Genomic DNA, 57,671 nt, shown 5'->3' on the forward strand with positions numbered 1-57,671 from the left:
CACCCCTACTACTCCTGGATCTCCTTTTGCTCCTTTAATATTACCCGTAATGGTCCACACCCCACCGATTTTAGTGTAAACGTCGCCAGTAGTAGTATTTATATAGGTATCACCATTATTGCCAGTTCCTGGCAACGGAACGGTTGTACCGGTGTTTAAAGATTTACCATCTAATCCATTTGCCCCTTTAGAAGCAACCCAACCATTACCATCCCAATAGTAAATACCAGTTCCATCACCCGAAATCGCTGGATAATTTGTTGATCCTGAAAAACCAGCGGCAATCGTTTTAATGTTGTAAACCATCATCCCGGTTGCTGGATTACTACTGGCTGCCAAGCCCCAGGTAGTTGTATTGACTAAACTCACTCTTGGAAAGAGTAATCCTTTGTCGCTACTTTCTAACTCGAGGATAGAAGCTTTGTTAATTTCTGATGGATTTTGACCAATTTTGACCTGTGCATTCGCCAAATAGGCGAAGGCAGTGAACAATAATATTAGTACAAATTTTTGCTTAGTAAAATGTTTCATGCAAAATAATATTTACGGAGTAAAAAACGTTGAAGTGAAGACTACAACTCTCGTCACAATTACAAATGATATACCACCAGAAATAAAAGAGTTTACAAGCGTTAGAATGAGGTGTGAGGACCGAATGGGGAAATTTATTGTTGTTTATATTCCACAAGTTGGGGAAATTTCTCAACTATAACCTCAGCTATAGAGGCTAAATACATGGTTTTAAAATCACCCACGCAGATAACTAGGGTGTACGCATCACAGATTGGATTAAAATAGTATTAGACATATGTCAAACACTGATGCAGACGCATGATATTGTGTGCATGAATCTCTAAAGTTTTTATGCCAGCACCAATAGGGTAATTTCTGACTCTCCAAACCTTTCTGAATAAATTAATCCGTAATGACGGGCAATAATCTTATTGTTATTAAATTGATGTTAGTTTATTTGGCGATTAACAGGTGTGAAATATGCTAATTCTCAAAGAGTATAATAGTTAAAGAGCAATTTTCAATGCATTAATGCAGCCTCTTGCCTTTGCATACTATAATAATATTTAAACAATGTGTACCGTATTTACAAAAATTTAAGAAGTCTTTTTTGCGACAGTTTATGATTTGATAAGCTTGGCATTTAGGAAATGTAGACTCCCAACATACAGGTAGCGCGTATTTTGCCAAAAGCTAGATACTTTTAAATGATGCTTGAGGAAAATACGAGACGCTTAATGACATCATTGAAGAGTCAATATTATTGAAATGCGTTAACGCCTTGAATGGGAAGTTAGGATGTAAATAGTTTGCAGAATTGGTGGGTTTGTACGAGTAGGTAATCAATAATACACTACTTTAACAAAGTAATTTTTGATGCTTTAAAACGATTATTGACGATTTTGCCAGTTACCGCTGCCTTGCTAATGGCGTTACAAAAGCCATGCTCTCCATGCGCATCTCCAAAATCATCAATATGCTTTCCATCTACGAAATAGGTTTTACCATCTACACGAATGGCCAGATCGCAGCTTTTGCCTTTCATTTTGAATCGACATTCGCCACAAGCAATATCTACTTCTTTGCTTTCTAATAACTGATTTTGCACTATGTTTTTAGCCTTAACTTGTGCTTGCGCTGAAAAGCCAATTGTTGTTATAAATAAGATAATGGCAATATTTTTCATTATGAAGTTGATTTAATCAAATGTACATATTGAATGGCAAAAGCACTGCTAAATTTTGTAAAATAAACCTGATAGCAATGAAGATCTTTTTTGTTGAAGCTATCTTCGTTTTTATACTGTCGATGACAAAAAAATCGTAATGGATAGCAGGGCTAAAATTGACGAAGCACTAGTGACCTTCATTTTCATCTAAAAAAGATAAATGCAATGCTATAACTGCAAAAAGGGATATACACATTGTACATCCCTTTTTTATTTGAGCTATTTAAAATCTGGAGTGATTAGTAACGGTACTCGTCTGATTTAAACGGACCTTCTACCGGCACGCCAATATAATTCGCCTGGTGTTGATCTAAAACCTCTAATTCTACACCAATTTTTTCCAAGTGTAAGCGGGCCACCTTTTCATCTAAATGCTTAGGCAAAGTATACACCTTGTTTTCGTAAGCAGCAGTGTTGGTCCAGAGTTCTAATTGCGCTAAAGTTTGGTTGGTGAAAGAGTTACTCATTACAAAACTTGGGTGACCGGTTGCACAGCCTAAGTTAACCAAGCGGCCTTCTGCCAAAACAATTACATCTCTTCCATCGATAGTGTACTTATCTACCTGTGGTTTAATTTCGATCTTAGTATCGCCATAGGCACCATTTAACCAAGCCATATCGATTTCGTTATCGAAGTGACCAATGTTACAAACGATCGCTTTATCTTTTAATGCCCTGAAATGCTTTTCGCGAACGATATCACAGTTACCAGTGGTGGTTACCACAATATCTGCTTCTTTAATGGCGGTATCCAGGCGTTTAACTTCGTAGCCTTCCATTGCTGCTTGTAAAGCACAAATTGGATCGATTTCGGTTACGATAACACGCACACCTTGCGAGCTTAACGATTCTGCAGAGCCTTTACCCACATCGCCATAACCACAAACAACAGCCACTTTACCTGCCATCATTACATCTGTTGCACGACGAATGGCATCGACTAATGATTCGCGACAGCCATATTTATTATCGAATTTAGATTTAGTTACCGAGTCGTTAACGTTGATTGCAGGAATGTGCAATGTTCCGTTTTTCATTCTTTCGTACAAGCGGTGTACACCTGTTGTAGTTTCTTCTGATAAACCTTTAATATTAGCGATTAGCTCTGGATATTTATCAAAAACCATATTGGTTAAATCACCACCATCATCCAAAATCATGTTTAATGGTTGTTGTTCTGCACCAAAATGTAAAGTTTGCTCGATACACCAATCGAACTCTTCTTCGTTTAGGCCTTTCCAAGCATAAACCTGGATTCCAGCAGCAGCAATTGCCGCAGCAGCATGGTCTTGTGTGGAGAAGATGTTACATGATGACCAGGTAACTTCGGCACCTAAAGCCACTAAAGTTTCGATAAGCACCGCCGTTTGGATAGTCATATGCAGACAGCCTGCGATACGAGCACCTTTTAAGGGTTGCGAAGGGCCAAATTCTTTTCGTAAACTCATTAACCCTGGCATTTCTGCCTCGGCTAATTCGATTTCTTTACGGCCCCATTCTGCCAGTGAAATGTCCTTAACTTTGTAAGGAACGTAAGTTGTCTCTACTGATGACATAAAATTATAATTTATTTAATTGATTATCAATATTTTAGCTGATTTAAAAATTTGAATGCGCAAACAATTTGCAAACTTTTTTTCTTTTCAGCAAACAAAAGTAAGCAATTTTAACGTGAAAAAATATCACTCGGTACAACACAAAGTTTTACAGAATTATTTCTACATTAGAATTACTTTCGAAATAAAGACAAGTGATAATGAATACAATAGTGAGTAAAATAAAAATCAATCCAATAAATTTTGCGGTTATTTCTTTTGTGATTTTACTAACCACTGCGATTACCCCAGCATTCTATTTATCAAAGAACATTTTTAGTATAAATCTTTATTATATAATTTCAGCTTTCATAATTTTAATAACTATAAACGCCTTGGTGGCATTTATTCGGGTCAGTGATTTGGGAATACCTAACCACCTTAAAATGATGCATTTTTTTGGTTTATTTTATAATCTATCTAGAGCGGATTATAAAATAAAGGTATCAGAGATAATTAAAATATATGGAAAATCTACGGATGAAAAGAAATCGATTATAGGATTTCTTTCCTATTCAACAATTCATTTTTACTTTCTATTTTTCGCATACTTTATCGCTTTTTCTTCAATCATAATTCTTATACTTTATGCAATATCATCACAACAATTTTTTCTCATCCCATTCTCGTTATTACTGGTAGCTGTTATCTCTTATTGTTGCTACACGATTTACAATGCAACTTTCTCGAAAAGCCTGTTCGCAAATGTTAGCTTCGCTTTTAAAAATATTAAAGAGCAAAATTTTAATATAATCGAGACTGATGTACAACAATCAAAATTTATAGAAACTAATTTTAATGATTATTCAGCAAATCCCATTGATAATAATAAAATTATTTCTGAAAAAGTAGTTAATAAGGAGATTAAGTCGTTTGGGATAGAAGAAGAACTATTTAAAGATTTGTTTACTAAAAAATTCAAAGAACATATTGATTTTATCATTAATAGCCTCACAGAGCTAGGCTACTTTATTAATGGTAGATGGGGGCATAAAAAGAAATATGTTGCTCGGTTTATTTTTGAAGAATTTGTTAAACTTAAAGTTATGAAAGATTTTACTCATGCTAAGGCAGGCCGTTGCTTTAATTCAAAGTTTGAAAATATAAGCATAGCTGGATTTGAAGATAAAATTGAAGATACAACGCCCATCCGTATTGAAGTTAGAGAAAATGTTAAATCTGATTTAAAACTTATTGTGTCGAAATTAGAGAACAACAATTTCATATGATTTAGACAAACCCTATTATCCCCTATTTTTACCTACAGTAGGTAAAATCTCCATACAAAATCTCACAAAACCTAACATTTGTGCCATAACAAAATCGGCACATAATGGAAAACATCATCGTAACAAGCGAGCCTCAACTTAAACAGTTAATTGTTGAGGCATTGATTACTGTTCTAGAGAATACCAAATTATCGGACAGTTCAACAAAAACAAAATACCTATCTACTGAAGAGGCATCAAAGATTATTAAAAAATCTGCTGGTGCTTTAAGACAAATCGTTCACAAAGGCGAAATCCCATCAATCAAACGTGGCAATGCACTTTTATTTTTAGAAGAAGATCTAATTCTTTGGATAGAAAAAGGCAGGAGAAGTATCTCAACCGAAGACCCCGCAAAATACCTCAAATAGTTTCCCTGAAAAAAAGCGAAAACACGCCAATGTCTTCGCTTTGAAATCAATTCATTGAGTACCTGCTCAACAAGAGCAAAGGTACCGTTTTAATCTATTGCAACAAATCAATTCAAATGGATACCAATAAAAATTCAACAGCTGATATACTCAGATTATTTGAAGTTAGGACAGCCAACCAGGTTTTAAAAGATGCATTCTTAACACCAGACCCAATAGAACTTTACCCACCATTAATAATCCAGGGCGAACTAATTATTCTTTTTGCTGATACAGGTATTGGCAAGACTGCTTTAATTGTACAAATAGGGATACACATAGCCAATTCAAATTATGTTGTGTTATATGTCGATTTAGAACTTTCAGACAAACAATTTGAAAAACGCTATCGTGATGAAAATGGAGTTCATTTTAAGTTTCCTGAAAACTTCTTTAGAGCTGGCTATTCATCGTTAAGAAAGATGCCAGAAAAAGATTACGATAAATTTTTCATTGACTCTCTGGAGGAGAGTATTATGCGAACTAATGCAACGGTAATTATAATTGATAACATGACAAAGGTTGTTGCAGGCGATACGGACTCTGCAAAAAATGCAATCCCGATTATGAATAGCCTAAGTGCATTAAAGTTCGATAAAAAATTAACATTCATCATTTTAGAACACAACAAAAAGGTTGATGATTGGAAACCTATAAGCCTTAATGACCTACAAGGCTCAAAAATGAAATCAAATTTTGCCGACTCTGTATTTACAATAGGCAGAAGTGCTAAAGAAAAAGGTATACGCTACATTAAACAGCTTAAAGTGAGGAGTGCAGAATTAGAATATGATGCTGATAATGTATTGATATGTGAGCTTTCAAAAGAAAAGGGATTTTTAGGTTTTAAGGAGATAGGAAAAGGAAATGAATATGACTTGATTAGGTCAATAAATGAAGAAGATAGAAGTATTCAGATCGAAAAGATATTAGCCCTGAAAGCAAAAGGTTTGTCAAATGTATCTATTGCTAAAGAATTAGGCGTAACCGAGGGAGCAATACGAAAAAGATTGAAAACATAATTGTACCATTCGTACACCTCGTACCATTCGTACCACCCTTAAAAAGTACGAGAAGTACGAACGGTACGAAGATTATTAACTAGGCAAGTTTTAATAGGTCGTTTGCACGAAGCAAGCCATGTTTTGGTAAGACCAAAACGCTTGCCTCGCTAGCACTCAGATATAACAACTCATTATGTTCATAGAATTATGGCTAGACCGCAAAAAGAAAAAAAAGAAAAACGCAGTATCAAATTTACGTTTAGGATGAATGAAAAAGAAGTTCAGGAGTTGGCGAGTTTGTGTGCTTACTCTAATCTCTCTGGAGCAGATGTTGTACGAGAAACAGTATTTAAAAATAGGTTGCTTCAACCCAAAATCCCAGTAATAGACATTCAAGCTTATGGAGAACTAAAACGCATTGGTAATAACATCAACCAAATCGCAAAACATCTTAATTCAGGCGCAACAAACCAAATTGATTTCAAAATTATAAATGAGTTATCTGTAAAGCTAGAAACCATTATTAAAACTATTTTAAAGTGATAGCAAAGCAAGCAATCGGAAAATCATTTGGTGGAGCTTTAAACTATAATCTAAAAAAGGTTTACAGTTCTGATATCAAAACTAAAGCAGAGTTGTTGGCGACAAATTTCCTTAGTCTGGCCCATAGTGAAATCAAAAAGGAACTGGAGATTATGAAAGCTTTAAATCCAAACCTTAAACGAAATACCTACCATACCAGCCTAAATTTTTCAGTTGATGAAAAGATATCCAATACAAAAATGGAAGCCATTGCAAAGGAATATATGGAAAAGATGGGTTTCGACAATAATCCTTATTTTATTTTTAGACATAATGATGCAGAGCATCCGCATTGCCATATTCTGGCATTAAGAAATAGATTTGACGGAACGGTTGTTTCCGATGGCAACAACTATGCAAGAAGTGAAACAATAGTTCGAGAACTGGAAAATAAATATAGTTTAACGAAAGTTCATGCCAGCAAATTATCAATCAATAAATCGCCAGATAAGGATGAATTGGAAATGATAAATCGTACAGGTAGAGTTTCTGATAAAATGCTGATGCAAGAAAAAGTAACTAATTCTCTTTCATCAAGCAAAAACATAGCGGAGTTTATTAATCAACTTGAAAAATCAAATATCAATCCATTATTTAATCAAGCTTCAACAGGTGGTGTGTCGGGCATAACCTTTATTAGTCAAAATTTTAAATCAAGAGGACAAGCCCTAGGTAATCAGTTCAAATGGGGTAATATATCAAACAAAATAAATTATGAGCAAACTAGAGACAGCAAAGCAGTTAGCCAAGCAAACGATAGAACAAGAGAAAAGTACACCATCGGAACAGGAACCGAAAATGCCAACTCTCAAAGAAGTTTTCCATCTACTGGAAGACTTCATAATAAAAATGAACTCATTAGAGAAAGACCAATACAGGTTGATGGTGTTCATAAAGGACAACTTAACGAAGAAGAATATCAAGGAAGCAAATCATCAAGAGTTGGTTCTGAGTTTGAAGAAAACTTACGAGAGACAGAAAAAAGCGCAGATGATATTGAAAATAATTTTTTATTTGATAATGATTACGCTGATAATATTAAGCGGAACAACAACTTTAATTTTAATCTGAATATATCTGATGATGAAGATGACAGCAAAAAAAGAAAGAAGATAAAGAGATAACTGTATATCTAAATATATGTAATACACCAATACGTATATCTGTATATCTAGATATATAAAAACTAGATTGGTAATTCTGGAAAGAAATCTTTAATCGAGCAACCAAATAGTTTGGCCAGTTGATTTAAGTGTTGGATATTGTATTTAGCTCTGTAACGGGGCGACTCTATAGCGCCAATAAAGCTAAGTGATTTATCTAATTCTGCGGCAAGCTTGGCTTGTGAGATATCTGCTTTAAGCCTATATTCTTTAACCTTATTAATCACATACAAATCAATTTCTGACTTAGAATTGCGCTTTTCCATTCCAACTGCAATTTGGATAATGCTTTTTTTAGAAACGCACATACAGGTATGAGTAAATTTTATTATTTTTGATTTGTAAATTCTACAATATGAAAACTGTAATAAAATTTATCATCGCATGATTTGTGAGTTTTTTCCTGATGATTGATGCTTTAGGAACACCTGGCAATAAAGCTGTATTTTTAATTGGGCTCGCATTCGTAGTTTGGATTATTTTTATTAAATCTGTAAGTTCCAGCTCCAATAGAAATAGACGAGAGTTTGAAGAGTTCATGAAATTTAAGAAAAGAGGGTACTAAAATTCTTATTTTTGATTATGGCTGATCTATCTAAAATAGAAGGCGATGGTAACATCATGTATATTCGAATAAGTGACTTACCAAAGGAAGAAGGTCTTGCCTTTAAACAATGGTTGCATAGCGAAGGTCAGACTCAACCTCTTATTGATGGGGAAATGGATGGTAATTGTGCCTATCCTTGGGATTACGAGTTGTGGAAATCAAATCCAAATGCCACTCATTTATTTTAGATTTTTTTTCTTTTTGCTGTAACTAGGAAGCAATATCAATCTATTTAAAATATAGTTTTGCTATATTTTTTAAGCTTTATAGTGAAATAATTAGTCTTTTAATTCTTCGCTTAGCTTAATTTCTCATTGAGAAATTCTATATTTATAATTAATTATACGCTACTCATTCTCACAATTTCATTTGCTCCTATCTGGAACTCGTATAAGCTATATTTTGAGTATTCGAAGAGCGTGTTAATGCTTAGGTTACTTTATTATAATCAAGGTAAGACACCTAAAAATCAAATAAAAATATATGGAAGAAATCTATAGAGGTTCTGAATGGAGAAAGTGGGATTTACATTTTCATACACCATCTTCTTACGACTACATTGATAAGAGTGTCACAAATCAAGATATCATTAATGGTCTACACGCTAATGGCATATCAGTTGTAGCCATAACCGATCATCATTTAATCGATATACTCAGAATAAAAGAGTTGCAAAAATTAGGCAATGAAAAGGGAATAACAGTATTACCGGGCATTGAATTTCTTGCAGAACTTCGTGATAAAGAGCCTATACACTATATAGCTATCTTTTCACAGGATGTAAACTTGGATATTGTTTGGGGTCAACTCGAAAATAAAACGGCTTTACTAGAAATTAAAAGCGAAAACAAAAGACACAATCAAGTTTACTGTGTTTTGAAAGACACTGTAGAGCTAGTGAAAGAATTAGGTGGAATTATAACTATCCACGCAGGTAGCAAGACAAATTCTGTTGAAAACATTACAAATTCACTATCTCATTCAATTGCTCAAAAAACGGATATCGCAAAGCTGGTCGATTTTTACGAACTCGGTAAAAAAGATGATAAAACTGGCTATTTGGATGTTGTCTTTCCAGCGATCAAAAAACATATCCCAATGATAGTTGGGTCAGACAATCATAATATAAGGAATTATTCATTAAAAGAAAATTGTTGGATCAAATCGGATAAAACGTTTGAAGGTTTAAAGCAGGTTATATATGAGCCAAAAGAAAGAGTTAGAATACAGGCAAACCGGCCACAAGAAAAGGCAGGCTATCAGGCGATAGATAGCATATCTATTAACCACTCTGATTTTGCACCTGTTAAGTTATACCTAAATCAAAACTTAAATACGATTATCGGTGGACGATCAACGGGAAAATCAATATTACTTGGTTCTATCGCTAAAAAATTAAATAGTGACAAGGAAGTAAAATTCGAAAATGAAGATTATAGCACCTACATTACACAAATAGTTGAAAATATTAAAGTTGTATGGAAAGATGGAATTGAAAATAATGAAAGAAATATAGAATTTTTTCCTCAAAGCTACATGCACCGTCTGGCCAAAAATACCAATAATGAACTTGATAAGTTAATAGAAGATATTATTACCCAAGATGAAGAAAAGAGCAACGCAATTAATATCTATAACAATTTCAGCAAAGATAATAATACTGATATCGTTGCAAAAATAAATAAGCTATTCCAAACACATAGTGATCATAATAAGCTTGCAGTGGTATTAAAAGAATTGGGCGACGAAGATGGTATCAATAAGGAAAAAATTAAGTTGACAACAACACTTGAAGAATTAAGAGGAAAAATTGAGATTTCCGAAGAAAACTTATATGCTTATAAAGCATTTCTTAAGCAGTTTAACGATAATTCAAATACAAAGAATGCTATTGAACACCAGATTACCAACCTTAACAATTTGAAGGGAAAAACCATTTCAAATGATAGTTTAGAATTTGACTTCGCAAACTTAATAGACCCCACAAAGACGACTGTATCGCAGATATTCAAAGATTTAAGAAAACAATTTCAGGATGAATGGACGAAAAAGTTAAATGAAGTCATTACAAATCTACAATTGGAAATAATCAGATTAGATACTCAAAATAATGCAATATTAAACGATCCTGTTTACAAAATGGGAGTTAGTGTTTTTGACAATAACCTTCAGTACAAGGAGATTGAAGAAAAGCTAAAGATACAAACCGACAAACTATTCGAGATTGGAAATCTGAAAATCCAAGAAAATGCTCTTGCAGAACAATCATATCAAATTAAAGCGACAATCAAATCTGACTTCCGTGAATATTTTAACAGAATAATGCTGCTCAAAGAAAAGCTAAGTCTGAAATCTGAAAAACTTGAAATCAAAGCGCAAGCAAATGTAGGAGCCACGCTGTATAAAGACATATTATATACTAGTGTTAACCAACAAAGTTATCAGGGGCAGGACTTGGTAAATAGAAAAATAACCAATTCAGAGGAATTCTTTTCTGCTGTATTTCAGGTTTTTGATCTACTTCTATCAAACTCGGTTACATTAAAAGGAGGCTATAACAATGTGTCGCTCACTCAAAAAATTCTGTCAACCAATTTTTTCTCTATATCTTATAATATCGTCTACGAAGATATATTCAAACATATGTCTGAAGGAAAGAAAGCATTTGTTGTACTTATGCTTCTTTTGGATTTTAGTAAAAAAGACTGTCCTATATTAATTGACCAGCCAGAAGATGATTTGGATAATAGAGCAATTTACAATGAATTGGTCACCTATATAAAAAAGAAGAAAAAGGAACGTCAAATTATTGTTGTTACTCATAACCCAAATATTGTTGTTGGTGCTGACAGCGAACTTGTAATAATATCAAATCAGCATGGTGTTAATTCGCCTAATACTAACGGTGCTAAATTCGAATACATACAAGGCAGTTTAGAAAGCACTAAGCAGAAAGATAAAACTCCTGAAACTTTGCATAGTCAAGGAATTAGACAACATGTGTGTGAGATACTAGAGGGGGGCTTTGAAGCATTTAAGCAAAGAGAATTAAGGTATAGCGTTTTATAGGCAGAGATTGATTTAAGTTATTGGCTTGCTATTCTATCCAATAATTTAAATTTAGAGAATAAGGTTCACGAATTGCTGTAATTTGAATAGCTATAGTTTTGCTATATTTTTTAAACACAGCGGTCGGTATATTATAATGCTTTTGAAGATTAGTCTTTAATTAGATGTGAATGCTTTCACTCATACCTGTGTGGGTCGGTATGTTATAATGGTTAAAAGATTTAGTTTTAAGAAGTTTATATTAACATAGTTTCTCTTTACAATGCTGGGATATTATATGTGTCCCAGTAAGTGTTTATATCACTGGAACACAATAAACCTAAGCAGTAATTCTAGTTACAAAACTAGATACAGTTAAGCGATGAACCGAGAGTGTAAAGTAAACTGTGTCAAAAGTTAAAATTATTAACTTTAGATACATTTTATTATGACAAGAGAAGAACAGCTCGATTATGAGCTAATGAAACAAAAAGCCCTTGAGCAATTTCGTTCGGGCAAATCATTGTATGGCAAAGATGGTGCGTTCGCTCCTTTGCTTAAGAGTTTCCTTGATTCTGCCCTTGAGGCAGAAATTGACTCCCATCTTGACGAGAATGAGCGTTTTTCAGGTAACCGGAAAAATGGTAAGACGTCGAAGGACGTGAAAACTTCCGCTGTACAATCTCCATTCAGACCCCACGGGATCGGAACGCTACCTTCGAGCCCGAAATAATCCGAAAAAGGGAAACCATTTTAGCAGAAAGCCTTGAAGGTAAGATCATTGGTATGTATGGGCTGGGCATGAGCCTGCGTGATATTTCCAAGCACATCAAGGACATATATGATACTGAGATCAGTCAGGCAACACTTTCCGCTATTACCGATAAGATTATACCCGAGGTAAAGGAATGGCAATCCAGGCCACTTGAGGAGCTTTATACAATCGTTTGGCTTGACGCCATGCATTACAAAGTAAAAGAAGACCACAGAATGGTTTCACATGCAGTCTACAATACACTCGGGATAAACCGTCACGGACATAAAGAACTTTTGGGTATGTACGTATCCCAGAGTGAGGGAGCGAACTTTTGGCTGAGCGTACTTACCGATCTACAGAACCGTGGGGTAAAAGACATTCTAATTGCTTGCATTGATAACCTGAATGGATTTCCTCAGGCAATCAATACCGTTTACCCTGAGACGGAGATACAAACATGTATTGTACACCAGATACGGAACAGTTTAAAGTACGTTGCATCAAAAGATCAGAAAGCTTTCATGAAAGACCTGAAGCCCGTTTATCAGGCAGAAACCCTTGAATTGGCAGAGCTGAGGCTAGATGAACTCGATGAGAAATGGGGCAGGAAATATGAAAAAGTGCTGGAGTTCTGGAGAAGAAATTGGTCTAAACTTACCAGCTATTTTCGCTATGATGCTGCCGTCAGAAAGCTCATTTACACCACAAATACTATTGAGGGATTTCACCGGCAGGTTAGAAAAGTCACTAAAACCAAGGGCGCATTTACTTCAGATATGGCGCTGCTAAAACTGATCTATCTAGCGCAGAAGAACATCAGCCAGAAATGGACTATGCCCCTGAGCAATTGGGCTACAACTGCTCAGAAACTTGCCATTTGGTTTCCTGATAGAATGATATTAGATTTGAACTAGGATTTTTTTGAGAAGAATTATTTTAGATTGACACAGTTTATTTTACATACCCCGTAAGAGTTCGAAGTAACCTTTGCAATAGCGTGCTTTCCTCTGTAATTATTTCAACATCTCCTTTCATGCCGTTCTTTAATATGATTTTTTTTGTTGAATCTATATTTTCAAAATGATCAAAGCTCACCTTTCCTACAAATACACTGTCCTTATAAGCTACATCAGATACATAACTAAGTTTCCCCCGTATCATTCCATACTGTTCAAATGGGTAACCTTTTAGCTTAACAAGGGCATCTTCACTAGAATGAACCTTTCCCATGTTGTATTGGGGGATTTCCACCTCACCGAAATAAATCGGATTCGCAGGGTTTATAATGAAGACCTCCTGATTTGCAAAAAGATTCTGGTTTTTTTGAATTGTACCTGCAAAACTAACCTTACCAGCTTCTGTAGCTTTTAAAACATGTTCTTCAATCCATAAATTAGTTTCATTTACTATCCTATTTAGCGCTTGGAAAAAAGCAGATCTTGACTCAGATATCGTATTATTTAGCTCTTGCAACTCCTTTTGTTTTTGACTGTAGTTGACCGAATTATTAATTATTGCAGTCTCGGTTTGCTGCAGGGGATACTTAGATTGTAGATATCTATTTTCCTGTAGCATAAATTCGCTTCTTGAAATGACTTTCTTTTCATATAGTTTTTTAAAAGATTCAAACTCAATACTGGCATTTTTATATTCTAGCTCCTGCAGTTGCTTTTGCTTGAGTATCTGAGTATTTAGTATTTTTATATTAACTAAATCCCTTTCTAAGAATGAGCGATTAGTTATATATTGGCCATTGCTTTTAGTAGATTGATATCTTAGATAAGCTTCATAGAAATTTTGGTAAGCAGATTGTAATTCACCAAGATTAAGTGTGGTTGGCAATTGATCACTTGCCTCCTCTGAGGATATTTTGCCAGGTTGTGCTTGTAAATATCTTAGTTTTTCTAAAAGCGATAAAATATCATAGGGGTTTGAGGTACTTTCCATGAATGCCAGTATTTGACCATTTTTCACGACATCCCCTTGATTCACAAATATTTCGGTTATTTTTCCATTTTGTTTGGCTAAAATCAATTTTGGAGAATTATTTGAGTTTACCTTAATGGATGTTTTAACAATATCAGGGTATTTAATAATTGAGGAGAGAACTAAAACGGAGATTAGAAAGATAAAAATAATCGTAATCCCCCATCTCAATATGCTAGAAGGCACTGATGTTATAATTTCTTGAATCTCTTCACTATTGCGTTGAATTATATGATTTTCATTTGGCATAACTTAATTTTTAACTTCCAAGCTGAAGTTGGTTTTTAACAAGTTGATAATATGAGCCTTTGAGATTGGTTAATTCAAGATGTGTTCCCTGTTCAGTAATTACTCCCCTATCTAGAACGATAATATTATCTGCATTTGTAACGGTACTCAATCTATGCGCAACTACAACGACTGTTTTATTCTTTAAAAAGTCTTCAAGATTTGACATTATTTCTTTTTCGTTATTTGCATCTAATGCATTTGTAGCTTCGTCTAAAAATATATACTCTGGATCCTTGTAAACCGCCCTTGCGATCAGGATACGCTGTTTCTGCCCTTGGCTAACTCCATTACCTTCAGCACCAATTTTAGTATTTAGACCCAAAGGAAGGCTATCTATAAAGTCGCTGATATTTGCCATTTGTATTGCATATTTGAGCCTAGTTAAGTTTGGGATATCTTCTGCAACGGTAATGTTATTTGCAATTGTATCAGAAAATATAAAACCTTCCTGCATTACAACACCACATTCACTTCTCCAGAACTTGTAACTAAATTGGTTCAATGCAATTTTTCCTAACTTAATAGTTCCCATTTGCGGTTCATAAAATCTCAGCAGCAACTTCAGAAGTGTCGTTTTTCCACTTCCGCTCATTCCTACAATGGCAGTCGTTTTACCTTGGGGGATAGTTAGGTCTATATTTGAAAGTACAGGGATATTGCCAGCGCCAGGATAGGTAAAGCTAAGGCCATTCAATGAGATACTCTTGTCAATTGGAAATTCGTAAATATAGTGAGCCCCTGAAACCTCCTCGTCATCAAGTGAATTAATTTCATTCAATCTTTCAAGACTTATTTTAGCATCCTGTAATTGTTGTGTCAGAGCCACCATTTGCTCAACTGGACTATTCAACTGGCCAATTATGTACTGGATAGCCATCATAGCCCCCAGAGTTAACTGGCCGTCAATAACTGATTTCGCAACAATAAACGTAATTACGATGTTTTTCCCTTCATTTATAAAGAAGGAACCGGCCTGTTGAATTTGGCGTAGAGCCAAGCTTTTTATATTAAATTGAAAAAGACCCGCTTGAATTTTCTCCCATTCCCATCTTTTTTGTTGTTCACTATTATTTAATTTAATTTCCTGTATTCCAGCTATCAACTGGACTATCTTGCTTTGATTCTTGGCAGAAATATCAAAACGCTTATAGTCGAGTTCTTTCCTCTTCTTCAAAAATGCGGCTATCCATATCCCATATAAAACACTACCTATAAGAAATACCATGAAAACGGTGGTGTTGTAAAAACCTAAAACAACTGCAAATACAACAAAATTAAATAATGAAAAAAATGCATTAAGGGTAGGCCCAGTTAAAAACGTCTCTATCCTTTTTTGATCCTCGATTCGTTGCATGATATCTCCTGTTAATCTAGTATCAAAAAAACTCATAGGAAGATTTAAAAGTTTTATAAAGAAATCGGTTAATATGGAGATATTGATTCTGGTACTAATATGAAGAAGGATCCAAGATCTAATAAAGTCGACACTAAGCCTCCCTATGAACAACATAGTTTGTGCGATTAGAACCACATAAATGAAATTTAAATTTCTTGTGTTTATGCCAATATCAACAACGGATTGAGTTAAAAAAGGAAGTATTAGTTGCATACAAGTCCCAACTAATAATGCAACCAAGAGCTGTAGAATTAATTGTTTGTATCCTGTTATATATCTTAGAATAGAGGAAAGTTTGGCTCTCTTCTCTGGCTCCTCTTCTATATCATAAAATTTTGGTGTCGGGCTTATAGCAAGGCCAATTCCTTCTTCGCTGTTTTCTGTTCGATCCGTAATCCATTTTGATTTGAACTCCGCTGATGTATAACATATTAGCCCTTTTGATGGGTCAGATATGTAATATTTATTTTTTTTAATTTTATACAAAACAACGAAATGGTTTTTGTTCCAGTACAAAATACAAGGCAAATCAAGCTTTAGGAGTTTTTGAGTAGGTATTTTAACAGCCATTGTCCGAAACCCAAGCTTCTCTGCTGCATGACTAATTCCTAGTAAGGAAACCCCGTCTTTGTTTATCCCACTATACTCCCTAATTCTCTGAATATTTAAAATCTTTCCGTAATGTTTGCCAACAATCTTCAAACAAGTTGGACCACAGTCCATTATGTCATGTTGTTTGTAGAATGGGAATTTCATAGGTTTTTATCATTAAAATTTTAAAGGATTTTCCTTGAGAAAAATCACTGAATATCCAGCACTTCTATACTCGCTGATGGTATTAACTGCAACATGTTTTATTTCTAGAATGTGGTTGTACTGTTCATTACATCTATTATACCACATTTCAAACAATCGTAACCTGTGAGCCGGTTTGTTTTTGTCCAACTCACCTGTAAAATTAGGAAAGCGTTTAAGTCACTATTTTTTATAAAGTTGATTAAAATGTCACAAATCGTAGGTCCGATATTTTCATCGAATCTAGCATTGTTATCATTAGATTGATTCCTAAATTCGATCAAGTAGCCATGTTTTTTTAGCACTTTCATATTTAAATTTAACTGAAATACGCTCGATAATCTCCTAATGGAGACCTTGTAGGTGAGATTATTTTTGGTTAGGAATATGAAATTCCATGATTCATCTTTTGCAACCGAATTATAATTGTAAACTTTAGTTTTTCCATTTTCCTTCATAAGGGTCGTAATTGCATTCTGTGAGATGTTTATAATCATCGCTATCAAATACTGGAGTACGATTGTCTACGCACATAAAGCGGTATTCACAGTCTCGACACACGGCTATTTTATCTTTTGAAACATTCCATAATATTTTGAATTCATTGGTGATTACATCTTTGATTAAATGTTCATGTATATTTCCAAAGCTTTGATTATGGGTGAAACAATTTTTGATGAAGCCATTTTCATCTATATATATCTTCCCATTCAGATATGGATTATGATATTTGCTTTCTGTAAATAACTCGATATTAACATGAAATAAGTTTGGTGCCGGCAAAGTTTCGATTGTATCCGTCATAACATTTTTGATATAACATATTAGTTGTGCACCGTTAATTCCTGTATTGATAACAGATTCTTTGGGTGAACCGTAAATGACACAAGTTCTAATCTTTAAATGTCCCTTTAGTAAATTTTCATAGTGTGATTCTTGTAATAAGCGGTTATATTGCGTGTGAATTTGAGCAGATCTTATGTCTGAATCATTGACATATTTAAATAAGTGATAATAACGTTCGTCTAAAAGATCCTTAAATCTTAGGATTAAGGCCTGGCAACCTAATTCCTCTAGCTGCCTAACAATCTCAATATAATCTACCTTCGGTACTTTGGGAAGATCAATTATTGCATTACTAATAACCCCCGGGTAATGCCATTCGCTATTTAATGGGGGGAAAAGTTCAAGCTCATCCTTGTCACAATAGAAAATGAATTCATTTTTTATTAAGAACTCAAAATATTCATCTATTGTAGCATGGTCATTCTCATCAAAATTAGCTTTTATTTCATCTAATGAGCGCCCCTCATACTTAGATAAAATATCAAAAAGTTCATTTGGAATCAGATTGTATTTTCCTCTAGGCAGATCATAAATAGCACTTCTTGTATTTCCCTTTACCAGGGCACACTCGGCAAAAACCTTAAAAAACTTACTGTTGCTGTTCATTAAAAAAAACTTGACAAAATATTATTGGTTTGTAAAACGCACGGGGTAAAGCCTTGGTTGTTCTTGTCTTTTTAAGCTTTAAGAACGGAGTTTGGTCCTCCCTTAATTCCCTTACCTTAATGGAATATAAGTTTGCAGGCATTTTTAAAAAATCATCGTTGAAGCAATCTTCTATTATCATAATTGTTTGTTAAAGCTTAAATAATCAGCAACCCTTTTTTCCAAATAGTAGTTGCAAGGATAAGATACTTGGCGAAACTGTCCAATTGGATTTACTTCGAGAAAAACGTACTCCTTATTCTTTGATACGAGAATATCTAATGACCCTGTTCGCATATCAACACTATCCATGAATTTAACAATTGAATTTTCTATATCACTTGGCAGTTTATACGGTGGCGTTCTGTTGGGCTTTTCAAAGTTATAGTCCCTAAAGTCTACCCTAGTACGCTCATCATTCTGTGAAAAAATTGCTGATGTGTAGCATACACCATCTAAATAAAAGACCCTAAGTTCATATGCTTTATCTATAAAAGATTGAAATAATGTTGGACTAAAAAAACTTGGAGTTACATCTAAATTTTCTTGCGTAAAAAGAGAAGATAATCCTTCAAACTTAATTTCATCATTGGAAAACGAAAACCCGCTTTGAGTAATCGTTTTGGTTAGCAATGGCCTATTTTTGCTAAAAAAAGCTATTAAATCTTTTTTAGCCGTGATTATTTTGGTATGTGGCACTTTAAGTCCTGCTTTTTGTGCGTATATCAGATTTGTTATTTTATTGGTTAGATTTTGATTGATTTTTCCAATTGAACGTTTTGATTCCAATTGACTATAAATAAATTCGCTTATTGCTGTATATTCTCTATCAAGAAAAATTTTTGCTGAAGTTTGAAGCCCAGAAACTTTTTGAGGAGTAATTATAGGTCTATTAAAATTCAATTTTCCTCTTCGATACCAATATGAGCTGATTTTAGAAAAATCAAACTCTAATTGTTTGCTTTTAAAATTAATCTTAACATTTTGATCTTCTATTTCTATGTCACTAAAATCAAAGCTATCTTCCAAATTGATTCTGAGAAAGTCTTTTTTGTAAAATCTAAGCCAGGAAATAACATCTATTGTTGTTTGGTCCCTTTCGTCTGAGAGAATTAGTATCATTTAGTTTATTAAATAAATGTTAAGAATATCACGAGTTGTTTTATCTTGGATGCTTTTGAGACGTCGCTTAGATAATGCTATTCTCGTTTCGTATGGGTATAATCCAATTAATTGGCGCCGTATATTTATTTCTTGAATTTTTTCTTTGTTGGGGTCACTATGCCATTCATTGTAAAATCTATCCTTATATTTTTTTTTTCCAAATTTGGCCATGAAATCATTGTAGCTAGCGTAAACCTCTGCAGGCATAAAGCCGCTTTTGAGATTTTGATAAAATAGTTTATCATCGCCTTCTACTGGGCCGCTAAAATAATGGAGTAACATTGCTAGGGTTTTATGTTCGGAAAGCCTTGGCAAATTGTTACCAATCATCTTCATGCTATCAGATTTATTCCCGTCGAAAGTGTTAATTCCTATGAGTTTCTCACCAGGATATCCATACTTTTTGGTTATTGAAAAAATCAATTTAGCATGTCTTTTCGATGTACTTCTCCAACTGGGATAGCCCAATAGACTCGAAAAAAAACTACGATTTATCCGTTTAGTTTTCAATTGGTCTACAACGAACAGGGAGTCAATTGTTTTTCTTATAGATAGATTAATATTGGAACGATAGGCGCTAAACAATTGCTCGTATTTGTTTTCAAATACTTTCCATCTGGAATCCTTGTTTAACTGGCTGATAATTTTGTTGTCGGTCAATACTATCAACGGCACACCCTGCAATGCGCATTTATTTAAATATAAAAAAGCCTTGTCTATATCTCCAGCATTGACTGCTGTCTGAGCTATTAAGAAGATATCTTGAGCAAAAATGAAATCATATTTTTTAAATATTTTATAATCAAACAATTGTACACCTTCTTTGAACTTATCAATCAAAATTAATTCTTTTACTTCCGACATTGTTCGTGCATAATTGATATACTCTTGCGTAAATGCATTTTTTGCAAAAAAAAGTAAAATAAAAATAAGCTTGGTTTTCATAAACGGAAGTAAAATAGAGAAATAGCTCCAGATCCATTAATGGATCTGGATGCTTTAGTTAAAGACTAATCAACCTCATTGCAATGATCAGTTTCTCGAACTGTATCAGATGTATCCGTAGAGTCATTCTTATAGGCTGTATCGCAATCATCTTGATTACCACTTACATTACAGTCATCAGCCTTTTTAGTGCCTGGATCTTCAAGACCTCCAATAATTTTTGAAAGGTCGGTTAATTCGTTTTCTTTCAGATCTTCTGAAAACAGTTCGTCATTGATTTTTTTCATTGGTTTTAAATTTTTAATTCACTCTTTTTACTCAGGTTCGTACCATTTCCTGATATTTAGACTATCTAAATACAAAATAAATTTTACATGAATTTCCACGTAAAAGTTCTGCAAACAAATGCCTGATTATAAAAAAAGGGATCGTGATTTATAAACCAAGTCTAGGGACGACTTTATAATTTTTTTATAAATAAAAGTATGCTTTTTAAGTAAATATTCCAAATAGGAGTGTTTGTTTTTCTACAAACAACTTATAATCAGTAATTTTTATTTAATTTTCAATAAGCGTACACGCACTAGAGATGTATAAATTGAAAAAGGTAATATTTCAACGGCTCCTTTAAATTTTGTTTTTTTTGTAAAATTTCTTATTTTTTTAAATAAAAGTTCATCCTTATGACCATTCAAGATCTTTACATTTACGGATTTATAGTTTTTTAAGGGATTGTTAAAAACACCGTGCATTATCCGAAGAAGAAGACAATTGAAATAACAAATTCACAAATTGGAATGTCATACAGGCGGAATAGAATAATGAATATGTTCTTAAGGTTTTCTAAATCATTCAAAAGGATTTTATTAACTCTTATGTCAAGTAAATCATCTATTATAAGCAACAAGCTACTAAAATAGTTCATTGTATGGGCCCTAATAGATATCCAATCAAATGGTATTACATATTTTCAACTTAAAAAATTTCTTAAAGTTTCAAATACTTTTAAAGTAATTTAGTCGCAAAAGGGCATATAAAATATTCTTATGCTTATATTAATTAGCATTAATAATTGTAATTGATAATATGAAAATGTTTACTATGATGCGTTTTAGAGAAAGGCCTTATCTTGAAATATTTGATTAAATTCTCAATGGTACTTCTGAACTGCTTCTTAGTCTTATCAAAGACATAAAATAATTGAAGATTAGTCGTGCTTTTTGTTTAATCTAAACCTATAATTTAAGTCTGTTTAATTAGTGCTAATTCACTTTCGAGGAAAATTAATAGTTTGTGAGTTTATTCTTTATGGATTAGAAAAGCTATTTCCTCATATCCCTCATTGTCGCATTTTTGCGGTATCGTTTACCATCTTTTGCGCCATCCCACACACTGGAAACGCTTTGGATTTTATGAGGCGCTTCTTTTCCTTCGCCTATTAAGTTTTTGGATACTTTCCTAAACGTTTTATTCCAGCGTCTCTTATCATGTTTCTCTGATACTGCGGTAGTTATCGGAAAGATTTTAGTTTTTCTTAGTGATCTTGCCATAATTTTATTTGTTTAGAAAACCCTTTAAGACTTAAATTTTTACTTCAAAAGCATGTCCTGCAATTCTCTTAATCTTTTCTTACTTTCAGATCCAATGTAACCTTGCGTTGATTTGATATCTTCATGTCCTATAACATCTTTAATTAAAATAGTAGGTGCGCCAAAATTGTGCATCATAGTGGCAAATGTATGGCGAGCAAAATAGGTGCTAATGTCGGAAGTTATTCCCAATTCTGTAGCGATCTTTTTTAATTTCATGTTAACACTACTGATGGTTGAACGTATTTTCCTTTGTTCAATATCTTTCGTCGCACCCCATGGCACTACATTGAAAATGTAATTATTGCCGAGTTTTCTACTTCCATGAGTGTCAATAATAGATTGGATTTTTGGGTTGAGGAATACTCTTATTTGTTTATCAGGCAGTTTAGCAGAAGTTTTTTGACGGACGAAATAAAAAGCATCACCTTTTATATCCGACCATTTCAATTTAAAAATATCATAAAAATTCATTCCATTGGCCACATAAGAAAACACAAACATATCTCTTGCAAAAATCTCGCTATCACTATCAGTTTGATAATTTACAATTGACATAATTTCTTCATGCTCTAGAGGGCGCTTTGCACTTCTCGATTTAGGAATAATATATTTCCCTTTACCAAATGGATTTTTTGAAATGTGGAGCTCACCTCTTTCTACTAAAGAATTTACTACAGCCTTAATTCTGGTTAAATACATATTTAGCGTAGTAACAGAATATGTTTTAGCCAACTTGTCTCTATTCTTGTCTATGATATAATTAGTACCTAAAGCCCATTTTTGGAAAGCTTTTAAATAATCTGGTGTAAGGTCTCTAACAAAAAGGCTTTTTGATTTTCTCTGTTCAACATTAAAACGCTCAATCAAATCAGCTGATTGGAAATATAATCTAGAATTTGCAAAATTCTCTTCTTCTTTAAGTGAAGTCGCTTTTTCTCTTATTATATCCAATAGGTTGTTTCTGTCTCCAGTATTTTTAAATCTAGTGGTAAAGGTCTCAAAGTTGAAGACTTCTAAATCATCAATAATGTCATTGGCTTTCTTGAGCAACTCGTCCAGTTTACTCTTAGTTTTTTTCTGCTCTGTGTCTAGCCTAAGTCCGCTACAAATTTTTGCGTATTCCGCTTCATCTGCACTAAATACCGTTTCGAAGAATTTGCTTTTACGTTCGTGAGTTATCCTAATTTTTATAGGGTACAAATCATTCTTTTTCGAACGTCTTTTGTCGTAATAGAGATTGCAATTTGCCATAAAATAAATTTACATTTTAAGAATGAAAATTGTTTGCAAATTTTATAGTGCGCAAACAATTTGCAAACATTTCAGAAATTAGATAAAATTCTATAATACAATAATTATTTTAACTAATTGATAATCAATGAAAAATTGATTTTATGTGATTTTATGGAATGCTGTAAAAACGCAGATTACGTCTCTACTGATGACATAATTTATTTGTTTTAAATGTATTGCAAATTTACAGCTTAGGTTTATCAAACCCAAATAATTACCCCAACCATAGGTTTACATAGTGTAAAATATTACGGAGAATGAGCCCAAGCAAATTTCAAGCTGAATGCTATTGCAAAAACCTGAAGAAATGAGGTAACATGATATCCATTAAAGTTTAAATTTTAGACAGCTTAAGTCTTGAAGCTTATAATAGAATTTCACCTTTACGTTTTAGTGTATAAAATATTTACAAGCAGATATCAAAAATAAAAAATTGATTTTCAGCTTACTATTTCATAAATTGTTATAACCAAATTAAACAAATATGAAAACTGTGAAACATTTGATGGATAACAAACCTGCCAGGGTGATTGCTGTTGGCGAAACCATTTCTGTATTTGATGCACTACAAATTATGACGGACAAAAACATTAGCGCCGTGTTGGTAATGGAAAACGAGAAGCTATCGGGTATTTTTACGGAACGTGATTATGCGAGAAAAATAATTTTGCAAGGCAAATCATCAAAAGAGACACCAATTAGGGAAGTGATGACTGCTAATCCCATCACCATTAGCTACAGCGATACCATTGATTATTGCATGCAACTTATGACTGACAAGCACATTCGCCATTTGCCTATTGTGGTTAATGAGGGGGTGAAGGGAATGATGTCAATCGGCGATGTGGTAAAATTTATCATCGCCGATCAGAAACAAACTATTTCGCAGTTGGAAAGCTATATTAGCGGTTAAAGTAACAATTATTTCCAGCGCCACTCTCCTGCAATGGTTAAGGGCTCTTTTAAGTTCTGCGATTCCAGAAATGTTTTAATCTCATTATCAGTTTGATTGGCAACTGGTATTTTAGATGTGTTGGCCAAAGCATAGGTTAGCATGGCGCTGTAACGAACGGTATTTTTAAGTTCCTGTTCATCAACCAACTTGAATGAATCTCCATCTGAGTGGTAAAATGGTCCGGCATTATTTGGAAGTTTGCCGCCAAAACCACCGCCTGTTGGTATTCCTGCCAGCATGAAGGGCTGATGGTCGCTATGTAAACCAGCGCCAGCATTGAAAAGATTTTTAAACCCAGTATCTATTTTAACGATATCGGCACCCCAGGCTTTAAACAAATCTTTCATCTCTGCACGGGAAGTGGTAAAACCTTTTGGGTCGTTTGTCATGTCGTAGTTCAACATAAATCTCACTTCGCTTAAGCTTTGATCTTTTTCGGCCTGCGCCACATAAGCTTTGGAACCAAGCAGACCTTGCTCCTCGCCCATAAAAAGCACGAACTCTACCGTACGTTTAGTTTTAAGGTTCAACTTTTTAAAAGTGCGGGCCATATCCATAATTGCAAAAGAACCAATTCCATTGTCTATTGCGCCTGTAGATAAATCCCAACTATCCAAATGCCCGCCCACAACAATCTTCTCTTTCGGCGTGCTTGTTCCTTTAAAAGTAGCAACTACATTTCGAGCTTTGATTAAACCCGAAAAATTAGTCATGGAGATGTGCGCAAGCTGAGGTATCGTTTTTAATTTCTCTTTCAAAGCCATACCATCTTCCAAGCCAATGCAAACGGCAGGTATTGGAATTAACTTACCCGTAACTGATGCTGTACCTGTTAATAATACACCGTTCTTAACTGTGTTGATGATGATAACCCCAGTTGCACCATATTTAGTAGCAATTGCAGTCTTTTCAGATCGATGTAGCGATTTAGTTCCTGGAGCAGAACCTGGCAAAACGCCTAGATAAATCAAGGCAATTTTACCTTTAAACTTATTGGGGTCAGCCTGATAGTCTACCTCAAGGCCATTCCCTGCATCTGCGATATCACCGATCACATCTGCATTTATTGGAGAATGCGCCAAAGTTACGGCCTTGATTTTTGCTAAGGTACTTTTATTACCTCCTATTTCTACGTTAATGGTTTTTCTGGCCCAACTTTCTACTTCGAAGGGTTGGAATTTAACTTCGCATCCATAAGATTTTAGTAAGTCGAAAGCATATTGTTCTGCCTTGGCTCCATTGTCCGATCCCGTTAATCGGTGTCCGATGGTTTCAGTTTCGTATTTAAGGGTCGAGTATGCTTTAGAGTTTTGTTGTACTTCAGTATTGATCTGATTGAAAACACTTCCGAATTTATCTTGTGCGGTAACCAGAAAAGCACTGAATACGAGTGTAACGGTGAAAATATACTTCATGATTTAATTTTAAAAGGCTGAAAATACAAATTAACTCATCACTTGCATGCCTGTAACGTTTATTTTGCTTGTAGTATAAGCGAAACAGATTACTTAAAATACTCGCGTGTACGTTCCTTTCAAGACACCAGTGGGAGAAAATAAGCGCATTTCTTTCCCCTGCAGATGACGCGGAGCACGTAGATTTATTCCTATCAAGAAACACACACATCAAGACCTATCCGCCCCCAACATCAAGTTACCATTTTCTGCGAAAATCAGCGAAATCAGCGGGAGTAAATAATGGTAATCTTTGCTACCCGCAGATGACGCGGAGCACGCAGATTTATTCCTATCTAGAAACAAATACATCAAGGCCTATCCGCCCCCAACGTCAACTTACCATTTTCTGCGGAAAACAGTGAAATCAGCGGGAGTAAATAATGGTAATCTTTGCTACCCGCAGATGACGCGGAGCACGCAGATTTATTCTTATCTAGAAACAAATACATCAAGGCCTATCCGGCCCCAACTTCAAGTTACCATTTTCTGCGAAATCAGCGAAATCAGCGGGAGTAAATGATGGTAATCTTTGCTACCCGAAGATGACGGGGAGCACGCAGATCCATTCTTATTTAGAAACAAATACGTCAAAACCTAACCACAACTTATGATAGCCTTGCTCTGAAGAAAACGGTGAAATCAGCGGGAGTAAATGATGGTAATCTCAATTACCCGCAGCTGGAAAACATGTTTATTGAAAAACTTAATTTAATGCCTATGAACAACTTTTTTGGGGAACACCAAAGATGCCACAATGCTAATAACCAAAATACTTAATATTACAATTAGCGAGTGTTCCGTAGTAAAGCCTATCTTTTCCAAATAGACATGTCCTAACATTTTTACCCCAATAAAAGCTAATAAAACCGCCAACCCAGTTTTTAAATAATGGAACTTGTGAATAATGTTTACCAACAAAAAAAACATCGATCTTAAACCCATTATCGCAAAGATATTGGAGAAAAATACAATATAAGGATCCTTGGTTACAGCGAAAATAGCCGGAATGGAATCTACCGCAAAAAGTAGATCTGTAAATTCAACAATCAGCAGTACGATAAATAAAGGGGTAATAAGTGTTTTATGATCTACCTTAATAAAAAACTTTTTGCCTTCGTATCGCGGGTGAATGGCAAAAACCTTCGAAGCCCATTTAACTACCGGGTGATTTTCAGGATCGATCTTATCATCCTCATCCTTACTGAAAAACATTTTAACACCAGTAAATACCAGGAAGGCACCAAAAATGTAAAGAATCCAAGCAAACTTCGCAATCAGCGCTGCGCCCACAAAAATGAAAATAAAGCGCATAATAATCGCACCTAGAATCCCCCAGAATAACACACGGTGGTAATATTTCTCTTCTACTGCGAAGGCCGAAAATATAAGCACGATAACAAAGATATTGTCTACCGAAAGTGCATATTCAATCACATATCCAGTTAAGAATTCAAGCCCCAAATTTTGACGGTAAACGCTTAAACTCGCATCAAAATCATCAGGAATTAGCTTGATATGATGTTGGTGTTTTACTACAATTTCCTGGAGATGGGCGAAATCTTTAATACCGTGTAGCTGATGCCCTTCAACCATTAAAATAAAATAAAAACCAATGGCTAATGCTACCATTATTACACTCATAATACCAGCCTGCTTTAAGCTGATAACATGATCCTTCTTACTAAAAAGGCCTAAATCTAAGGCTAGGATAAGAATAATAAATAGAAGAAAGCCTAGGCTAAAAAGTAATTCGTTGCTCATTTATTTTTTACGTTCGGTGGTATAAAGCACCAGTTGTTCTAAACCCGTCCTTGCCTCCCCTGCCTCAAAACCATGCAAGATATCAAACGCAGCATTTTGGTACTCTAGCATTTTTTGGTTGGCGTAGTAAACCCCATTCTTGGCATTTACAAAATCTATAATCTGTTGAATTTTAGCAGCATCGTCCTGGTGGTTCTTAACCAAGTTGATCATCTGCTTACGTTCACTTTTTCCTGACTGGTTCAAGGCATAAATTAAGGGCAGTGTCACTTTCTTTTCCTTAATATCAATACCCAAAGGCTTACCTACATCATCCGTCCCGAAATCAAATGTATCATCTTTAATCTGAAAGGCAATACCTACTTTTTCACCAAAAAGACGCATCTTCTCTACGGTTTCGTCATTCGCACCAGCCGAGGCGGCACCCGAAGCGCAACAAGAAGCAATCAAAGAAGCTGTTTTTTGACGAATAACATCGAAGTATAAATCTTCAGAAATATCCATCTTCCTCACTTTCTCCACCTGCAACAGCTCGCCCTCACTCATCTGCTTCACCGCTTCAGACACAATCTGTAACAAACGATGCTCATTATTGTTTACCGAAAGCAGCAAGCCTTTCGCCAACAAATAATCGCCTACTAAAACAGCAATTTTATTTTTCCATAAGGCGTTAATCGAGAAAAAACCCCGTCGCTCGTAAGCATTGTCTACCACATCATCGTGCACTAGGGTAGCCGTATGCAAAAGCTCTACCAAAGCTGCCCCCCTATGTGTAGATTCTGTAATTCCGCCACACAATTTTGCAGCAAAAAACACAAACATAGGTCGCATCTGCTTTCCCTTTTGTTTCACAATGTAATGGGTAATTCTATCCAGCAACGGTGCGTCGCTATGCATAGACTCCTTAAAGGTTTTTTCAAACGCTTTAATATCTGCTGCTATAGGTTTTTTTATCTGATCGATTCCCGGCATTAAGGCGAAAAATTTTGATTGCAAACTTAAGTTAATTTCCCCATAAAAACATGCGCCAACAATGCCAATAATAGAGATTTGGAAAGCAACGGAACCTGCATTCTATATCCTTCACTCCTGCTATCCGTTTTACTCCGCCACAAACTGCGTTTTTCGGCTACGTGCTCACTTCTATCAGGTTTATAATCAATGTTTTAAGGTATAAAACCGTTCAATCGCTAAACGAAGCACATAAAAAATATTTTTTATTCAAGTCAAAACTTTACATTTAGACAAGGATTTTTTTCCAAATGAAAAAGCGCTACAAAGTTTTGATTGGGTTCTCGGTGTTTTTGGTAATCAGCTATTTGGTAGGACCGAAACCAAAAAAGCCATTGTATAACACTGAACTGGCCGAGTTACCCGGCTTAAATGATTTAGATGTGTATGTCCAAAGCCTGGAGAGTTTAAATAAAATAAAGCCAGGTAATCAGGCAGAAATTATTTGGGCCAATCCGTTACATAAACAAACAGAGTACGCCGTAGTATATTTACACGGATTTTCGGCCTCCAAAATGGAAGGAAACCCAGTACATATTAATCTGGCCAAAGCCCTGCACGCGAATTTATACCTGGCAAGGCTGGCCGACCATGGTGTAGATACAGTAGCCCCAATGCAGTATTTCACTGCAGACAGGCTGTGGGAAAGTAGTAAACAAGCATATTCAATCGGCAAAAAATTAGGTAAGAAAGTAATTTTAGTTGGCACTTCTACCGGGGCATCGGTGGCAATAAAACTGGCAGCGGCCTATCCAGAAATTCATAGCTTGATTTTACTTTCGCCAAATGTGGCTATTAACGATAAAAACGCATGGCTTCTTAACAACCCCTGGGGCCTACAAATTGCTCGGAAAGTGGTTGGTGGAAACGAAAGAAGTGTAGAAGATAGAACCGAAGAATACAAAAAATATTGGCATACGCACTACCGTATAGAGGCTTTGGTAGAACTACAAGAATTTATAGAAAGCACCATGATCAATAGTACCTTTCGCAAGGTAAAGCAACCTGTGCTAATGCTTTATTATTACAAAAATGAAATGGAGCAAGATCCTGTTGTGCGGGTAGATGCAATGCTTAAAATGTTTAAACAGCTTGGGACTGTAGCTCAGTTGAAGAAGAAGGTAGCTATTCCGAATGCAGGCAACCACGTAATGGGTTCGTATATTACTGCTAAAGATTTACCTAGCGTAGAAACTGCTATTAATGATTTTGTAAGTAATGTTCTAAAATTAACAAGTAAACATTAGTAAACTCGGTTATTGTGTTTTGTGTGCAACAATGTTTTCCAAAATCATTTCAGCATGTATGCGAGAATTTTCGATGAACAATTTATGTGTATCTAACCCGCCACAAACTACCCCAGCTAAATAAAGTCCTTTTATATTGGTCTCCATGGTTTGCTCATCATATACCGGGCATAAACTTTCGGGTAATTCCACGCCAAATCTCCTTAACATCGCAAAATCGGGTTGATAGCCAGTCATCGCAATCACAAAATCGTTTGCTATGGTTTTTATGCCTTCGGGCGTTTTTATTATAACTTTCCGCTCGGTTATTTCTAATAATTCTGAATTAAAATAAGCATTAATAGAGCCTTCTTTGATTCTATTTTCAATATCTGGCCTAACCCAATACTTAACATGTGGGCCTAAATTATCACCCCTAACTATCATGGTTACGTGTGCACCTTTGCGATAGGTTTCTAATGCAGCATCTACTCCAGAATTATTAGCTCCCACTACCACTACATTCTGAAATGCATACAAATGTGGGTCTTTATAATAGTGCGTTACTTTAGGCAAATCTTCTCCTTTAACATTCATTAAAAGCGGAACATCGTAAAAGCCTGTGGCAACAATTACATTTGTTGCACTGTAAGTTGTTTTGGATGTGGTAACTGAAAATGATTCGTCAGTTTTAACCACCTGATTAACCCGCTCAAAAAGGTTAATATTCAAATCAAATTTCTCTGCTACACGTCTATAATATTCAACGGCTTCGTTTCGGTTCGGTTTTGGATTAATGGTTACAAATGGCGTATCGCCGATTTCCAGTTTTTGCGAAGTGGAAAAAAAAGTCATAAATACCGGGTAGTTGAACAGACTATTTACCAAAGCTCCCTTCTCTATAATGACATAAGTTAAATTTGCTTTCTGTGCAGCAATGGCACATGCCATACCGATTGGTCCGGCACCGATAATAACGATATCATAACTGTTCTGAACCTTAATTTCAGTATTTTTCATTCTCTAATGTTGATCGTTTGATAAGCAAATTATAATCATTCAAGCGCTTGGGTGGGGCATTCCATTTATATGAAAAAGCTCTCTGCGTGAATTTTCAACACAGCAAATTTTACGGAACTATACTTTCATAGCCTTACTAGGGCAAGCGAAATCAGTCCTTTTCAAATCCGTATTTTTGATCGCACCGTAACCTCCAGCAATATCTACCACGTTGGTTACACCCCTGGCCTTCAAAATGGAGGCTGCAATCATCGAACGATAACCGCCAGCACAATGGATATAATAAGTTTCCTTTGGATTGATCTCGTTCATCCAGTCGTTGATAAAATCTAACGGACGGCTTAAGGTTAGTTCTAAATGCTCAGCCTCATATTCTCCAGGCTTGCGAACATCCAGGGCAACAATTTCATGGTTGTTAACCGCCTTTTCGAAATGTTCAGCAGAGATCGATTCAATAGTATCAATTTCTTTCCCAGCATTTAACCAACATTTAAAGCCGCCATCTAAAAACCCAATGGTATTATCATAACCTACACGGGTAAGCCGGGTAATAGTTTCTTGTGCTTTCCCATCCTCGGTTACCAATAAAATGGCTTGTTGTAAATCTGTAATCAAAGCACCTACCCATGGTGCGAATTGTCCGTTCAAACCAATATTGATGGAATTTGGAATAAACCCATTAGCAAAGGTTTGTGGGTCTCGAGTATCTAATAGAAGCGCACCTGTCTGATTTGCAATCTCTTCAAAGCGCTGTGGATCTAATGCCTTTAGCCCTTTTTCGTATACCGCATCTATCCGCGCCACATCACCTTTATTCATGGCAACGTTCTTAGCAAAATATTGAGGGGGTGGCATTATTCCATCCGTAACTTCTGCAATAAAATTTGCCTTATTGGCTGCTTTTAGAGCATAATTAACCTGTTTCTGATGGCCCAAAGTATCAAAAGTTTCCTTACTCATACTTTTCCCACAAGCAGACCCTGCGCCATGAGCCGGATATACAATAACATCATCAGCAAGCGGCTTAATTTTATCATTCAATGAATCATATAGCATTCCAGCCAAATCGTCAACAGTTAAATTTCCTTTTTGCGCCAAATCTGGTCTACCTACGTCGCCGATAAATAGTGTATCGCCACTAAAAATACAATAGGCTTTGCCCTGTTCGTCGGTTAGCAGATAGGTGGTAGATTCCAAGGTATGCCCAGGCGTATGGAGTGCCGTGATAGTAATGTTGCCAATGCGAAACTGTTCACCATCATGTGCAACGTGGCAGTTAAACTCCGTTTTTGCAGTAGGACCATAAACAATTACAGCCCCAGATTTTTCTGCCAAATCTACGTGACCTGAAACAAAGTCAGCATGAAAATGGGTTTCGAAAATGAATTTGATTTCCGCACCCGCTGTTTTAGCCTTATTCAAATAGGTGTTTACTTCCCTAAGTGGGTCTATAATTGCGGCCTCGCCATTGCTTTCGATATAATATGCCGCCTCTGCTAAGCAACCGGTGTAAATCTGTTCTATTTTCATGGAGTTCCCTATTCTAAATCCAAATGCAGTTCGATACAAAGGGATACCGAACAAAACCACATTTATGATGAAGCGATAGCAAAAATAGGGCTAAAAACAGATTACACCAACGAACAAAGTTATAATTGCAGAAGTTTTACTTATTGTTTCGGTAAATATGGATAGCATTGATGTTACTAATCGTTTGTTAATTCGCCTCTTAAAGATTTTTCCATCAACTTGCGGCTGTCAGCAGCCGAAAGTTTTAATCCCATTACAAACATCAATTTGGTCACTGTCGCTTCGAAAGTCAAATCAAAGCCACTAACTACACCCATTTTTTGCAATTCTCTACTGGTTTCGTATCTGCCTAATTGTACTGATCCCTTTTTACATTGTGAAATGTCGATGATGATTTTTCCCCGATGTATTGCGGTTCGCAAACTATCAAGAAACCATGCTGCTGTAGTGGTATTTCCCGAGCCAAAAGTTTCTAAAATAATAGCGTCAACTTCAGAATCGGTAATTGCTTTTACAGCTTGCGGTGTTATACCAGGATAAAGCTTTAATACACCAATATTAGCATTAAAATTAGTACGTAGATTTAATTTATCGTTCGGGGCGGGCAAAATGTAATTCTTCTGGAACTGCAAATGAACGCCTGCCTCAGCTAAGATCGGGTAGTTCGGCGACCTAAATGCCTCGAATTTTTCACTATTGTATTTGATAGAACGGTTTCCCCTAAATAATTGCGCATCGAAGTAGATACATACCTCGGGTACCAGTGCCCTTCCATTTTCTTTGGTGGCGGCAATCTCTAAAGCGGTAATTAAGTTCTCTTTCGCATCGGTTCTAATTTCCCCAATGGGAAGTTGCGAACCGGTAAGCACAACAGGCTTACTTAAGTTTTCGAGCATAAAACTTAAAGCCGATGCGGTGAAAGCCATTGTATCCGAACCGTGAAGAATTACAAAGCCATCGTAAAGATCGTATTTACTATATACCAACTCGGCCAAGACCTTCCAAATTTCCGGATCGATATTAGAAGAATCCAGCACAGGATGAAATGAATGTACATCCAAATGATAATCTAGCCTATTTAACTCAGGCACGTTCTCTTTAATTTGTTGAAAATCGAAGGGAATTAACATGCCGTTGCTCGGGTCGTTAACCATACCAATGGTACCACCGGTATAAATTATTAGGATCTTAGTCATTTGGTTGATTCAAATTGCTCATCACAAAGAAACTAAAAATTTACAGATGATATCTAATAATTTCAATATTGTTAAAGAATCGTCTGTTAATTATCACATCATTAATAAAATGAAAATTTATGGGCAATTTATTAAGAAAACATCAAAAAACTAAAGTTGTCTGTCATCAATTTTGCTTCACCATTAGAGATTAAGCCCATAGCGTTCAGCAATTGTTTAATCTTTACAGAATGGCATATTACCTAGCTCTGCCATAAGTTAAATGCCAAATATACGCTTTGAGTTTTCTGTTGTAACAGTTGCAACTTCTTCAACAGAAACGCCGTAGATATCTGCCAGTTTTTGTGCAATGTAAATGAGGTAACTACTCTCGTTTGGCTTACCTCTAAAAGGAACTGGCGCCAGGTAAGGAGAGTCAGTTTCCAGCACCAAATCGGCTAAAGCAATTTCATTTAAAACGAGATCTAAGCCCGCTTTTTTATAAGTCAACACGCCACCAATTCCCAAATAAAAATTTAAGTCGATAGCTTTTTTCGCCTGCGCTACATTTCCAGTAAAACAATGAAAAATACCCCTGAGCTTCTCATCACGCTCACTTTCTAACACTTCAAAAACTTCATCAAATGCTTCGCGGCAGTGAATAACTATGGGCAAACCTAAAGCTTTAGCCCAGCTAATTTGTTTATGAAAGGCATCTTGCTGGATGGCAAGCGTGGATTTATCCCAATATAAATCGATTCCAATCTCACCTATGGCATAAATTTTCCTGGGTGCTATAGAATCATAAATTTCCCTAAGTACTATTTCGTAATCATCCCTTACATCGCAAGGATGCAATCCTGCCATTGCGAAACAATTCTCTGGATAATTACTAACCAAATCATCAATCATCGCAATGGAATTTATATCCACGTTGGGTAAAAACAAACGATTAACGCTGTTTTCAAAACACCGTTCTAATAATTGGACACGCTTTTCGGCATCCTGCTCATAGTATAAGTGAGTATGGGTATCGGTAAAAATCATTTAGTATATGTATCGTTAACGCAAACAGTTATCGACATTTTAATTTTTTAATCGACTTATAGTTAAATATTTATCAACTGCTTTTTTCTTTCCTAGCCTTTTTAGGTGCTTTAACTTTCAAAGGAGTATCTTCAATTACATGTCCATTAAAAGCCATTTCCTTTTTCAAAAACTTGCCAGTTAAGCTAATTGGATTCTGAACCAGTCCTTCAGGCGTGCCTTCGAACAGAATGCGTCCTCCCCCGGCACCGCCTTCCTCTCCCAAATCTATTACCCAATCGGCTACTTTTACTACATCCAGGTTATGTTCGATGACTAAGATGGTATTTCCTTTGTCTACCAATTCTTGCAATACGCCCAGCAGCACATTAATATCTTCAAAGTGAAGGCCTGTAGTTGGTTCATCCAAGATGTAAAATGTTTTACCAGTATCTTTTTTAGAAAGTTCCGTTGCCAGTTTTACACGTTGTGCTTCACCCCCAGAAAGTGTTACAGAAGATTGACCGAGCGTAATGTAGCCCAGACCAACATCTTTAAGGGTTTTTATTTTGCGATAAATAATAGGAATGTTTTCAAAAAAATCACAGGCATCTTCAATACTCATATCGAGCACATCGCTAATGGATTTGCCACGGAAACGAACTTCTAAAGTTTCCCGGTTGTATCTTTTTCCGCTACATTCTTCGCAAGGGACTTGCACATCGGGTAAAAAATTCATTTCTATCACTTTTAACCCCGCACCCTGACATGTTTCGCATCTACCTCCTTTGACATTAAAAGAGAAGCGACCTGGTTTATAACCGCGAATTTTGGCTTCAGGTAGCTGCACAAAAAGGTTCCTGATATCTGAAAAGACGCCGGTATAAGTAGATGGGTTAGATCTCGGTGTTCTTCCAATTGGAGCCTGATCGATTTCTATCACCTTATCAATTTCCTTCAGCCCTGTAATTTTTTCGTATGGAAGTGGTGTTTTCTTTGCCCTGAAAAAATGATGGTTCAGAATAGGATAAAGCGTTTCGGTGATCAAACTGGATTTTCCTGAACCTGATACACCTGTAACAGCGATAAATTTTCCTAATGGAAAATCGACTGAAACTTCTTTTAGATTATGACCTGTGGCTTTAAGAATGGAAAGTTTATGTCCATTGCCTTTTCTGCGAACTTTTGGCGTTTCAATTTTTTTATCGCCATTTAAATAGGCCGCAGTTAATGTTTTTGATTTTAAAATCTGTGCTGCTGTACCTTCTGCAACAACAGTACCGCCATGTATACCCGCACCCGGACCAACATCGATCACCCAATCGGCCTCTAAAATCATGTCTTTATCATGTTCTACCACCAAGACCGTATTTCCTAAATCGCGAAGATTTTTCAAAGCATTAATTAAACGTTCGTTATCTCTCTGGTGCAAGCCAATACTAGGCTCATCTAGGATGTACATTACATTCATTAGCTGAGAGCCAATTTGAGTAGCCAAACGAATACGTTGCGCCTCCCCTCCAGACAGCGTTCGTGCAGTTCGATCTAGTGTTAAATAAGTTAAACCAACATCTGTTAGAAACCCAATACGTGCCTTAATCTCTTTTAAAATTTCTTTAGCTATGATATTTTGCCGATCTGAAAGGCGATCATCTACATTTTCGAACCATTTATGCAGCTCATTAATATCCATTGATGCCAAGTCAAAAATATTTTTTCCATCGACTTTAAAATTTAAGCTTTCTTTTTTAAGACGGGCACCATTACACTCGGGGCATGTTTTCAGTTTGCGGAAAGCATCCATATCATCCGCAGCAGATTCACTACGTTTTTCATTTTGCTCTTCCAACATCTTGATAATTCCATCGAATGTGATGTTATAATTCTGAACATTCCACTTGTTGTATTCAACTTCTACCTTGATTAAATCAGGGGATCCATTCAGGATAATGTTGATTACCTCATCGCTCAATTTATCAATGGGCGTTGATAAAGAGAAACTATATTTCTTTGCCAGCGCTTTCAACACCTGGAACATCCAAATATCGCGATATTCGCCAAGTGGAGCCAGACCGCCGTTTAAGATACTCAGTTTTGGGTTGGGAATTACCGATTCTTTATCTACTACAAAGATGTATCCCAAGCCATCGCAGCGATCGCAGGCACCATAAGGCGAGTTAAAAGAAAAGCTGTTAGGCTGGGGCTCATCATAGGAAATACCAGTAGTTGGGCACATCAAAAATTTACTAAAATGCGCCACATTGTTATCTTTATCACTAATCTTTATCACACCCTTACCCATTTTCATGGCTGTTTGTACGGAATCTAACAGGCGTTTTCTATCTTTATCATCAATGATTAAACGATCGATAACCACTTCAATGTCGTGAATTTTGTACCGGTCGACTTGCATTTTTGCAGTGATGTCTTTAATTTCTCCATCTACACGAACTTTTACGTAGCCCTGTTTTCGTATCTGCTCAAATAATTCGCGGTAATGGCCCTTCCGTCCTTTTACCACTGGAGCCAGAATATTTACCGGCGATCCATCAAACTTATTAAAGATATTTTGGAGAATCTGGTCTTCGCTCATGCGCTCCATTTTCTCGCCGGTATTGTAAGAGTAGGCATCAGCGACCCGGGCATACAATAAACGCATAAAATCGTATATTTCGGTAATGGTACCTACGGTAGAACGAGGGTTCTTGCTTGTAGTTTTTTGCTCAATTGCAATTACAGGACTTAATCCAGAAACCTTATCAACATCGGGCCTTTCCATCCCTCCCATAAATTGCCTGCTATACGCACTAAATGTTTCCATGTAGCGACGTTGCCCTTCGGCATAAATAGTATCAAAAGCTAGAGAAGATTTTCCACTACCACTTAACCCAGTAATTACTACCAGTTGGTTGCGTGGAAAGCTAACATCTATATTTTTTAAATTATGTACCCTCGCACCGTATACTTCTACATCTTTTTGCTCGCCAAGGTCGATAGATTTATTGCTCATATTTATTCAAGAGTTGAGGAGAAATTTTTAACCAGATGAGGCTAAATTTCAATCCGCAAAAATGCTAAAAATTTTATCAAAAAGAAAGCTTAACTAGAACTGTATTAAGGATTAATTGTCATAATTACGGCTTCTATTTCTAATGAAACCCGATGAAAATCCAAAACGCAAATAGCCATAATGGTCTTGAAAATAAATGTTGTAATTATCTTCCCCATAATAACCCGCTGCGGCCATCAAGAAAACATTATTCATAAATGGCAAACTGTAATTAAAGTTAATCTCGGCATTTAAGCGCTTTTTAAAATTTGCCAAATTTTTTGATGGAATTTCATTAACTGCATAAGACACCTCTGTATTTAAACGCCAGCTTTCCTTATCAGTTTTAACTTTAGCTAAATTTTTTGCATTTCTTTCGATCTGGTTGTACTTGCGCAAGGAAAAATTATACAATAATCGGGTAAAGCCAAAACCTAAATCCAGAGCAGGCTCGTACCTAAAAAATTTATGCCACTGCAGGCCGACCCGATGATTGGTGGTATAAAAAGCTTCACGATTGGCAGATTGCAGCAAGTACCCGAAGCGGTAAGAAGCTGTAAGGTAATTTGCATTAAAATTGCCCGTCAATGTATTTACTGAACCATCAGCATTAAACGCATTCTGGTCCTGCCCGTTAGAATGATGGGTAAAAGCCAGTTCTGCATACCGATAATTTTCAGGGTCGCGATTTAAGCGAGCGAAGGTTGAGAAACCCAAACGGTAACTTGGTGTACGTACACCTGCAGATTGCTCGTTGCGCACACGAACAGTAAAATCTGGTATAATGGCAAATGCAACAGGCGATTTGTAACTTCCTAATAACATATAAGTAGTGGTGAGCCTACCATTGATAACGTACTTGGAAGGTGCACCAATTTCGCCTAAAGGCGAGGTGTAAGAAAAATCGGCGTTTTCTTTGTAGAGACTAACATATGCTTTGTTCGCCAATTCCCTCTCTACAACGAGCGAATCCTGCGAGAATGAGTAGGTGTAAATGAAAATAAACACCAGCGTTAGAAAAGATTTGATCATAGCACATTAACGTTGCCAAGTGGCAGTTGGTTTTATTATTAATAATAACTTTTACCACATAGAAAAAGCCTCTCCTCATCAATAACTTGATATATACCTCTTAGGAGACCTATTGCCACAAGCATCATAATCAAAGTAGCAAGACCATCGTTACCATTCTATAGTCGTTCCGTTCTCGGTTGGGTGACCTGTACAAACTAAAACCCTACCCTTTTCAATCTCATTATCTGTTAAAACTTCGTTATACTCCATCCGAACACCACCTTTTGTGCATGTTGCGACACATGTGCTACATACACCGCCCCGGCAGCTATAAGGCAATTTAATTTTATGTTCGAGTGCTACATCTAAGATTCTCTTCGGCCAAGGTACATCTAACAAATAGCTTTCGCCTTTAAAATTTAAAACTACCGAATAAGTATTTTTATCAACTATCTTTTCAGAACTATCATCTTCATCTACTTCGTCCTCTGGCAGCACGAAAGTTTCCCTTTTGATCTGTTTAATATCAAAACCTAATCCGAGCAAGGTAATTCTACATAAATCCATGTATATTACAGGTCCGCAGGCGTAGAATAAGGCACTGTCTTTATTAAAAATTAAGTGCTGTTTAATCAATTGTTCAATGTAAAATTTATTTAACCTTGCAGTTAACAAATTTTTGCTATTGCTAAAAATCCAAACTATTTTTAACCTATCGGGATATCTTTCTTGCCAGTCCAAGAGTTCATTATAAAACAAGGTATCCTGTTGGGTTTTATTACTATAAACTAAAGTAACTATAGAATTATCCTCCCGAACCAAGGCAGTTTTTAAAATTGAAAATAAGGGGGTTATGCCTACGCCTGCGGCAAAGAGAAATAAATCTCGTTCAACACTTTTTTCCGGCATATAGCTAAATAACCCTTGAGGCTCTTGTGCAAAAAGCACGTCGCCAACAGCTGTTTTATGGTGTAGAAACCTGGATATTTCACCATTCTCGACCCGTTTTACTGTAATGGCAAGTGGTTCGTCTACATCAGGAGAACTGTTGAAAGAATAGGAACGCCTTACTTCCTTGTTTTTACCTTGAAATACCAATGAAACAAATTGCCCGGCGAGATAAGTCGGATAACCATCAGAAGGCGTTTCAAACTCGAAAGTTAAATTATCTCCTGGCTGACCAATGATTTTGCTTATACGAAAACTGTACATTTTGCAAATAAAAGAATTTGAGTCGAGAAAATCATTTCATAACCGCTTGTTGACTGGTTAAACGCTAATAAGAAAATGGGGAATCATTGCCAGGAAAACAAAAAAAGCGTCTTAACTTAACGCTAAGACGCCTTACCAAATGCGCTGTTTTTAATTTTAATTATATTATTCGCCGTTATAGGCCAATAACACACGTTGTTTTTTGTATCCGTAACGTTTAGGATGTTCCATAATCTGTTTCATCGAGATCACTTTATAAACGTAACCACCGGTTTCACGGTTCAATTTCATTTTATAATAATTGTCTTGATTTTGATTATTAATTTGCTTGCGCAAACGATCATCCCCAACATTGTAAGCTGCAGCAACCAGCGTCCAGCTTTCTAGACCCTTGTACATTTCCTTAATGTATTTACAAGCAGCTATGGTAGATTTGCGCAAATTATATCGCTCATCAACTTTACCATTAACTTTTAAGCCGTAATTGCGGGCGGTGCCGGGCATAAATTGCCAAATCCCTGCCGCTCCCTTTGCTGAAACTCCACTAGCCGTTCCAGATTCAACTAATGCTAAATACTTAAAATCGTTTGGGATTCCGTACGCTGCCAGAATGGGTTCTATTACAGGAAACCATTTTGCAGCTTTTTGATGCAGAACGTTAGTTTGCATGTGCCTGAAAGTGTGTGCGGCAAGAATTTTTTTCATTTTTCTTTCTACCTTCTTATCGCCAAGTGGCAAGGTCTCATCCGCGAAATCTAGTTGAGCTATTAAAGATTGTGGTTTCTCTACCACTTTTACTTTTGAGCTATCAACTATTGTTGTTGTAGTGTTTAATTTTTCTTCTTTTGGAAGAATGGTTTGTGCTAAGGGCATTTGGTAAGTGAACACTTTTGCCAAGATAAATAGTGTTGCCACTACTGAAAATGGTACGATGTGTTTCTTTATCATCTTCCTCCTTTTTTTGGTGAAACTTATTTAAAAACGTGGCAAAGGTATAAAATAATACCCACACTATCAAATAGTTACAGATTTATCTATGGAAATCGGGGTTTAAACGCCTTTAAACGTGGATTTTAAATTTGGATTTTCTTTATAAATTCTTTATCTTGGAGGCTATTTTTTGCCTTATATTTTAGCGCTATCGCAATTGCATTCTTCAGCAATTTTTCATAAATTTGCAGCCCGCATTTTTAATGCGATTAAAAGCGTATCATGATAAATAAAAACAACAGGAACAGTCGGGATGACAAGTCCAAATCGGGCAACCGGAGAACAGAAGGCAGGAGTAATGATGCCGGGTCTGACAGAAGAAAGTCAGACGACAGAGATAGTAAATTCAAAAAATCATCCGATTCAAAAGACAACTTCAGACCTAGAAGTTCAGAAAACAAAGATTTCAAATCAAAATCATTCGGCGAAAAGAGAGAGTTTAAACCTAAAGCCGGAGGCCGCAACTTTAAATCAAACGATAGCGAGCCACAAAGCTTTAAATTCGGCGATCGTGAGTTTAAATCGAACGATTCAGGTGCAAGATCAGAAGACCGTGGTTACAAATCTAGAGAAGGTGGTTCAAGAGATTATAAGCCTAGAACAGGAGACAGAGATTTTAAACCTAGAGAAGGTGGATCAAGAGATTACAAACCCAGAACAGGAGATAGAGATTTTAAATCTAGAGAAGGTGGTTCAAGAGATTACAAACCTAAAACAGGTGACAGAGATTTTAAGCCCAGAGAAGGTGGATCAAGAGACTACAAGCCTAGAACAGGAGACAGAGATTTCAGATATAAGGATGGAGATTCGAAAGATTTTAAACCAAGATCTGGAGATAGAGACGCTAAACCGAGAGAGGGTGGTTATAAAGATTTTAAGTCAAAAGGAAAATTTGATGGATTTAAACCAAGTGCAGGAAGTTCCAGAGATGTAAAGCCAAGAGAGCCGAAAGAAGGTGATACTCGCCCGTTTAGAAAACGTGAGGAAGCTAAACCAAGAGACACGGAATTTAATCGCCCAGAACGTACCGTAATTGCTCCGGTTAGAAAAACCAATGAAGATAAAGGGCTAATACGCCTTAATAGATATATTTCAAACGCTGGCATTTGCTCGCGTAGAAAAGCAGATGAGTTAATTGCAGCAGGTGTAGTGACTGTAAATGGTGAGGCCGTAACAGAACTCGGACACAAGGTAGATCCTGCAAAAGATTTGGTTCGCTATAACGGCGAATTGCTTAAACGCGAAAAAAAGGTGTATGTGCTGCTCAATAAACCTAAGGATTACATCACTACAACAGATGACCCACAGGAGCGCCGTACGGTAATGCAGTTAGTAGACAAGGCAAGCCGCGAACGCATTTACCCGGTTGGTCGTTTAGATCGCAATACTACGGGCTTATTGCTGATGACTAATGATGGAGACTTAGCAGATAAATTATCGCATCCAAAGAACGGCATCACAAAGATATACAATGTAGAACTTGATAAAGCCTTAACACAGGGAGATTTAAATAAAATTGCATTCGGGTTAGAGCTGGAAGATGGTTTGATTAAACCCGATAACATTTCTTACGTAGCCGGGGGAACGAAAAAAGAAGTTGGAATTCAAATCCACAGCGGAAAAAACAGAATTGTACGCCGTATTTTCGAACACTTAGGCTATAGCGTAGAAAAACTAGATCGAGTGGTTTATGGTAACTTAACTAAGAAAGATTTACCTCGAGGTAGATGGCGTTATCTTGAAGATCATGAATTGATCCAAATTAAACATTTGATAAAATAAACATCAAGGCAATCTATCGATTGCCTTTTTTTATGCAATCTTAATTGAAAATTAAATTTAAGTCTGCACAAACATTTTTTCCCATATTTGTTATAGGAACATCATCAATATGAAAAAACACGTTGCAATACTATTTATGTCATTAATTACCTCATTCGCATTTGCTCAAAAAACGAATTTTAATTTGTTGGTAGGCACCTATACAGCGCCAGGCAAAAGTGAAGGAATTTATAGTTATAATTTTGACACCACGAACGGGGAAACGGTATTGAAGAGCCTGACAAAGGGCCCTAAAAACCCAAGCTACCTGGCCATTTCACCTGATGGAAAATATGTTTATACGGTTAATGAAACAGGTAAGGGCAGTACAGTAAGTGCATACAGCTACGATGCAAAAACCGCGGACTTAATTTTTTTAAACAAAGTAGATAGCAAGGGTGCTGATCCTTGTTATATTACTGCAGATGCCTACAATGTTATTGTAGCAAATTATTCTGGTGGCAGCTTGGCTGTGTTTAAACGGAAGCCTGATGGTTCGTTAACGGAGTCTATTCAAGTAATTCAGCACATTGGAAAAAGTATCGACCCCAAGGGCAGGCAAGCATCGGCACATGTGCATATGGCCAAATTTACCCCAGATCGCAAACATATGGTAGTTAATGATCTGGGTGAGGACAAAATTTACGTTTACAACTATAATTATAACGGCGGCGAGAAAACCCTAACAGAAAAGCAAGTAGTTAAAATGAATGTTGGAACGGGGCCAAGACACATCACTTTTAGTCCGAATGGAAAGTTTGCTTACCTTGTTCATGAATTTAACGGTCTTATTTCAGTGTTTTCTTACAACAATGGCACTTTAACCAAAATAGATGAGATTGGTACGGCTTCAAAAGATTTTGATGGTAAAATAGATGCTGCTGACATCCATGTATCTGCAGATGGAAAATTTCTTTACGAAACCAATCGTGGCGATGCCAATACCATTTCTGTATTTTCTATTCTTGCCAATGGAAAGTTAGAACCAGTAGAAACGATAAGCTCAATGGGTAAGGGACCAAGAAACTTTACCTTTGACCCCTCTGGCAAGTTTTTGCTCGTTGGCCACCAATACACGAATGAAATTGTAATCTTCAAAAGAAATCTTACCACAGGTAAACTTACAGATAGCGGAAAAAGAATTGAAGTCGGGGCTCCGGTTTGCTTAGTATTTGATAAATAGCTTGACGCCAATATTCTCCCTTATAAAGTGAGTAATTTACAGAATTAAGTGCATCTTTTGGGGCATATCAAGCCTACGTAAATAATCGCTAGTATAACCAACGTAATATTTATCAGCAGTCGAAGAATGTAGAATGTATAAGTAATACATAAACATCATTTAAATAAGAAAGCCTCACCAGGCATGGTAAGGCTTATTATTGTATTCGCTCCTTCTGCTGGGCTCGAACCAGCGACCCTCTGATTAACAGTCAGATGCTCTAACCAGCTGAGCTAAGAAGGAATTTTTATCCTGGTTAATATTTGTCACCAAAATCCTTTGGCAAATTTCATAAAAAATCCCCACATAAATGTGAGGACTTTTTGCTCCTTCTGCTGGGCTCGAACCAGCGACCCTCTGATTAACAGTCAGATGCTCTAACCAGCTGAGCTAAGAAGGAATGCTGGCACTTCCGAAAACGAGGTTTTATCAGCATTTAAGCTTGTAAACCTTTGTTCGTTTTGGGAATGCAATATTAGGGCTTTTAAATTATTTATGCAATATTTGCAGTGAAAAATTTTTAAAAAAATTCAAAATAAAATATATGAGTCTGATAATCATAGGTACTGTGGCTTTCGATGCTATTGAAACTCCATTCGGGAAAACAGATAAAATTGTTGGAGGCGCAGCTACATACGCCAGCTTAGCAGCATCGTACTTCTACAATAAGGCAAAAATTGTTGCCGTAGTTGGCGATGATTTCCAAAAAGCCGACATTAACACCTTTGCCGAACATGGCATAGATACCGAAGGCTTGCAAATTAAAGCAGGAGAGAAATCGTTTTTTTGGTCGGGTAAGTACCATAACGATATGAATAGCCGCGACACCTTAATTACAGAATTAAACGTATTAGAAAACTTCGATCCTATTATTCCAGACAGCTACCAAGATTGCGAATATTTGATGCTGGGCAATTTAACGCCGCAAGTACAACAAACAGTGATCAAGCGCTTAAAAAAACGCCCAAAGCTAATTGTAATGGATACCATGAACTTTTGGATGGATATCATGATGGACGACCTACTGGAAACCATTAAGATGGTAGACGTATTAACCATAAACGATTCAGAAGCTCGTCAACTTTCTGGCGAATACTCTTTAGTTAAGGCTGCAAAGAAAATCCTAACCATGGGCCCGCAGTACCTTATTATCAAGAAAGGCGAACATGGTGCACTCTTATTTCACCAGGATCAGATTTTTTCTGCACCAGCTTTACCTTTAGCAGAAGTGTTCGATCCCACTGGCGCTGGCGATACTTTTGCAGGTGGATTTATCGGTTATTTAGCAAAAGTTGGCACTATCAACTTCAATAACATGAAAAACGCAATCATTTATGGCTCTGCCCTTGCATCTTTCTGCGTAGAAAAGTTTGGTACAGAGCGTTTATTAAACCTAACCGAACAAGAAGTTGCCGCCCGCATACAAGAGTTTGTAAGCCTAAGCGCATTTACAATCGAGGCTTAAATTATAGCTACCGCAAAGCCACAACAAGCTAAATTTTACAATTTTGCCTGTTGTGGCTTTTATTTCAAGTTACTTTTCCAATCGGTATAAACTTCTCAAACACCGCATCTGTATGCGGCGCATCTGGCAATTCATCCGTTAAATCCTGTCCTGCCCAGTGTTCGTAATGTTTGCCATTCCGCCACAAACGGCTCTCGGTCATGTCGTAAATCAATCCCTTATACGCCACCCAAATTTGCGGCCTATCTTGTCCGTTTCTTAAGGCGAGTTGTTGTTTCGTATAAACAGGTAAATCCATTTTAAATCATCATTAGAAGCGCAACACCCATGCGCTATACAACTGGTAGCTCCCGCTTTTCGCTTTTACGCTTCACTCGTCGTGCCTCCTCGTTGCAGGGTAACGCTACAATCGGGGCTAGATGGCCAAAGCAGAAGTGTATTTGTTGGCGTAAGGCCCCTAAAATCCATCGGCTCATCAGCAAAATTATCCAGCTAGCACCTTTTTGTTAGCCCTATCTTTAAACCATTCGTACAAATAAATATTCATTAGCAACAAAGCCATCAAATAGAAATGATCTTCGAACGGAATGGTACCCACCCTAAAAGCTAAATTCTCTTTATTGTTGTACATTACCACAGGGATTGCAGTTAAAAAACCATTTACAATATAAAATGGAATCAGGGCTACCAGATAGGCCCGGTAGAAACGATACATAAAACGATATTTAGCGTTTATGTATTCTACATAAGCCAGCACAAGAAGTAAAAAACCAAAATTAATTAGTGTATACCACCTGTTGTAACCGAAAAACAACATGGCTACACACAAGCCCAAAAATAAGTTGCTGAGCGATAAACTGTATTGCTGGAGGGTATTTTTCGGAAAATAAACGTTAAGGCATTCGTATATAAAAATGCAAGCATAGGGAACGGTGAGAAAAAACAATATCTCCTCTAGTGGCAAGCCAAAAAAGTTAATACCAACAATATAATCTGCATTAAAAGACCAAACATTAAGCTTGGTAAACAACATGTCCCACACCAAAAAAACCAAACCGGTTATAAAAATGGCCGGTAGTACAAAACGCCACTTGCTAAAAAAATGCACTTTTTTATCAAAAGACAGCACCAAAGGAAAAAAAATTACTGCAATATTAATGAGTAGATAAGTGTAGTTCATTTAAATGTATCTCTTTAAAATTTTTACTTCATCTGGGGTACAGCGTTTACTTTCAATCATAAACTTCGCTACATTTTTGATAAGCTCAGTGTCTGCTACACCAAAGTTCTCGTTTCGGTAGTGCTTAATAATTTCCTTTCTATCCACAGTTAAATCTTTACTAAATCCTAAAAAACCTGGAGTAAAATGCTCGATGGAAAATCGCATAAACCGAATTTCCAAATTTTCTCTATCCATATCTATGGCCTTTTGCATGGTTTTTAGTGCTAACTTAACATACTTTATTTTGTTATATGGGTTCCATGCATGTTTAGCCTTTAGTGCCTCTAATGTACCCATGTATCCCATTACCAAAGCGGTTTTATTGTTTAGTTTGAGTAAGTTTTCATACATGGAATCGGTAAGCTTTGAATCTTCTACAGCCCTCACTAAATCAACTTTAAGTATGGCAATTTCTTTGTTAGATAGTTGCGCATGGGCAAACGTAATTCCGAGAAAAAATAGCGCTAAAAATATTTTGAATTTCACCATGTGTTGGGATAAAGGTAGCAAAAAGCTATCCAGAATTGTTATATCGATGTTATGTTTCTCTTATTATAGGCAAATACGACATCAAAATCAGGTAAATTTCTTTTATTTACATTATGGATAAAAAACCGAAAATAACGGTTATAGGTGCAGGATTCGCAGGTCTGTCTGCTGCTGCTTTATTGGCTAAGGAAGGTTACAGCGTAACTGTTATTGAGAAGAATGAAATGGCCGGCGGAAGGGCAAGAATCTGGAAAAAAGACGGGTTCATTTTCGATATGGGCCCAAGCTGGTATTGGATGCCCGATGTTTTCGAAAACTATTACCAACTTTTTGGTAAAACCACTTCAGATTTTTACGAGCTCGTTCGACTAGATCCGTCCTACCGAATTTATTTTGGTAAAAATGATAAGCTTGATATTCCTGCAACAGAAGAAGCGCTCTATCAGTTATTTGAGCAGTTGGAGCCAGGATGCAGCAGTAACCTGGATTCATTTTTAAAGCAAGCTAAATATAAGTACGATGTAGGTATGAATGAATATGTGTTCAAACCGTCGCACAGTGTAATGGAATATTTCGATCCGCGATTGGCAGTTAGTGGGATAAAACTACAGCTGCTTGGCAACATGCGAAACCATGTACACAAATTATTTAAAAACGAGAAACTACGCAAGTTACTCGAATTCCCGGTATTGTTTTTAGGTGCAACCCCTCAAAATACACCTGCATTATACAGTTTAATGAATTATGCAGACTTAATTTTAGGCACCTGGTATCCAATTGGCGGTATGCACAGCATTGTTGCTGCTATGCAAAAAATTGCCGCTGAACAGGGTGTAAGGTTTATCTTCGATACCGAAGTAAAGAAAATTGAGGTTAAAGATAGCATTGCAAAAGCTTTAGTTACTTCAAATGGTATTTTTGAAACCGATTTTATAGTGGGCAATGCAGACTACCACCACATAGATCAACATTTGTTAGAAAAGCCCTACCGTAATTACGATGAAAAATATTGGGATAGCAGAACCATGGCGCCCTCTTGCCTATTATTCTACATCGGACTTAATAAAAAACTCACGAACATACTTCATCATAATCTTTTCTTCGATGAGGATTTTGATGCCCATGCAGATGAAATTTATACCGATGCGAAATGGCCGAGTAAACCCTTATTTTATGCCTGCTGCCCATCGGTTACTGATGAATACGTTGCACCAGCGGGATGCGAAAATCTCTTTTTCCTGGTGCCGGTTGCGCCAGGACTGGCAGATGGCGAAAGCCAAAGAGAAGCATACTTTAAGTTATTGGTGCAGCGCTTTAAAAATTTAACAGGCAACGATATTAGCGATGCTGTAATTTTTAAAAGAAGCTATGCCATGAATGACTTTGTATCAGATTACCATGCTTTTAAAGGCAATGCTTATGGTTTAGCAAACACATTAAAACAAACCGCTATTTTAAAGCCGAAGATGAAAAGCAAAGTAACAAACATGTTATACACTGGTCAATTGACTGTTCCGGGGCCTGGAGTGCCACCAGCCATCATATCTGGGCAAGTGGCTGCAAAAGAAATAATAAAAAAGTTTAAAAAAGCTTGACAAATTTAAAATTTCCCTTATCTTTATATCCACAAAACAAAAACACTGCAAATAACCTCTAAAACGCAATATTGTTTGAGGTTTGCTTTGGTTTCGAAATGATAGCGAAGGATTACTGTTGAAAGCAAAAATAAGAATCAACTAACCAAATATATGATAAGCAATAAGGCCTGGATATTTTCCGGGCCTTTTGCTTTTATAGACTTTCGACACTAGCATTCGTTTTACTGTACCATGTTATCGTATTATTTTTGGATTTTGCCTGCAGGGAAAAGACTTTATAGCCCCGATAGAGTGGAAAGCCCGGAGCCCATTTTTTCTATGGGCGAGGACTTGGAGTGATAGCGGGACTATCCGTTAAAATGAAATGCAAGCTTTGCGCTTCAAAAAAAGACAAAAAAAAGCCTCAACCGAAGTTGAGACTTGCTTTCTGATAGATGTGCCTTATGCCACTTCTGATAGGGCAATTTCTTTAGAATATGTTTTAAGGTATTTTTTCAGAATTCCTCTTGCAACGTGAATTCTGGTTTTAACTGTTCCAATTGGAATCTGCAACATATCTGCAATTTCGTGGTATTTGTAACCTTCGAAATAGCGAATAAATGGCACGTAATATTCTTCGGGTAATTGCGCAAGTGCTTTATCGATATCGCCCAACACAAACTTACTTTCTGCCTGATTTTTTGTGGCACTGTATGAAAGATTTGCTGATGAAATATCTTCGCTCTGTGTAATTAGTGTATTTGTTTTAACCAAGCGACGGTAGTTGTTTATGAAAGTATTTTTCATGATGGTAAACAACCAGCCTTTTAAATTGGTGCCTTCTTTAAACTTATTATAGTAAGTTATGGCTTTAAGCATGGTATCTTGAACAAGATCATTGGCATCTTCGGCATCTTTAGTGAAGTTCAAAGCATATGATCTAAGAGAGACAGCGTGATGGTTAACCAGATGGTTGAATTCAAATTTTGTCATGATATTTAGCTTTAGGTAGATTTATTGAAATGAATTGATGTTCATTTCGCACAAACTTTAACAAACTTGATACCAAAAAAACTTGGCACGCCACTAAAACTATTGAGGTAACTTAAGGCAAGATTTCGTCACAGAATATTTACTTCGCGTTCCAGAGTGACTCCAAAAGTAGACTTCACACTGTCTATAATTTGTTCGGAAAAATTATATATCTCCGAGCCAGTTGCATTGCCATGGTTTACCAAAACAAGTGCCTGGTTTTTCCAGGTGCCCGTTTGCCCTATCACCTTGCCTTTCCAACCACATTGCTCTATTAGCCAACCGGCAGCGAGTTTTATGCTACCATCTGCCGTTGGGTAATGAACCACATCAGGATGCTGGGCAACAATATCGGCAAATTCATGTTTCTCGATAACGGGGTTTTTGAAAAAACTGCCTGCATTACCAATAGTAGATGGATCTGGCAACTTGCCTACCCTGATAGCAGAAACAGCGGCAGACACATCGGCAATTGTGGGTGCTACGATCTCTCGCTTTTGCAATTCTGCTTCAATTGCCCCATAAGAAATGTTAATTTTTGGCTGGGAGCTTAAATGAAAAGTTACAGATGTGATAATGTATTTTCCTTTTAAAGCACCTTTGAAGACGCTCTCCCGATAGCCGAAATGACAATCGGCAAAAGTAAACGTCCGAATTTCGCTGGTTGCAATTTCAAATGCAGTACAACTTGTAAATACGTCTTTAAGCTCTACGCCGTAAGCGCCAATATTTTGGATGGGCGAGGCGCCTACCGTTCCAGGAATCAAACTTAAATTTTCTACACCCGCATAACCATGTTCTACACAATAATTAACTAAATCGTTCCAAACAACTCCTGCTCCTGCTGTAACTTCGATTACATCTCCATTTATTGCTGATGTAATTCCTTGAATGCTGATTTTAATAACAAGACCGTCGTAATCTTTGGTAAATAGCACGTTGCTGCCTCCTCCTATAACCAGTAGGTTCGCCGCCTTACTAATTGGATCTTGAAACAATGCTTTCAAATCCATTTCTGATGCTATTTCTACAAAATATTTGGCCTTTGCATTAACAGCGAATGAATTGTAAGGCTTTAAAGAAATGTTCTCTTGAATGTGAAGCATAATGGTTTGGTTTGCTCGGCAAAAGTAAGAGAAAATTTAGTTAAGGAACAATTTTGGTAATTTCCTTATCGAAATTAAAACTAAGTTGTTCTGAAGAAGATCTACTGGTTTTAATATGAGAGAGCTTCCAACCAATAAATTTTGGTTTTGTTTTAGCTAACGCTAACAACCGATAGCGCTGCTTGGTTAAAGCTGCGCTTATTAAACCTACACTGTCTGATTCCTCCTGATCTAGATGCTCAATTTGACTTTCCAAAACTGCCAATGTGGTATCTAGCTCTTCCCCTTTTTTTAAACTATCTGCATACGCTTTGGGCGAGATGTTGTAAAGACTATCAAACTTCGCCTCATCGAAATTAAATTTCTGATCTACATCTTTGTATTTAGTGTTTACAAGTGCAATTGCTCGCTCCTTATCTGTTTTCTTTGTACAACCTAATATACATAGGGCGGTAACCAGGACTAATAGCTTAGATAAATTCTTCATAAAAATGTACGGCTTAAAATATTATAAATGATGTCTATGGTTTAATCTTTGATGATTACGATCCTAAAAGTGCTAAACCTTTTTTAATAGATTCTTTCTTACAAAGAGTAAACCAAAAGCTTTGCTTTTCTCTTTGCCTAGATTTTTATGATGAATTTTATGTGCTTTCCTAATTGCCTGCAGGTAGCTGTTGTTGCTTTTAAATGTCTTGAATCGCCGATGCACAAACCAATCGTGGATGACGAAATAGATAAGCCCATAGCAACTAATTCCTACACCAATAAAAAAACGGTAGCCAAAACCTGTACGATCTATATACATTAACCATAAAGATAGGGCTGCAAAAAGTAACGCGAATAGATCATTCCACTCTAAAAATGCATGCGACGGCTGGTGATGGGTTTTATGCAAAAACCACAGCGGGCCATGAAAAAGGTATTTGTGAATGCACCATGATAAACATTCCATGATAACGATGGTGCAAAGAATAGTTCCGATATGGGCAAGTAGCAGCATAGGTAAACAAATTTAACGATGATAACATATAGTAAACCAAGGGAAAAGGATTTCTTCTGTCACAAAAATGTAACGATGTAATGTTTTTATTAATCAGTTGATTAACATTTGAAATTTAACCTTTATTTTTGACTAAAATATTAAAAAGGTCAGAAAGTAGAAAAGTAAAATGATTGTAGCTGATAAGAAGCGGGAACAAATTATTGAGGGTGCTATAAAACGTTTCAGCCATTTTGGAATTGGTAAAACTACCATGAACGATATTGCTGATGATTTATCGGTGTCGAAACCATCGCTTTATTACTATTTCCCAGATAAGCGAAGTTTGATAGTTGGTGTGATTGAAAAAGTGTTTACCGATTATTTTGATGCATTAAAGAAGAAATATAGTCCTGATGATCCACTAGAAAACATTTTGTTTCAAAGCATTGAGATCCGGAATACCTTTTTTATGAAATATTTTATGTTGAGGATTTCTGAAGGACTGCCTGATATTTTTAATGACGATGTTACAAAACAGAAACTTGCCGCTCTAAAAGATTCGGAGAAAGATTTTTTTGCAAAAGTGTTTGAGAAAGCCATGATTAAGGGAGAGATTAAGCACGAAAACATGGCGCACGTAGCCGAGTTGTACTTGGAAAGTTTAATGGGCCTCACAAATATGTGTATCATGAAGCTTGGCAAAGATCTCCTTCCTGACAAAAAAGCCGTAACCGTAATGACACAGAAACAGAAAGATCTTTCACTAATTTTTAGCAAGGGCCTTAAATGCTAATGGCAGGTTAAAATAGTATAAAACAAAAAAATTGATCCCACCTGGGACTCAAAAACTAAGAAGAACCCAAAAACAAAAAACAATATATTATGCTTAGAGTAAAAATGGTAAAACTAATGCTCATCCTAATTATAGGCATGACTTTACCTGAACTGGTAGCTGCACAGCAGCAAGTTACCTTAAAGGATGCATTAACCTATGCACTCCAAAACAATGCCCGGGTTCGTAAAGCGAAACTGGATATTGAAGGCGGAAGGTATAAGGTAGAAGAAGTTAGGGCACAAGCTCTACCACAACTAAGTGGTGTTGCTGGCCTAACATACAATCCCATTATCGGCCAACAGGTTGTCGATTTTGGCGGACAGTTGCAAACACTCAAATTTGGGCAGAAATGGAATTCAAATGCCGGGCTCCAACTTTCGCAACAAATATTTAACCAACAAGTTTTTACCGGCTTACAAGCTGCAAGATCTAGTGAAGAATATTATAATTTAACTTCACAATTAACAGAAGAACAAATTATCGAACTGGTTGCAAACAACTACTATCAGGTTTTGGTAAACAGACAACAATTAAATGTCATTGATACGAATATCAAAAACGTGAATATTGTAGAGAAAGTAATTTCAAATCAGTTTAAGAATGGCCTTGCGAGAAAAATTGATGTTGACCGGATTAATGTTAATCTTACCAACCTAACTACGCAAAGAGAACAGGTAGTTAATGCCATCATCCAGTTAGAAAACCAATTGAAATTTGCAATGGGTATGCCTGTGGCTACGCCAATTACTTTACCAACGACAGAATTAACAGAGGTTAAACAACTTCCATTGTTTACAGATTCTATCGACTTGGCTAATAGAACAGAAGTGAAATTGCTAGATAATCAAGATAAGTTGCTGTCGTTACAGCGTAAATCTATTGTGGCCGAATATTACCCGACGCTTTCTCTATCGGGTAATTATACCTACTCTAGCCAAAGTAACAGTTTCGATTTCTTAAGCTCAAACGCTTCTTCTATTGGGTTTGGCTCATCTGCAATAGGTTTAACCCTAAGGGTGCCAATATTTAACGGATTTTTAACACGTTCTAAAATCCGCCAGCAGGATATAACCATTAAGAAAGCGCAGGAAGATAGACGCGAAGCTACAAACTCCTTAAACTTAGCTTACGAGAATGCAAAAATTCAGCTTCGGAACAATTTGAATACGATTAAATCTCAGCGTAAGAACGCCGATTTAGCACAGGAGATTTATAAAAGTACTCAGAACAACTACAATAACGGTTTAGCATCTTTAACAGATTTACTTGAAACGGAAAACTCGTTAACCGCAGCACAAAACAGTTATACACAGGCCTTATTAAATTATAAGATAGCCGAAATACAATTAATAAAATCAAACGGAAATATTAAATCGCTAGTACAATAGAAATGAAAAGAGTAATTACAATCATTATCGTAGTTGTTGTTGCCTTAGGTGCAATAGCCTATGTGTTAAACAAGAATAAAAAGAAAAACGAAGAGAAAACTGCTTTCATTGCTAAGGGTGGCGGTGCCGTTGCAGTTCGTGTAGCTAATGTAGAGAAAAAGGTTGTGGATATAGATTTCGTGGCTAATGGTAACTTTATTCCGAAACAGGAGTTAAACTTTTTATCAGAAAATGCTGGTCGTGTAACTGCAATCTATGTAGATGAAGGCGCTCGCGTAAGCAAAGGCCAGGTATTGGCTCGTATAGATGCCGAAATTATAAATACCGACAGAGAAACTGCGCAAGCCACTTACGAAAATGCTAAGCGTGATGAAGCCAGATACCAAAGCTCATTTGAAACAGGTGGTGTAACCCAGCAACAGTTAGACCAGGCTAAGTTGGCTACCAGAAATGCTAAACTGCGCTTACAGGCTTCGCAACGCAGGCTTAGCGATGCAAATATTAAATCGCCTATTAATGGCATTGTAAATAAGCGATACATTGAAGTAGGTGCTTTTGTAACAGCGCAAGGAACGCAACTTTTCGAGTTAGTAGATGTATCTAAATTAAAGCTTAAAGTTAATGTTAACGAATCGCAGGTAGCAAGTTTAAAAATAGGCGACAATATCGACATCAAGTCTAATGTTTTTCCAGATGAGAAATTTTCTGGAAAAGTAACCTTTATCGCTGCCAAAGCAGATGCAACCCTAAATTTCCCTATTGAAATTGAAGTTGACAACAACAGCAAAAGCAATTTAAAAGCTGGTATGTATGGCACTGCCGTTTTCAATTTCCCTAAACAAGCACCAAGCATTCTCATCCCACGTACCTCATTTGTAGGTAGTGTAAGCAGTAACCAGGTTTTTGTGCTCGATAAAGCAAATAACACCTCGAAGGTGCGAAATGTAGTTAGCGGCAGAATTTTGGGAGATAATGTTGAAATTCTAGACGGTTTGAAAGAAGGCGAAACGGTAATTACCAGTGGCCAGATTAACCTTGCTGATGGTACACCAGTAAGCATTGTTAAATAAGTTTGGCTTGAGGCAGCTCCATAACAGGTGAATTGACTGAGCTGTAGTGGACGCATAACAGTTCATTCGCAATAAAATATTAAGATGAAGATAACAGACATATCTATAAAAAGGCCTTCACTGGTAATCGTGGTATTTACCGCACTTACTTTGTTAGGGCTATTAAGTTACTTTTCGTTGGGTTACGAATTACTTCCAAAATTCTCCAACAACGTAGTATCTATCGCAACCATCTATCCGGGTGCGTCGCCAGCAGAAGTTGAAAACACGGTAACTAAGAAAGTTGAAGATGCCGTTTCTTCGATGGAAAATATAAAGAAACTAAATGCAGTATCTTATGAGAGTTTATCTGTAGTTACTATTACATTAACCGATGCAGCAAACATTGATATTTCCTTAAATGATGCGCAACGTAAGGTAAATGCTATTCTTGCAGATCTTCCCGATGATGTGAAAGCACCATCATTATCTAAATTCTCTTTAGATGATTTGCCGGTAATTACCATGACGGCCTCCGCAAACATGGATGATGTAAGCTTTTACGACTTGATTGATCAAAGAATTGCGCCAGTAATTTCACGGGTAAGTGGTATTGCCCAGGTAAACTTGGTTGGTGGCTCTGAACGTGAGATCCAGGTTTCTTTAGACGCTGCTAAATTGCAGGGCTACAATCTTTCCGTACCCCAGGTACAACAAATGATTTTAAGCTCTAATTTGGATTTCCCTACCGGAAGTGTTAAAACGCAAAATCAGGATGTTTTAATTCGTCTATCTGGTAAATACAGAAGTATTGATGAATTAAGAAATTTAGTAATAACCACCTCAAAAACTGGTGCGCAAATTCGTTTAGGCGATGTAGCTGATATACAGGATTCGAAGAAAGAAACAGAAAAACTTGCCCGAATTAATCGCCAATCATCTATCGCTATTCAAATTATTAAACAAAGTGATGCCAACGCGGTAAAAGTAAGTGAGGGTGTGCATGCAATTATCGATAAGCTTAAGAAAGAGTATGAGGGAGAGAAACTGAACATTGCAATTGTTAACGACAGTTCAATATTTACGTTAGAATCTGCCGATGCCGTTATACACGATTTAATTCTCGCAGTTGTATTGGTAGCATTCGTAATGCTTTTCTTTCTTCACAGTTTACGTAACGCCTTAATTGTAATGGTTTCAATTCCAGCTTCGCTAATTGCAACCTTCATTGGCATTAATCTTTTTGGCTATACCCTAAACCTGATGTCTTTATTAGGTCTATCGCTCGTGGTAGGTATCCTGGTAGATGATGCTATTGTGGTATTGGAAAATATTCAGCGACACATGGAAATGGGTAAAAACAAAGTTAGGGCAGCCTCTGATGCGACCAGGGAAATTGGTTTTACTGTTGTATCGATTACGATGGTAATTGTTGTGGTGTTCTTCCCTATTGCTATCAGTTCTGGTTTAGTATCGAATATTTTAAGGCAATTTTGTGTGGTTGTAATTATAGCAACTTTACTATCATTGGTTGCTTCATTCACAATTGTTCCTTTACTTTTCTCCAGGTTTGGAAAGTTAGAACACATTGAAGGCAAAAATATTTTTGGTCGTTTTATTTTATGGTTCGAAAAGCAGCTTAAAAAATTCACAATTTGGATTACAAGTGTTTTAACATGGTCATTAAACCATAAAAGGCGTACAATTGCTGCCGTTGTAGTTCTATTTGTTGCGGCTATGTGGCTTGCCGGCGCTGGTTTTATCGGATCTGAATTTTTTCCAAAATCTGATAAGGGAGAATTCCTGGTTCAAATTGAATTACCAAAAGATGCACCATTAGAAAAAACCAATTTCTATACTCAAAAAGCCGAAGCTTTCTTAGATAAACAGCCAGAAATTACTCAACTAATTACAACTGTTGGTCAGGCAAGTGGTGACTTTGGAGGTACGCAGGCCACTGCATATAAATCGGAGATCAACGTTAAACTGGTAGATCGTAAAAAGCGCCAAGGCGTTTCTTCAGATATTTTTGCAACAAAAATGAGCCGGGCGCTGGCAAAAGAACTGGTTGGGGCAAAAGTTAAAACTGTGCCTATTAGTATTTTGGGTATTGCAGAGAACGCTCCAATTAGCATGGTGATAATGGGTTCTAACCTAGATAGTGCGTTAAAGTATGCAGAAGGTGCAAGGAATCTTTTAGCAACTGTTCCAGGAGCGACTGAGATTAAACTTTCGGTAGAGAAAGGAACGCCTGAAATTAATGTTCAGGTAGATCGAGATAAAATGTCGGCAGTTGGCTTAACACTTGCCACAGTAGGTTCCACAATGCAAACAGCATTTGCGGGAAATACCGATGGTAAGTATAGAAAAGGGGAATACGAATATGATATCAATATTCAATATCAAGACTTCAACAGAAAGGATGTTGATGATGTACGGAACCTCATTTTTATTAATGATAAAGGTGCACAAATCAAGTTATCGCAATTCGCAGACATTACGGAAGGTTCGGGGCCAAGTCAGTTAGAACGCTTTAATAAATCAACTTCAGTATCTGTTCAGGCACAATCTATTGGTAGGCCAACAGGAACAATTGTTGCTGATTTTAAAGCCAAATTAAAGGAGTTGCAAGACAATGGTAAGTTAAAAGCCCCGGTTGGTGTTAGTTATACCTGGGGTGGAGATGAAGAAAACCAGGCTGAAGGTTTCGGTACTTTGGGGATTGCTTTACTCGCGGCTCTAATTTTGGTTTATTTAATTATGGTTGCTTTATACGATAGTTTTGTATATCCATTCGTTGTGATGTTTTCATTGCCGCTGGCTTTGATAGGTGCATTCCTTGCATTAGCATTAACAAACAACTCAATCGGTATCTTTACCATATTAGGTTTTATTATGCTAATGGGTTTAGTAGCAAAGAATGCGA

The 57,671-nt window shown here is 36.5% G+C and carries 48 protein-coding genes, 2 tRNA genes and 1 pseudogene (1 of these 51 running past the window's edge); 18 read left to right on the forward strand and 33 right to left on the reverse strand.

Annotation, left to right across the window (positions count from 1 at the left end; genetic code table 11):
• From OQ268_RS15470 to ahcY, 3 genes are all read right to left on the reverse strand, one after another.
• Positions 1 to 531: hypothetical protein (locus OQ268_RS15470; protein WP_265857397.1), on the reverse strand; the 531-nt coding region annotated here is incomplete at its 3' end.
• An 835-nt stretch (positions 532 to 1,366) separates the two neighbouring features.
• Complete coding sequence (locus OQ268_RS15475; RefSeq protein ID WP_265857399.1) at positions 1,367 to 1,699, reverse strand: DUF6370 family protein; 333 nt, start codon at positions 1,697 to 1,699, stop codon at positions 1,367 to 1,369.
• A 281-nt stretch (positions 1,700 to 1,980) separates the two neighbouring features.
• Positions 1,981 to 3,297: an adenosylhomocysteinase gene (ahcY, locus tag OQ268_RS15480; RefSeq protein WP_265857400.1), complete on the reverse strand. Its 1,317-nt coding sequence runs from the start codon at positions 3,295 to 3,297 to the stop codon at positions 1,981 to 1,983.
• A 200-nt stretch (positions 3,298 to 3,497) separates the two neighbouring features.
• Between ahcY and OQ268_RS15485 the strand changes: the two genes are divergently transcribed.
• The 5 genes from OQ268_RS15485 to OQ268_RS15505 all read left to right on the forward strand — a co-directional run bounded on the left by OQ268_RS15485 (position 3,498) and on the right by OQ268_RS15505 (position 7,724).
• Positions 3,498 to 4,565 (forward strand): hypothetical protein, encoded by a 1,068-nt coding sequence (locus tag OQ268_RS15485; RefSeq protein ID WP_265857402.1) that lies wholly within the window; start codon positions 3,498 to 3,500, stop codon positions 4,563 to 4,565.
• Positions 4,566 to 4,669: 104 nt separating this feature from the next.
• A complete protein-coding gene (locus OQ268_RS15490; protein WP_265857404.1) occupies positions 4,670 to 4,975 on the forward strand; it encodes a helix-turn-helix domain-containing protein in 306 nt (101 codons plus the stop codon).
• Positions 4,976 to 5,091: 116 nt separating this feature from the next.
• Positions 5,092 to 6,036 carry an AAA family ATPase gene (locus tag OQ268_RS15495; RefSeq protein ID WP_265857406.1) on the forward strand — a complete coding sequence of 315 codons (945 nt, stop codon included), beginning with the start codon at positions 5,092 to 5,094 and terminating at the stop codon, positions 6,034 to 6,036.
• Between the two features lie 189 nt (positions 6,037 to 6,225).
• Positions 6,226 to 6,561, forward strand: a complete 336-nt coding sequence (locus tag OQ268_RS15500) for a plasmid mobilization protein (protein ID WP_265857407.1) — start codon at positions 6,226 to 6,228, stop codon at positions 6,559 to 6,561.
• Positions 6,558 to 7,724 (forward strand): relaxase/mobilization nuclease domain-containing protein, encoded by a 1,167-nt coding sequence (locus OQ268_RS15505; RefSeq protein ID WP_265857409.1) that lies wholly within the window; start codon positions 6,558 to 6,560, stop codon positions 7,722 to 7,724. The genes OQ268_RS15500 and OQ268_RS15505 overlap by 4 nt, the downstream gene beginning before the upstream one ends.
• A 62-nt stretch (positions 7,725 to 7,786) precedes the next feature.
• Here OQ268_RS15505 and OQ268_RS15510 read toward each other — a convergent pair whose 3' ends face one another.
• Entirely contained in the window at positions 7,787 to 8,029 is a 243-nt protein-coding gene (locus OQ268_RS15510) for a helix-turn-helix transcriptional regulator (protein WP_265857410.1), read from the reverse strand.
• Between the two features lie 316 nt (positions 8,030 to 8,345).
• Here OQ268_RS15510 and OQ268_RS15515 point away from each other — a divergent pair, with 316 nt between their 5' ends.
• From OQ268_RS15515 to OQ268_RS15525, 3 genes and pseudogenes are all read left to right on the forward strand, one after another.
• Positions 8,346 to 8,558: a hypothetical protein gene (locus OQ268_RS15515; RefSeq protein WP_265857412.1), complete on the forward strand. Its 213-nt coding sequence runs from the start codon at positions 8,346 to 8,348 to the stop codon at positions 8,556 to 8,558.
• A 295-nt stretch (positions 8,559 to 8,853) separates the two neighbouring features.
• The gene (locus OQ268_RS15520; protein WP_265857413.1) at positions 8,854 to 11,439 is read left to right on the forward strand and encodes a TrlF family AAA-like ATPase; all 2,586 of its coding nucleotides are present in this window, start codon (positions 8,854 to 8,856) and stop codon (positions 11,437 to 11,439) included.
• A 427-nt stretch (positions 11,440 to 11,866) separates the two neighbouring features.
• Positions 11,867 to 13,089: pseudogene (locus tag OQ268_RS15525) on the forward strand (IS256 family transposase).
• A gap of 37 nt (positions 13,090 to 13,126) precedes the next feature.
• On the opposite strand, the gene OQ268_RS15530 reads toward OQ268_RS15525, so the two are convergent.
• The 8 genes from OQ268_RS15530 to OQ268_RS15565 all read right to left on the reverse strand — a co-directional run bounded on the left by OQ268_RS15530 (position 13,127) and on the right by OQ268_RS15565 (position 23,086).
• Positions 13,127 to 14,410 carry an HlyD family secretion protein gene (locus tag OQ268_RS15530; protein WP_265857415.1) on the reverse strand — a complete coding sequence of 428 codons (1,284 nt, stop codon included), beginning with the start codon at positions 14,408 to 14,410 and terminating at the stop codon, positions 13,127 to 13,129.
• Between the two features lie 10 nt (positions 14,411 to 14,420).
• Positions 14,421 to 16,604: a peptidase domain-containing ABC transporter gene (locus OQ268_RS15535; protein WP_265857416.1), complete on the reverse strand. Its 2,184-nt coding sequence runs from the start codon at positions 16,602 to 16,604 to the stop codon at positions 14,421 to 14,423.
• Positions 16,605 to 17,078: 474 nt separating this feature from the next.
• Positions 17,079 to 18,095 (reverse strand): grasp-with-spasm system SPASM domain peptide maturase, encoded by a 1,017-nt coding sequence (gwsS, locus tag OQ268_RS15540; RefSeq protein WP_265857418.1) that lies wholly within the window; start codon positions 18,093 to 18,095, stop codon positions 17,079 to 17,081.
• A 177-nt stretch (positions 18,096 to 18,272) separates the two neighbouring features.
• Positions 18,273 to 19,256 (reverse strand): grasp-with-spasm system ATP-grasp peptide maturase, encoded by a 984-nt coding sequence (gene gwsG, locus OQ268_RS15545; RefSeq protein ID WP_265857420.1) that lies wholly within the window; start codon positions 19,254 to 19,256, stop codon positions 18,273 to 18,275.
• On the reverse strand, positions 19,257 to 20,243 hold the full coding sequence (locus tag OQ268_RS15550) for a hypothetical protein (protein ID WP_265857422.1): 987 nt from the start codon (positions 20,241 to 20,243) through the stop codon (positions 19,257 to 19,259).
• 65 nt (positions 20,244 to 20,308) lie between these two features.
• The gene (locus OQ268_RS15555; RefSeq protein ID WP_265857424.1) at positions 20,309 to 20,530 is read right to left on the reverse strand and encodes a hypothetical protein; all 222 of its coding nucleotides are present in this window, start codon (positions 20,528 to 20,530) and stop codon (positions 20,309 to 20,311) included.
• 1,035 nt (positions 20,531 to 21,565) lie between these two features.
• Positions 21,566 to 21,793 carry a hypothetical protein gene (locus tag OQ268_RS15560; protein WP_265857426.1) on the reverse strand — a complete coding sequence of 76 codons (228 nt, stop codon included), beginning with the start codon at positions 21,791 to 21,793 and terminating at the stop codon, positions 21,566 to 21,568.
• 39 nt (positions 21,794 to 21,832) lie between these two features.
• Positions 21,833 to 23,086 carry a tyrosine-type recombinase/integrase gene (locus OQ268_RS15565; protein ID WP_265857428.1) on the reverse strand — a complete coding sequence of 418 codons (1,254 nt, stop codon included), beginning with the start codon at positions 23,084 to 23,086 and terminating at the stop codon, positions 21,833 to 21,835.
• 526 nt (positions 23,087 to 23,612) lie between these two features.
• Between OQ268_RS15565 and OQ268_RS15570 the strand changes: the two genes are divergently transcribed.
• A complete protein-coding gene (locus OQ268_RS15570; RefSeq protein ID WP_265857429.1) occupies positions 23,613 to 24,041 on the forward strand; it encodes a CBS domain-containing protein in 429 nt (142 codons plus the stop codon).
• 8 nt (positions 24,042 to 24,049) lie between these two features.
• Here the strand turns inward: OQ268_RS15570 and OQ268_RS15575 are convergent, their stop codons facing one another.
• The 3 genes from OQ268_RS15575 to OQ268_RS15585 all read right to left on the reverse strand — a co-directional run bounded on the left by OQ268_RS15575 (position 24,050) and on the right by OQ268_RS15585 (position 28,273).
• Positions 24,050 to 25,498, reverse strand: a complete 1,449-nt coding sequence (locus tag OQ268_RS15575; RefSeq protein ID WP_265857431.1) for a M28 family peptidase — start codon at positions 25,496 to 25,498, stop codon at positions 24,050 to 24,052.
• Positions 25,499 to 26,248: 750 nt separating this feature from the next.
• Entirely contained in the window at positions 26,249 to 27,301 is a 1,053-nt protein-coding gene (locus tag OQ268_RS15580) for a TerC/Alx family metal homeostasis membrane protein (RefSeq protein WP_265857433.1), read from the reverse strand.
• Complete coding sequence (locus OQ268_RS15585) at positions 27,302 to 28,273, reverse strand: polyprenyl synthetase family protein (RefSeq protein WP_265857434.1); 972 nt, start codon at positions 28,271 to 28,273, stop codon at positions 27,302 to 27,304. It lies immediately after the preceding gene.
• 290 nt (positions 28,274 to 28,563) lie between these two features.
• Here OQ268_RS15585 and OQ268_RS15590 point away from each other — a divergent pair, with 290 nt between their 5' ends.
• A complete protein-coding gene (locus OQ268_RS15590) occupies positions 28,564 to 29,559 on the forward strand; it encodes an alpha/beta hydrolase (RefSeq protein ID WP_265857436.1) in 996 nt (331 codons plus the stop codon).
• A 9-nt stretch (positions 29,560 to 29,568) separates the two neighbouring features.
• On the opposite strand, the gene OQ268_RS15595 is transcribed toward OQ268_RS15590, so the two are convergent.
• From OQ268_RS15595 to OQ268_RS15630, 8 genes are all read right to left on the reverse strand, one after another.
• Positions 29,569 to 30,558: a YpdA family putative bacillithiol disulfide reductase gene (locus tag OQ268_RS15595; protein ID WP_265857438.1), complete on the reverse strand. Its 990-nt coding sequence runs from the start codon at positions 30,556 to 30,558 to the stop codon at positions 29,569 to 29,571.
• A 117-nt stretch (positions 30,559 to 30,675) separates the two neighbouring features.
• Entirely contained in the window at positions 30,676 to 32,088 is a 1,413-nt protein-coding gene (locus OQ268_RS15600; protein ID WP_265857440.1) for an MBL fold metallo-hydrolase, read from the reverse strand.
• A gap of 176 nt (positions 32,089 to 32,264) precedes the next feature.
• The gene (locus OQ268_RS15605) at positions 32,265 to 33,284 is read right to left on the reverse strand and encodes an asparaginase (protein ID WP_265857442.1); all 1,020 of its coding nucleotides are present in this window, start codon (positions 33,282 to 33,284) and stop codon (positions 32,265 to 32,267) included.
• Between the two features lie 258 nt (positions 33,285 to 33,542).
• Positions 33,543 to 34,310, reverse strand: a complete 768-nt coding sequence (locus OQ268_RS15610) for a TatD family hydrolase (protein WP_265857443.1) — start codon at positions 34,308 to 34,310, stop codon at positions 33,543 to 33,545.
• A gap of 73 nt (positions 34,311 to 34,383) precedes the next feature.
• Complete coding sequence (gene uvrA, locus OQ268_RS15615; protein ID WP_265857444.1) at positions 34,384 to 37,299, reverse strand: excinuclease ABC subunit UvrA; 2,916 nt, start codon at positions 37,297 to 37,299, stop codon at positions 34,384 to 34,386.
• Between the two features lie 111 nt (positions 37,300 to 37,410).
• Positions 37,411 to 38,370 carry a hypothetical protein gene (locus OQ268_RS15620; protein WP_265857445.1) on the reverse strand — a complete coding sequence of 320 codons (960 nt, stop codon included), beginning with the start codon at positions 38,368 to 38,370 and terminating at the stop codon, positions 37,411 to 37,413.
• Between the two features lie 150 nt (positions 38,371 to 38,520).
• Positions 38,521 to 39,564, reverse strand: a complete 1,044-nt coding sequence (locus OQ268_RS15625; RefSeq protein WP_265857447.1) for a ferredoxin--NADP reductase — start codon at positions 39,562 to 39,564, stop codon at positions 38,521 to 38,523.
• Between the two features lie 165 nt (positions 39,565 to 39,729).
• Positions 39,730 to 40,512 carry a lytic transglycosylase domain-containing protein gene (locus OQ268_RS15630; RefSeq protein WP_265857449.1) on the reverse strand — a complete coding sequence of 261 codons (783 nt, stop codon included), beginning with the start codon at positions 40,510 to 40,512 and terminating at the stop codon, positions 39,730 to 39,732.
• 264 nt (positions 40,513 to 40,776) lie between these two features.
• Between OQ268_RS15630 and OQ268_RS15635 the strand changes: the two genes are divergently transcribed.
• Positions 40,777 to 42,336: a pseudouridine synthase gene (locus tag OQ268_RS15635; protein ID WP_265857450.1), complete on the forward strand. Its 1,560-nt coding sequence runs from the start codon at positions 40,777 to 40,779 to the stop codon at positions 42,334 to 42,336.
• A gap of 109 nt (positions 42,337 to 42,445) precedes the next feature.
• The gene (locus tag OQ268_RS15640) at positions 42,446 to 43,558 is read left to right on the forward strand and encodes a lactonase family protein (RefSeq protein ID WP_265857451.1); all 1,113 of its coding nucleotides are present in this window, start codon (positions 42,446 to 42,448) and stop codon (positions 43,556 to 43,558) included.
• Positions 43,559 to 43,594: 36 nt separating this feature from the next.
• On the opposite strand, the gene OQ268_RS17990 is transcribed toward OQ268_RS15640, so the two are convergent.
• From OQ268_RS17990 to OQ268_RS15650, 3 genes are all read right to left on the reverse strand, one after another.
• Positions 43,595 to 43,717 (reverse strand): GIY-YIG nuclease family protein, encoded by a 123-nt coding sequence (locus tag OQ268_RS17990; RefSeq protein ID WP_407674014.1) that lies wholly within the window; start codon positions 43,715 to 43,717, stop codon positions 43,595 to 43,597.
• Between the two features lie 49 nt (positions 43,718 to 43,766).
• Positions 43,767 to 43,840, reverse strand: a tRNA-Asn gene (locus tag OQ268_RS15645).
• Positions 43,841 to 43,923: 83 nt separating this feature from the next.
• A tRNA-Asn gene (locus OQ268_RS15650) sits at positions 43,924 to 43,997 on the reverse strand.
• A 144-nt stretch (positions 43,998 to 44,141) separates the two neighbouring features.
• Here OQ268_RS15650 and OQ268_RS15655 point away from each other — a divergent pair.
• Complete coding sequence (locus OQ268_RS15655) at positions 44,142 to 45,062, forward strand: PfkB family carbohydrate kinase (protein WP_265857453.1); 921 nt, start codon at positions 44,142 to 44,144, stop codon at positions 45,060 to 45,062.
• 64 nt (positions 45,063 to 45,126) lie between these two features.
• Here OQ268_RS15655 and OQ268_RS15660 read toward each other — a convergent pair whose 3' ends face one another.
• From OQ268_RS15660 to OQ268_RS15670, 3 genes are all read right to left on the reverse strand, one after another.
• A complete protein-coding gene (locus OQ268_RS15660; RefSeq protein WP_265857456.1) occupies positions 45,127 to 45,360 on the reverse strand; it encodes a cytochrome b5 domain-containing protein in 234 nt (77 codons plus the stop codon).
• 186 nt (positions 45,361 to 45,546) lie between these two features.
• On the reverse strand, positions 45,547 to 46,242 hold the full coding sequence (locus OQ268_RS15665; protein WP_265857458.1) for a lycopene cyclase domain-containing protein: 696 nt from the start codon (positions 46,240 to 46,242) through the stop codon (positions 45,547 to 45,549).
• A complete protein-coding gene (locus OQ268_RS15670; protein ID WP_265857460.1) occupies positions 46,243 to 46,773 on the reverse strand; it encodes a hypothetical protein in 531 nt (176 codons plus the stop codon).
• 113 nt (positions 46,774 to 46,886) lie between these two features.
• On the opposite strand from OQ268_RS15670, the gene OQ268_RS15675 reads away from it, so the two are divergent.
• Positions 46,887 to 48,368 (forward strand): phytoene desaturase family protein, encoded by a 1,482-nt coding sequence (locus OQ268_RS15675; protein ID WP_265857462.1) that lies wholly within the window; start codon positions 46,887 to 46,889, stop codon positions 48,366 to 48,368.
• A 444-nt stretch (positions 48,369 to 48,812) separates the two neighbouring features.
• Here the strand turns inward: OQ268_RS15675 and OQ268_RS15680 are convergent, their stop codons facing one another.
• The 4 genes from OQ268_RS15680 to OQ268_RS17890 form a co-directional block, all read right to left on the reverse strand.
• Positions 48,813 to 49,343 carry an RNA polymerase sigma factor gene (locus OQ268_RS15680; protein WP_265857463.1) on the reverse strand — a complete coding sequence of 177 codons (531 nt, stop codon included), beginning with the start codon at positions 49,341 to 49,343 and terminating at the stop codon, positions 48,813 to 48,815.
• A gap of 128 nt (positions 49,344 to 49,471) precedes the next feature.
• Positions 49,472 to 50,488, reverse strand: coding sequence for a UDP-N-acetylmuramate dehydrogenase (gene murB / locus OQ268_RS15685; protein ID WP_265857465.1), 1,017 nt, complete (start codon positions 50,486 to 50,488; stop codon positions 49,472 to 49,474).
• 40 nt (positions 50,489 to 50,528) lie between these two features.
• Positions 50,529 to 50,975 carry a hypothetical protein gene (locus OQ268_RS15690; RefSeq protein ID WP_265857467.1) on the reverse strand — a complete coding sequence of 149 codons (447 nt, stop codon included), beginning with the start codon at positions 50,973 to 50,975 and terminating at the stop codon, positions 50,529 to 50,531.
• A gap of 72 nt (positions 50,976 to 51,047) precedes the next feature.
• Positions 51,048 to 51,491, reverse strand: coding sequence for a sterol desaturase family protein (locus tag OQ268_RS17890; protein ID WP_265857468.1), 444 nt, complete (start codon positions 51,489 to 51,491; stop codon positions 51,048 to 51,050).
• Positions 51,492 to 51,660: 169 nt separating this feature from the next.
• Here OQ268_RS17890 and OQ268_RS15700 point away from each other — a divergent pair, with 169 nt between their 5' ends.
• From OQ268_RS15700 to OQ268_RS15715, 4 genes are all read left to right on the forward strand, one after another.
• The gene (locus tag OQ268_RS15700) at positions 51,661 to 52,266 is read left to right on the forward strand and encodes a TetR/AcrR family transcriptional regulator (RefSeq protein WP_265857470.1); all 606 of its coding nucleotides are present in this window, start codon (positions 51,661 to 51,663) and stop codon (positions 52,264 to 52,266) included.
• Between the two features lie 89 nt (positions 52,267 to 52,355).
• Positions 52,356 to 53,696, forward strand: a complete 1,341-nt coding sequence (locus tag OQ268_RS15705) for a TolC family protein (RefSeq protein WP_265857473.1) — start codon at positions 52,356 to 52,358, stop codon at positions 53,694 to 53,696.
• A gap of 2 nt (positions 53,697 to 53,698) precedes the next feature.
• Entirely contained in the window at positions 53,699 to 54,766 is a 1,068-nt protein-coding gene (locus tag OQ268_RS15710; RefSeq protein WP_265857475.1) for an efflux RND transporter periplasmic adaptor subunit, read from the forward strand.
• Positions 54,767 to 54,850: 84 nt separating this feature from the next.
• Positions 54,851 to 57,671: the 5' portion of an efflux RND transporter permease subunit gene (locus OQ268_RS15715; protein ID WP_265857477.1), read on the forward strand. The gene runs 374 nt beyond the window's last position; the window shows 2,821 of its 3,195 coding nt (coding positions 1-2,821); the start codon lies at positions 54,851 to 54,853; the stop codon falls past the right edge of the window.

The sequence above is a fragment of the Pedobacter sandarakinus genome, from assembly GCF_026240095.1.
Taxonomy (GTDB): Bacteria; Bacteroidota; Bacteroidia; order Sphingobacteriales; family Sphingobacteriaceae; genus Pedobacter; species Pedobacter sandarakinus.

Excerpts from the sequence above, each read along its gene's own strand:
- OQ268_RS15515 (WP_265857412.1), top strand. The coding sequence starts at position 8,346 with ATGGCTGATCTATCTAAAATAGAAGGCGATGGTAACATCATGTATATT.
- OQ268_RS15705 (WP_265857473.1), top strand. The coding sequence starts at position 52,356 with ATGCTTAGAGTAAAAATGGTAAAACTAATGCTCATCCTAATTATAGGC.
- OQ268_RS15535 (WP_265857416.1), bottom strand. The coding sequence starts at position 16,604 with ATGAAATTCCCATTCTACAAACAACATGACATAATGGACTGTGGTCCA.
- OQ268_RS17890 (WP_265857468.1), bottom strand. The coding sequence starts at position 51,491 with ATGCTGCTACTTGCCCATATCGGAACTATTCTTTGCACCATCGTTATC.
- OQ268_RS15675 (WP_265857462.1), top strand. The coding sequence starts at position 46,887 with ATGGATAAAAAACCGAAAATAACGGTTATAGGTGCAGGATTCGCAGGT.
- uvrA (WP_265857444.1), bottom strand. The coding sequence starts at position 37,299 with ATGAGCAATAAATCTATCGACCTTGGCGAGCAAAAAGATGTAGAAGTA.
- OQ268_RS15635 (WP_265857450.1), top strand. The coding sequence starts at position 40,777 with ATGATAAATAAAAACAACAGGAACAGTCGGGATGACAAGTCCAAATCG.
- murB (WP_265857465.1), bottom strand. The coding sequence starts at position 50,488 with ATGCTTCACATTCAAGAGAACATTTCTTTAAAGCCTTACAATTCATTC.
- OQ268_RS15620 (WP_265857445.1), bottom strand. The coding sequence starts at position 38,370 with ATGATCAAATCTTTTCTAACGCTGGTGTTTATTTTCATTTACACCTAC.
- OQ268_RS15600 (WP_265857440.1), bottom strand. The coding sequence starts at position 32,088 with ATGAAAATAGAACAGATTTACACCGGTTGCTTAGCAGAGGCGGCATAT.
- OQ268_RS15665 (WP_265857458.1), bottom strand. The coding sequence starts at position 46,242 with ATGAACTACACTTATCTACTCATTAATATTGCAGTAATTTTTTTTCCT.
- OQ268_RS17990 (WP_407674014.1), bottom strand. The coding sequence starts at position 43,717 with ATGATGTTTATGTATTACTTATACATTCTACATTCTTCGACTGCTGAT.
- OQ268_RS15670 (WP_265857460.1), bottom strand. The coding sequence starts at position 46,773 with ATGGTGAAATTCAAAATATTTTTAGCGCTATTTTTTCTCGGAATTACG.
- OQ268_RS15595 (WP_265857438.1), bottom strand. The coding sequence starts at position 30,558 with ATGAAAAATACTGAAATTAAGGTTCAGAACAGTTATGATATCGTTATT.
- OQ268_RS15590 (WP_265857436.1), top strand. The coding sequence starts at position 28,564 with ATGAAAAAGCGCTACAAAGTTTTGATTGGGTTCTCGGTGTTTTTGGTA.
- OQ268_RS15530 (WP_265857415.1), bottom strand. The coding sequence starts at position 14,410 with ATGCCAAATGAAAATCATATAATTCAACGCAATAGTGAAGAGATTCAA.
- OQ268_RS15560 (WP_265857426.1), bottom strand. The coding sequence starts at position 21,793 with ATGGCAAGATCACTAAGAAAAACTAAAATCTTTCCGATAACTACCGCA.
- OQ268_RS15690 (WP_265857467.1), bottom strand. The coding sequence starts at position 50,975 with ATGAAGAATTTATCTAAGCTATTAGTCCTGGTTACCGCCCTATGTATA.
- OQ268_RS15570 (WP_265857429.1), top strand. The coding sequence starts at position 23,613 with ATGAAAACTGTGAAACATTTGATGGATAACAAACCTGCCAGGGTGATT.
- OQ268_RS15550 (WP_265857422.1), bottom strand. The coding sequence starts at position 20,243 with ATGAAAACCAAGCTTATTTTTATTTTACTTTTTTTTGCAAAAAATGCA.
- OQ268_RS15610 (WP_265857443.1), bottom strand. The coding sequence starts at position 34,310 with ATGATTTTTACCGATACCCATACTCACTTATACTATGAGCAGGATGCC.
- OQ268_RS15640 (WP_265857451.1), top strand. The coding sequence starts at position 42,446 with ATGAAAAAACACGTTGCAATACTATTTATGTCATTAATTACCTCATTC.
- OQ268_RS15490 (WP_265857404.1), top strand. The coding sequence starts at position 4,670 with ATGGAAAACATCATCGTAACAAGCGAGCCTCAACTTAAACAGTTAATT.
- OQ268_RS15510 (WP_265857410.1), bottom strand. The coding sequence starts at position 8,029 with ATGGAAAAGCGCAATTCTAAGTCAGAAATTGATTTGTATGTGATTAAT.
- OQ268_RS15625 (WP_265857447.1), bottom strand. The coding sequence starts at position 39,564 with ATGTACAGTTTTCGTATAAGCAAAATCATTGGTCAGCCAGGAGATAAT.
- OQ268_RS15585 (WP_265857434.1), bottom strand. The coding sequence starts at position 28,273 with ATGCCGGGAATCGATCAGATAAAAAAACCTATAGCAGCAGATATTAAA.
- OQ268_RS15575 (WP_265857431.1), bottom strand. The coding sequence starts at position 25,498 with ATGAAGTATATTTTCACCGTTACACTCGTATTCAGTGCTTTTCTGGTT.
- OQ268_RS15680 (WP_265857463.1), bottom strand. The coding sequence starts at position 49,343 with ATGACAAAATTTGAATTCAACCATCTGGTTAACCATCACGCTGTCTCT.
- OQ268_RS15660 (WP_265857456.1), bottom strand. The coding sequence starts at position 45,360 with ATGGATTTACCTGTTTATACGAAACAACAACTCGCCTTAAGAAACGGA.
- OQ268_RS15520 (WP_265857413.1), top strand. The coding sequence starts at position 8,854 with ATGGAAGAAATCTATAGAGGTTCTGAATGGAGAAAGTGGGATTTACAT.
- OQ268_RS15710 (WP_265857475.1), top strand. The coding sequence starts at position 53,699 with ATGAAAAGAGTAATTACAATCATTATCGTAGTTGTTGTTGCCTTAGGT.
- OQ268_RS15555 (WP_265857424.1), bottom strand. The coding sequence starts at position 20,530 with ATGAAAAAAATCAATGACGAACTGTTTTCAGAAGATCTGAAAGAAAAC.
- OQ268_RS15580 (WP_265857433.1), bottom strand. The coding sequence starts at position 27,301 with ATGAGCAACGAATTACTTTTTAGCCTAGGCTTTCTTCTATTTATTATT.
- OQ268_RS15700 (WP_265857470.1), top strand. The coding sequence starts at position 51,661 with ATGATTGTAGCTGATAAGAAGCGGGAACAAATTATTGAGGGTGCTATA.
- ahcY (WP_265857400.1), bottom strand. The coding sequence starts at position 3,297 with ATGTCATCAGTAGAGACAACTTACGTTCCTTACAAAGTTAAGGACATT.
- OQ268_RS15495 (WP_265857406.1), top strand. The coding sequence starts at position 5,092 with ATGGATACCAATAAAAATTCAACAGCTGATATACTCAGATTATTTGAA.
- OQ268_RS15655 (WP_265857453.1), top strand. The coding sequence starts at position 44,142 with ATGAGTCTGATAATCATAGGTACTGTGGCTTTCGATGCTATTGAAACT.
- OQ268_RS15565 (WP_265857428.1), bottom strand. The coding sequence starts at position 23,086 with ATGGCAAATTGCAATCTCTATTACGACAAAAGACGTTCGAAAAAGAAT.
- OQ268_RS15630 (WP_265857449.1), bottom strand. The coding sequence starts at position 40,512 with ATGATAAAGAAACACATCGTACCATTTTCAGTAGTGGCAACACTATTT.
- gwsG (WP_265857420.1), bottom strand. The coding sequence starts at position 19,256 with ATGATACTAATTCTCTCAGACGAAAGGGACCAAACAACAATAGATGTT.
- OQ268_RS15605 (WP_265857442.1), bottom strand. The coding sequence starts at position 33,284 with ATGACTAAGATCCTAATAATTTATACCGGTGGTACCATTGGTATGGTT.
- gwsS (WP_265857418.1), bottom strand. The coding sequence starts at position 18,095 with ATGAACAGCAACAGTAAGTTTTTTAAGGTTTTTGCCGAGTGTGCCCTG.
- OQ268_RS15485 (WP_265857402.1), top strand. The coding sequence starts at position 3,498 with ATGAATACAATAGTGAGTAAAATAAAAATCAATCCAATAAATTTTGCG.
- OQ268_RS15500 (WP_265857407.1), top strand. The coding sequence starts at position 6,226 with ATGGCTAGACCGCAAAAAGAAAAAAAAGAAAAACGCAGTATCAAATTT.
- OQ268_RS15475 (WP_265857399.1), bottom strand. The coding sequence starts at position 1,699 with ATGAAAAATATTGCCATTATCTTATTTATAACAACAATTGGCTTTTCA.